The organism is Archangium sp. (assembly GCF_036277355.1).
Classification (GTDB): domain Bacteria; phylum Myxococcota; class Myxococcia; order Myxococcales; family Myxococcaceae; genus Archangium.
Genome location: NZ_DASUNC010000146.1, coordinates 115,344 through 173,014, shown reverse-complemented (window position 1 = coordinate 173,014; position 57,671 = coordinate 115,344). Strand labels below are relative to the sequence as shown.

Below are 57,671 nucleotides of genomic sequence, written 5' to 3'. Positions count from 1 at the left end.
GCTGCGCACCTCCACCTCGTAGCGGATGAAACGGCCCCGCGAGGCCTCCTGGATGGCGCGCCGCAGCCACTCCTCCGCCGCGCCGCTGGAGTCCAGCCACCAGGGGGCCATGTCCAGCGGCTTGCCCACCACCTGCTCGCGCTCCACCCCCGCGAACACCAGGGCTCCCCGGTTGACCTCCACCAGCACCCCCTCGGGGGTGAGCAGCCCGATGAGCTCGAAGGCATGGTCGAAGATGGCTCGCAGCCGCTCCAGTTCCGGCCCTCCCCGAGGGGCCCCGCTCGCGCTCACGATGATGACCTCTCGGCCGGGTAAGTAGGACCCGTTACTCTTTGCGAGAAACATGCCCGATCGCCATTCCCTTGGGGAGACGTGAGGGTCTCGTTACCTGGCTACAGCAGTACCCCGGGTGCACCGCTTGCGCGGGTGGAGCGGCCGGGCACGAGGGGACGCAAAGCCTGCGCGCTCCCCCCCGGAGCGGCCGGCCGGAAGCAGCCGGGCAGGCTTGACGCTCCGTGACCGAAGCGACACAGTCCCCTGCCCCATGCGTCCCGCGGCCTCCACGAATCCCTGGTTCCCAACCCGTCAGCCCAACCCCAACGCGCGTCTGCGGGTGTTCTGCTTCCCCTTCGCCGGAGGCGGCGCCTCCGTCTACAACGGCTGGGGCGCATCACTCCCCGCCGGAGTCGAGCTGGTCGCCGTGCAGCTCCCCGGCCGCGAGCGCCGCATCATGGAAGCGCCCTTCCGGCAGCTCGCCCCGCTCCTGGATGCGCTGGAGCCGGCGCTGGCCCCGCTGCTGGACAAGCCCTTCGTCTTCTTCGGCTACAGCATGGGCACGCGGGTGGCCCTGTCGCTCGCGCAGCGCTGGCAGGCCCGGGGCGCGCCCCTGCCCCTGGGCATGGTGATGGCCGCCGCCGGTGCCCCCCACCGCGAGCGGACGTCCCGCGAAGCGCTGAACGACGCGGCCTTCATCGAGCTGCTGCGCAAGTACGAGGGCACGCCTCCCGAGGTCTTCGCCCACAAGGAGCTGCTGGAGATGGTGCTGCCGATGCTGCGCGCCGACTTCGCCCTCGCCGACGCGGTGCTCCCCGCCCTGCCGGTGCGCTGCCCCATCACCGCCTTCGGCTCCAACGCGGATCCCCACGTCTCCCTGCCGGATCTCGAGCACTGGGGCGAGCTGACCACCGGTGGCTTCCGCTCCCGCCACTTCCCGGGCACGCACTTCTTCCTGCGCACGGCGAGGGATCAGCTGCTGGCGGCCCTGCGCGAGGAGATCGTCCGCTGGTGCCCCGAGGTGGGCCCCTAGCTGGCCGGGACGAACCAGGGCGGCCCATCCCCCGCCAGCGGCACGGTCCGCTGGCAGCGCACCGTCAGCGGCAGTCCCCGCGTCCGGCGCACCGCCACCGCCGCCGGGTGCTCCGGCCCCAGCCGTATCTGCACGAACTGCCACGTCTCCGGATCGTCCACCAGCCGTGGATCGAACGAGATGCGCGGCGGCCGTCCGGCCTCCAGGTGGAAGGCGAACTGATCCAACGGCAGGCTCAGCCCCGCGCCCCGGGCCTTGATGTAGGACTCCTTGAGGGTCCAGTAATCGAAGAAGCGCTCGCGCTGGTGCTCGGCCGGGAGGGCGCGCAGGGCGTGGACCTCGGAGCGGGCGAAGAAGGAGTCGGCCAGCTCCACCGTCTGGCCGGGACGGCCGGAGTACTCCACGTCGGCGCCCACGTCCGTGTCGAGCGCCACCGCGCACACCGCCATGCCGTCCGTGTGCGAGAGGTTGAAGCGCAGGCGGGGCAGCCCGTCGCCGGTGATTTCGGGGCGCCCGTAGCCGTTGACGGCGAAGCGCCAGGCCTGGGGCTGCACGGGCGCGTAGCGCGACAGGGTGACACGCACCAGCGCATGCGACACGAGGAACTGCAGCTTGTGCTTGTCGAAGCGGAAGCGCGAGTGCCGCTCCCGCTCCTCGGCGTTGATCATCGCGAGGTAGGCGGCGAGCAGCCGGGGCTCGGAGACACGCTCCGGCTCCACCACCCACAGGTGGACCTCATCGGGACGAAGGGAGAGGGGCGGCTCGGAGAGGGGGCTCGACATGATGGGCGGTCCAGTCCCCACCCCTATCGCGTCACGGGCGGACGCGCCAGCCCGGCAAGCAGGCGCGCCCGCCCGCCCGCTCACGGTTTCGGGACGACGCCGAGCTGCAGCTCGAGGTCGAACGTCAGGTCCGGCGACGTCCCTCCCGTCTGCTTCACCACCACCGCGAGGGTGTTCTCCCCCTGGACGAAGACGCTCGTGGGGAGGGTGCCGGAGGCGAGCTCGTTCTCCGCGCCACCGCTCGCGTACTTGTCGTGGGCCACGCCCTTGTCCACGTTGCGGCCGAACACCTGCGTCCCGTTGACGAACACCGCGATGCCATCGTCGAAGAGGACACGCAGGTGGGCCTGGGTGACGACGCCGTTCACGGTGATCTTCTTGCGGAAGTAGACGCTGGACTGGGAGGGCGTGGTGCGGTCGAGCACCGTGGCCTCGTCACCATCGCCATAGCCGAGCTGGGCCGCCCCCGAGGGCCAGGCCGAGTCATCGAAGCCCGCCGTGCTCCAGGCCGCGCCGGGGTCCACGCCGGTGTCCTGGTACTTCCACGTGGACCGGAACGGGATGGCCATGACGCTCAACTGTTGGCTGATGGTGAAGGGCGCGTTGCTCACGTCCGACAGGGGCGTGGTGCCGCCCACGCGGGACACGCGCACCAGGGCCTGGCTGGTGCTCACGTCCGGGACCGTCCAGGCGTACAGGCCGGTGTTGGGCACGCCGAAGGCGATGGGCGACCAGCTCGCGGCGCCATCCGTGGACAGCGCGAGGTCCACGCCCGGCACGCTGCCGGTGCTGGTCCAGGTGATGGAGGTGGAGGCGCCCGGCTGGAGCACCTCGCCGCCGTTGGGCGCGGAGAGCACCAGCGTGTCCGGTACCGGGCCGGACAGCTGCGTCACCGCCAGCGAGAGCGCGAACGTCAGGTCATCCGAGTTGGGGGACACCTGCTTCACCATCGCGGTGATCACGTTCTCCCCCACGCGGAACGGGTTGGATGCCAGCGGGATCGAAGCGCGCTCGTACGCATTCGTCGTCGAGCCGGTGGCATAGGCGCCAAAGGCCGTGCCGTTGCCCAGGTTGCGGGAGAAGACCTGCACACCGTTGACCCACACGGCGATGGCATCGTCGTAGAGCACCTCGAGGTTCGCCTCGGTGACGATGTTCTCCAGGTTGATCTTCTTGCGGAAGTACACCGTGGGAGCGCCCGGGGTGAGCACCGTGCCCTCGTCCTCGTCCCCGTAGCCGAGCTGGCCCGGGCCCGACTTCCAGGCCGAGTCATCGAAGTCCCGGGCGAGCCAGGCGGTGCCCAGATCGACGCCGCGATCGTCGTACTTCCACGTGTCGCTGAAGATGATCTTCTTCTGGGCGGCGGGCTCCACGTAGCCCACCTTCACGATGCGCCCCACCGAGGGCACGCCGCGCCCGTCCACGATGAAGAGCATGTAGTAGCCCGGAGGCGCGGCGAGGTTGTTCACCGGCGCGGACACCTGGAGCCCCCCGCTCGCCTGGGTGAAGGGCAGCTGGAGGAAGCGCTGGTGCTGATCGAAGGCGTGCGTCACCGAGCCGAGCGCCAGCAGCGTCACCTTGGCCACCTGGGCCGCGTCCGCCGTCTGGAGGAGGAAGTTCGTCCCCGGGGTGAGGACGGGGGGCGTCTCCTGGATGGAGGGACGCGGGCCGTCCTGCTCGAGGTACGGGGGCGAGAAGATCTCCGTGGTGCGGCGGTCGCGGCCACCACCGGTCAGCACGCGCCCGTCCGGCAGCAGCAGGGCCGTGGAGTGGTAGCCCCGGTAGTCCGCGGCGGGGTTGAGCTTCGTCCACGTGTTGGTGTCGGGATCGTAGAGCTCGGGCACCTTGACGGGCTGGGTCTCGTCATCGAATTCCTCGCCGCTGCTGCCGCCCGTCACCAGCACCTTGCCATCCGGCAGCAGGGTGGCGTTGAGCTGGCGCCGGGGCCAGGCCATGGGGGCGCGCGTCACCCACGTGGGCGAGGGCTGCGAGAGATCGATCTCCTCCACGGTGGCCGTGGCGGGCGAGCCGCCGCCGATGATGAGCACCTTGGAGCCGATCATCACCGCCGCGCCGTAGGCCCGGCCGTTGTACACGCTGAGCGGGCCGTCGAACCAGGTGCCGGTGCCCTCGGGATCCAACCAGCGCGAGCGGCGCCAGGGGCCCGCGAAGAACAGCTTGCCGTTGGGCGCCAGGAACATGCGCGGGTAGTAGGGCAGATCCTGCACGGCGGTGGTGAGATTGCGCCAGGTGCCCGTCTTGGACTCCCACACCTGCGGCAACGGGTTGGACATGCCCGCCGCGTGCGTCTCGCCCGAGAGCACCACCACGTCACCGTTCTGCAGCGTGGTGTTGGTGGGGTACCACCGGTTGTCATTCATGTCCTGCGTGCGGCTCCACGTGAGCGTGAAGGGATCGAAGATGCTCACGTAGGGGTAGCCCACGTGGGACACCTCGTGCCCGCCCGTCAGCAGCAGACGCCCATCCGCCAGGTACGAGTGGCCCGAGCAGAAGATGTTGTAGTCGGGCATGGGGAGATTCGTGAGCGTGCGGGTGGCGGGATCCCACAGCCGCGGCGGCGTCAGCCCCTCATCGAACTCGCCGAAGAACATCACCTTGCCGGTGGGCAGCAGGTGCGCGTGCGTGAGCGAGATGGGAAAGGTCGTCATCGGCGACCACTCCCCCGCCACCTTTGGATCCGCCGCGTCCGCCACCGGCGGCACCACCGCCAGCAACGCCCCCGCCGCCAAGAACAGACCTCTCCCCCAAGCCCCCACGGCTGATCGCCCCATCCCCGTCCCCTTCCTGCACCGCCCCCACAACGTGGCAAGTCAACGTAGGACCCTCGGGGGTGTTGCCAAGGGGTGCCTCGGTCCATACCTCCTGATCAGCGGACGACAGCTCTGGGCGTTCGTGTGTCCCGGCATCCGACATGGGAGGAGAAGGATTCGGGCGTGAAGGACACTCCGACTGCCCCGCGGGGCAGTTGTGAGCGGTCTGGCACGGGCCGAGTTTCAGGCCGCGCCGAAGCACCGTGCCGGAAGGCATGCGCGATCGGAGCACGAGGGGGGGCACAACCGAGCGGGACGAGGCCAGGGCGAGCGTCAGGGGTGTGTGTGTGTTGGGACGCGCCGGGCTCATTCCCGGCGCCGGGTTGGGATATGGAACTGTTCCCCGTTCACCTGTTGGTACTGGTGGTGATGATGAACCGGTACGTGCTCGGTCCGCTGCTGCGGCGGGTGCGGGGCCGGTGGGTGGATGCCACGGACGACGGCTACCAGCCGACCGTCACGGTGGTGATTCCCCTCTTCAACGAGGGCGAGGGCATCTACCACGCCGTGCGCAGCCTGCTGGCGCAGGACTATCCGCACGACAAACTGAGCATCTGCGTGGTGGATGATTGCTCCACCGACGACAGCCATGCCTGGGCATTGAGGGCGGCCGAGGGCCACCCGAACGTGAAGGTGGTGCGCAACCCCTTCAACATGGGCAAGCGCAAGGGCATCGCCCGGGCGGTGCGCGAGGCCACGGCGGAGATCATCGTCTCGGTGGACTCGGACGTGGTGGTGCACCCGAGCGCCGTGCGCGAGCTGGTGCGGCGCTTCGTGAGTCCCCGCATCGCCGCGGTGGGCGGCCGCACCTACGTGGCCAACCGTCATCAGAACTGGATGACGCGGATGATCGAGATCAAGTTCTACTTCGCCCAGGAGTGGCTCAAGGATCTGGAGCGGAGCTTCCGCTCGGTGCTGTGCCTGTCCGGGTGCCTCACCGCGTACCGGCGCCACGTGTTGCTGGAGCTGGATCCGATCCTCGAGGCGCGCAACATCGCCGGTGTCCCCATCAAGTACGGGGAGGACCGCTTCCTCACGCGGCAGATCGTCAAGGTGGGCTACGAGACGGTGTACACCACGGAGGCGTGGTGCCAGACGGCCGCGCCGGCCACGTTGGCGGGGTATTTCTCCCAACAACTGCGGTGGCGGCGCTCCAACCTGGTGGACATGATCTGTGGGCTGAGCCACGCCTGGAGGCTGCACCCGGTGGTGGGTGTCCACTACGTGTCACAGCTGGCGCTGCTGCTCTCCTATCCCGTCATCATCATCCACAACGTCCTCAACGGGCAGTTCTGGGGTGTGCTGCTGCTGCACATGCTCGTCATGGGGGCCATGGGGCTCATCTACCGCATCCACAAGAGAGACCTGCCTCCGGAGATGCGCGTGCCGGCGCTCTCCTTCCTGCCCATGGGGCTGTTGATGCCCGTCACCTACGCGCTCTTCACGCCGCTGGCGCTGTTCACGCTGGACTCGGGCAGCTGGGAGACGCGGGGCAAGCCGAGCGCCGCGCCGGGAGTGCCTCCGGCGAGCGCGCCGCCCGCGGATGGCACGGCCGACACCATTGCTCCCACCCGAGCGGCGGGAGGGGGTTCGACATCATGAATCAGCGCATCGTCAACAAGCTCAACACGGTCGCGGTCAACGCCTACAAGGCCCTGGGCTCGGTGCTGCTGGCGATCATCCTGGGCGGGCTCGTCTCGTACCTGGGGGTGCAGATCTTCTTCTTCGTGAACCACTCGTGGCTGACACCCACGGTGGTGTCTCCGACGGATCCGCAGATCCTCCAGCTCAACGCCCAGCTGGCGCAGCAGGCGGCCTCGCGGGACAAGCTGCTGGCGGATCGCAGGGAGCTGGAAGCCCGGATGGAGCAGGCCCAGCGGCTGGTGGGAGCGGAGAAGGACTTCCAGGAGCGTTTCCGGGTGGCGCTGGGTGGCGAGCGGACGGCGCGGGCGAAGGCGCTGCGCCGGCTGGCCACGCTGCGGCGGGAGTACCAGGAGGCCGCGCGGGAGATCGCCGAGTCCAACCGGGCCTACGCGGGCATGGCGCGCACGCGCACGGAGGCGCTCTACAACGCGCGGATGCTGGAGAAAGAGGAGCGGCTCACGGCCAACCACCAGCTGGCGCAGATGGCGCAGAGCAACCTGTCGCTGGCGGAGGGCTCGGCGGAGCTGCAGACGAAGCTGGAGGCGGTGAAGCGCGAGCTGGACGGCTTCGACGCCTCGCTGGGCGGCAAGAGCACGGGCCTCAACACGGAGGTGCTGCTGCTGGAGCGGGAGTACACGCGCTCGGTGCTGGAGGTGGCGCGGGCGGAGAGCGAGCGCCGGCACCTGACGGAGAGCCTGAAGTCGCTGGACGAGGCGGTGGCGCGCTACGACGCGCTGCTCGCGTCGATCCGGAGCTCGCCGTGGCTGGAGGCCATCGAGCGGGGGCTGACGGTGGGCTTCGTGCCGTACGAGAACCTGGACAACGCGGGAGCGGGGACGCCGCTGTACCGGTGCACGCTGAAGCTGGTGTGGTGCCGGGAGGTGGGGATGGTGGGCCAGGTGCTGCAGGGGGAAGTGACGGTGAAGCACCCGGTGCGCCAGACGATGCTGCGCGGGGTGATGGTGGAGCTGAAGCTGCGGGACGAGCGCTGGGCACGTGACGAGCTGCTGCTGCTGGGGCGGCCGCCGCTGCTGCTGTAGGGCCGGAGCGAGGAAGGAGACGGGCATGCGGTGGGCGGTGGCATGGAGCGTGCTGGCCGGCCTCGGAGCGGGAGTCGCGGGGGCCCAGGAGCCGGAGGGAGCGGCGGGAGATCCGGGCTACTGCGCCTTCGTGCGCGGGGTGGGTGACGCCGAGGCGGCGGTGCTGCTGGCGCCGGACGTATTCGCGAGCGTGGGCGTGGTGAACGCGGGCGAGGCCGGAGGGAGCGGAGGCGTGCCGCTGGGAGGCCCGACGCCGCGGCTCATGGCGGGCGTGGACTATGACTTCGTGGGGCTGTACCGGGGGCTGTCGGCCCGGCGCCGGGCGGAGGCGGAGTGCGAGCGGTACCGGGCGCTCTCGGCCCTGCAGGCGGCGGCGAAGCGGGGCACGGACGTGGGGGCCGAGGCCGCGCTGGCCGCCCGGGCCCAGGTATTGGAGGCGGCCCTGCCCGAGGCGGGACAGCTGCTGGCCTCGCTGCGCGACGAGGTGAAGGAAGGCCGGGCCACGGTCGAGGAGCTCAACGCGTTGCAGCTGCGGCTGGATGGGCTGCGGGCGCTGGCGTACGAGACGGCGAAGGAGCGCGAGCGGCTCGCCGCCCTGCCCCGCCCCGCCGAGCGGCCGCTGTCCACGTGGTTGCAGGACTTCCGCGCGGCGGATGATCGGGTGGAAGTGGAGTCCGCGGGCCTGCGGAGCGCGTCGGCGTGGAAGGTGCGGCTGCGGGGCGGGTACGACGAGTTGATCAACGTGCGGCAGGACGTGCCGCTCTTCGGGATGCTGACCGTCTCGTACAACCTGGGGAGCCTGTGGCTGCCGTCGGCGAACGCACGGGCGAGGGAGGGCCGCCGGCGCCTGCTCGAGGAGGACGTGGAGGGCGTGAGCCAGGACGTGGCCCGGCTGGTGCGCGAGCTGCGTGCGGGGCACTCGGCGGAGGAGGCGCGCCTGCGCGAGGTGTCGGTGCTGGTGACGGACCTGGAGGGACAGCTGCGGGAGCTCCAGGCGATGGAGACGGCGAAGGTGCGCCGCTATCGGGACTACCTGGTGCTGGAGCTGGCGCGGCTGAGGGCGGAGCAGGCCTGGCTGAAGACGCACGTGGCGGAGCTGGGCCGTTTCCTGGGAGAGGAGCGGCCATGATGGGCCGGCCGATCCTGCTGGCCTCGCTGTTGGGGCTGCTCGCACCCCCGGCGGCGCCAGGAGGGCCCATGAAGAAGACGGAGGAGGACGGCCCGCTCACCGCGAAGCGGATGAAGGCGACACAGGGGAAGCTGGAGCCTGTCGGGGGGGGCCGCCTGCGCATCGAGGACCCGAAGGTGCGGGCGGTGGTGTCCACGGGCGAGGGCCCGAAGGCACGGGCGCTGAAGGCCAGGGACGGAGAGGAAGCCCGGGTGGCGGAGCTGCGCTTCACCTATCTGGGGGCCACGCGCGAGCAGAAACCGCTGCAATCGGGGGAGCTGCGCCGGCAGGTGGGGCTGAAGCTGCGGGCGAAGGACGGCTGCAACGTGGTCTACGTGATGTGGCGCCTGGAGCCGAAAGCGGGCCTGGTGGTGTCGATGAAGTACAACCCGGGGATGTCGCGCTCGGACGACTGCGGCAACGGGGGCTACCGGACGGTGAAACCGCGGAGCAAGGCAGCGGTGCCCGGGCTCGAACCGGGAAGCAGCCACACCCTGAGAGCGGAGCTCCAGGGGACGGAGCTGAAGGTGCGGGTGGACGGGAGCACGGTCTGGGAGGGAGAGCTGCCAGCGGAAGCCCTCACCTTCGATGGGCCGGTGGGCCTGCGCACGGACAACGGCCGGTTCGACGTGGAACTGCTCTCGACGCCGTGACACTCCTCCCTCTCCCAAAGGGAGAGGGGATTCACACGGACTCACATCCCGGGCCTGTGCTCCACCGGGGCCTCGCGCTTCTCCTCGTCCTTCCCGAGGCACTCGGCCTTGATGGAGCACCCGTTGGTGCCGCAGCTGCCCCCATCCTGGAGATCGAAGCGCCAGCGGTGGCGGGGGCACACGAGGTAGCGCCCCTCCTCCACCCACCCCTCGCGCAGATCCGCGCCCTGGTGCGGGCAATACCGGTTGACGGCGTAGCGCATCCCGCCGGCCGTCACCACGGTGCGCTCCTTGCGCGACTCGGTAGCGAGTGTGTTGTCGCACATGACGCGCAGGTCCTCGATCTCGGCGGCGAGGAAGTTGTGCAGGCTGGCGTCATACACATCGGGCGAGCGAGAGACCCGGAAGCGGAACGACAGCAGGAAGTCCTCCCAGTTCAGCTTGCGATCCAACACGCGCACGATGTCCGCCGCGCTCGAGATGAACGTGTAGCGGCTCAAGTCGCGCACCTCGCTGACGACCTCCACCCGGCGCGAGCGGAAGTCCACGCGGATGAGCTGCCCGGGCAGCTCGATGAGGCCCATGTACAGGGGCGTCATCACCCGGTCCGCCAGCGAGAAGGCGTCCAGCTTCTGCTGCATCTCCTCGCGCAGCCGCTGGTGGATGCGGTCCACCTCCTCGAGCATCAGATTGCGCCGCCGCTCGCGGAAGACCCGCGTCTGGAGCGCGGCGTAGGAGCGCAGGTACTGCGAGACGTTCTCCTCGGTGACGCGCTCGGGGGCGAGCGACACCCTCTCCCCGAGGCCCGCGTCGAGCACGTCCCCGGGCATGGGCTCGAGCAGGCGCGGCGTCTTCCCGGCCAGCCGGTGCTGGAGGAACGTGAAGAGCTCCGAGGCCCGGGGGAAGATGTTCACCGGCTCGAGGTTGATGTGGAAGAGCGACGGATCCAGGAAGCAGGCCGGGCCGGCCGAGGCCATGTACACCCGGGGCTGGACCGTCTCCATGGCGCGAGCCACCGCCTCGAACTTGCTGGCCCGCTTCTGCCGCGAGTGCTCGGCGTACTCCTCGCGCGAGTAGTCGTAGCAGGTGGGGTGCCAGATGGCGCCCGAGAACTGGGCCGTGAAGACATCGATGGGCCCCTCCTCCGCGACGACGGCCGGCAGCCGATCGTGGATCTTGCAGTCGTTGAGGTTGAGGAAGCACTGCCCATCGGCCTGCACCAGCAGCGCCGAGTCCCGGTTGGTGCCCGAGTCCGTCAGGTAGAGCTTCAGGTAGCCGCCCTTGAAGGGCACCTCCTGCGAGTCCTCGCAGGTGATGATGCGCCTGGCGCCATAGGCCACGAAGTCGTCGCGGAGCGCCGTGCGGCGGAAGCGGCCGATGACGGCGGTGAAGTCCCGCTTCGTCAGGGTGCGCAGGAAGTCGGGATCGTAGTGATCCTTGTGCTCGTGGCTGATGTAGAGGAAGCGCTCCTTGGGCGAGTGCTCGAGCTTCTCGCGCACCAGGGGAGCGAGGTCATGGTTGCGCGGAAATTGCATCCATGCCGAGTCGAAGGCCCCCTGAGGGGACAACCATGGGTCTGCGACCACCAGGGCGTGTTGGGTTTCAATCAGGAAGCCAGCATGCCCGAGGAACGTGATCTGCATGGACGGATCCCCCCGCGAGGTCCGGTGCCCACGGACGGAGCGCCGGTGGAGCCGGAAGGCTGGTATGGGGGACCCACTCCGGCCACTGCCCCCGAGTGCGAGCTCCCGGTTCAACAGCGGGCAGAAGTCTCGCACCGTGCATGAAAAAGGCGCGGTGACGACGGAAATCCCCGCGCCAGACCCCTCATGCGAGGTGGGCTCCCTCCACCCGACCTATTCGGTGATTTCGCGCACGCTCAGCCACTTGAAGTCCACGTCCGTGGCGCTGTCCCAGCGGAACGTGGCCAGCGGACCGCCCCAGGTGATGGGCATGGCATCCACGGAGCCGCCGCAATTCGTGGCATCGCCGCCGATCTGGCCGGAGTCGGTGACGTCGTAGACCTTCTTCCACGTCACCTTGTCGGCATTGTCGTTGAGCCACAGCTCCAGCTTCACCGCGGGCTTCCCGTTGGAGGTGACGTTCTTCATGATGGACTTGAAGCCCACCCAGCGGCCCTTGAGCGAGCTGGTGCCCGTCTTGTAGGGCACGCTGTCGTAGCTGACGTGCCAGGACTCCTTCTCCCAGCGGACGCGGCCGTCGTAGTGCAGGCCGCCCTTGTAGGAGGAGCCCTCGCAGGCCAGCGAGTCGGTGTGGCGGCCGCCGCGCGCGTACCAGGCGAAGTTGTCGCTCCAATTGCTGGCGGCGTTCACCTTGACGAAGCCCGTCATCTCCACGTTCTTCCAGTCGTTGGCGGCCTGCATGTAACCGCGGCCCGCCAGCACGTCCCGGTCATACGTGGGGATCTTCTTCGAGTCGTAGCCCGTGGAGGTGCGCGCGTGCATGCGCACCTGGGTGCTCTTCATCTTCCAGGAGCCATCCGCGTTGCGGGTGATGGGATCCTGCGGGTCGAAGCGCGAGTCCTTCAGCGCGTCGTCCTTGAGGAACCACGTCTCGCCGCCCGCCTTCGTCGGGTAGATCATCTTCACGCCGAAGACATCCGTGTCCGCTGCGGGAGCCGGAGTGGGCGCGGGAGCAGGCGATGGCGCGGGAGCAGGTGCTGGACCCGGCGTGGGAGCGGGCTCGGGCGTGGGAGCCGGAGCGGGCGTGGGAGCGCTGGGGCCCGGAGTGGGAGCAGGCGACGCGGTCCCCGGGTCGTTCGTCAGGTCTCCACCCATGCCATCCCCATTCAAGCCGGGGGGCGTCCGCGAGTCCGGTACCTGCTCCGCCGGCTCACAGCCGACGGCCGAAGCCAGGAAGAAGGAGGCGCAGAGAGCGGAAAGAAGTCGGTAGCGAATCAACGAGATTCTCCATGCGAGGGGGCCGTGAGGCGGGGAGCCGCCGGCGGAGGCGCCAGGGCCACTCCGTCGAGCGCTCCCGATCGCGGAGACAGGACGGCGCGGATGGCTCCACGCCCGCTCACCGCTCCCGGGACCGGCCAGGTGCTCACGAGCCCGGTGGACATTCGGATCCAGCCGGTTTCGGGCCCCTGAACACAAGCCGACACTCCATCATCCCGCCCCCAGGTCCGGGCCCCAGGCTCGCCTGTCTGTCCTGGAGACGAGGTGAAGAGTGGCCGCTCTCCCTCGGTTTTCCCGAAGGATTGCGCCCCTATTACCTATTTGCCGAATTGTCGAGGAGCCTTTAATTCAGAAAGCATGAAGAATCAGATCAAGACGCTGCTGCTGCTCGGCGTGTTGTCGGTGGTGCTCATCGGCATCGGCGCGGCCTTGGGAAAGGGCTTCCTCCTCGGCGCGCTGGTGCTGTCGCTGGCGATGAACCTGGGAGCGTATTTCTACTCGGACAAGCTGGTGCTGAGCATGCACGGGGCGCAGGAGGTGAGCCCCCGGGAAGCGCCGGGCCTGCACCGGATGGTGGAGGAGCTGTCGGCGCGTGCGGGCATTCCCAAGCCGCGCGTCTTCCTGATGAACGAGGCGCAGCCGAACGCCTTCGCGACGGGCCGGAACCCGGAGCACGGCGTGGTGGCGGTGACGGCGGGCATCCTGGAGGTGCTCGACGAGCGGGAGCTGCGCGGCGTGCTGGCGCACGAGCTGGCGCACATCAAGAACCGGGACATCCTGGTGTCCACCATCGCGGCGGCGGTGGCGTCGGCGGTGACGTACATGGCGCACGCGGTGGGCATGTTCGGCTCGATGTTCCTGGGCCGGGACGAGGACGGAGAGGAGGGCCTCTCTCCGCTGCAGACGCTGGCGCTGGCGCTGGTGGCGCCCCTGGCGGCCACGGTCATCCAGATGGGCATCTCGCGCTCGCGCGAGTACCTGGCGGACCAGACGGGCGGGGAGATCTCCGGAGATCCGGAGGCGCTGGCGAGCGCGCTGCGCAAGCTCGAGGCGGGGGCGATGGCGCTGCCGGTGGAGGGGCGTCCGGCGACGGCGAGCCTGTTCATCGTGAGCCCCTTCGCGGGGATGCAGAGCATCCTGTCGCTCTTCTCGACGCACCCGCGGACGGAGGAGCGCGTGCGGCGGCTGCGTGAGCAGGCCCTGCGGATGTCCACGCCCCGGGGCTGGAGCGGGAGCGCCCTCCCCTTCGCCCGCTGACGGCTTCCCCTCCCCTTCACAAAGAAAGACATCCCTTCATGGACATGCAGAGTGTAGGCAGCCCCGCCCTCTGGGCGGGGTTCATCATATTCGTGCTGTTGATGCTGGCGCTGGACCTGGGCGTCTTCCACCGGAAGACGCACGAGGTGAAGTTCAAGGAAGCGCTGACGTGGAGCGGGGTGTGGATCTCGCTGGCGCTGGTGTTCAACCTGGGCATCTGGTGGAAGTTCGGGCCCACGCCGGGGATGCAGTTCCTCACGGGCTATCTGATCGAGAAGTCGCTGTCGATCGACAACATCTTCGTCTTCGTCGTCATCTTCTCGGCGCTGAAGATTCCGGCGGTGTACCAGCACCGGGTGTTGTTCTGGGGCATCCTGAGCGCGCTGGTGCTGCGCGCGGCGATGATCTTCGCGGGCGTGGCGATGCTGCAGCGCTTCCACTGGCTGATCTACGTCTTCGGGGCGTTCCTCATCCTCACGGGGGTGAAGCTCTTCCTGCAGCGCAACAAGGAGGAGCACCCGGAGGACGGCGCGGTCATGAAGCTGGCGAGGCGGGTCATCCCGTCCACGCCGCGCTTCGACAAGGATCACTTCTTCACGGTGGAGAATGGCAAGAAGCTGGCCACGCCGCTGTTCATGGCGCTGGTGCTGGTGGAGCTGACGGACGTGCTGTTCGCGCTGGACTCCATCCCGGCCATCTTCGCGGTGACGACGGATCCGTTCCTGGTGTTCACGTCGAACATCTTCGCCATCCTGGGCCTGCGCTCGCTGTTCTTCGTGCTGGCGGGGGCGGTGGAGAAGTTCTCCTACCTGAAGGTGGGCCTGTCGGCGGTGCTGGTGTTCGTGGGCACGAAGATGGCGCTGGTGGACGTGGTGAAGGTGCCGCCCGCGGTCTCGCTGGGAGTCATCGCGCTGCTGCTGGGCGGCTCCATCGTGGCCTCGCTGCTGAAGGCGCGGGCGCTGGAGCGGGCCGGGGCGGACAAGGCCCTGGCCTCGCGGGGGCAGCCGGCGCCCGCGGCGGAGTGAGCTCCGGGGCAGGCCCGGAAAACACAGAGGCCGTGAGCCCCTGGGGACTCACGGCCTCTGTGTTTGTGGGCGCACCAGGATTCGAACCTGGGACCCCTGCCGTGTGAAGGCAGTGCTCTACCGCTGAGCTATGCGCCCGATTGCGGTGATCGGGACCCGTCGGAGTGGGCGCACCAGGATTCGAACCTGGGACCCCTGCCGTGTGAAGGCAGTGCTCTACCGCTGAGCTATGCGCCCCCGACGAAGCGACGGGTGGGTAGATGCCACCCGCCGTGTTCCCTGTCAACGGCTATTCTCGCGCGATTTCTTCCAGCCGCTCGTCCAGCTCGCGCAGCCGGCGCTTGAGGCCGGAGAGCTTCTTGCCCACGGCCTTGAAGTCGCTCCGGGTCGCGAAGCTCAGCGCCCTCATCAGCTCCTCCTGGCCCCGGTCCAGCGCCTGCTTGCCCCGCTGCACGGAGCCGAGCGCCTGGGCGACCGCCATGGCCCGCTTCTCGTCGGCCAGCAGCTTCTCCATGGCCTTCTGCGACACGCCCAGGGCCTGCTTCTTCAGGTTGCGGCGAATGCTCATGACTGCCCCCCGCGGGCCGTCATGGCCCGTCCACGTACTCCGTCTTGAGCGCCCCGAAGACGCGATCCGCGATGCCCTTGAACCGCAGGCGCTCGATGAGCTGCTGCAGGTCTCCCTTCACCGCGATGCGCCGCCGCAGCACCGCCTCCACGGGATCCAGGCTCCCCTGCAGCAACTGCTTCCACACCGTGTAGGGCGCCCGCGCCAGGTAGGCGGGATCCAGCTCGTCCAGATCGTCCGGCTCATCCAGCACGCGCAGCTTCTCGATGCGGCCGCCGCGCGGCACCAGGTGCGCCACGAAGGCCCGAGCCAGCTTGCCCGGCTCCGCGTCGACGATGACCCCGATCTCTCCCTGCCACCCCTGGGCGGCGAGCGAGCTCTCCGGATCCGAGTTCACCAGCCGAACCGCCTCCTCACACCACTCCTTGGACGGGAACGTGGCCATGCCGCCGCCTACCCCCTACGGAAGATGCTCTTGACCTTGGAGAACAGCCCGCTGCTCTCCTGGTGGGACGACGGCGTGGACGCCGCCTGCTCGGCCTTCTGGGCCCGCTCCTCGGCCACCCGCGCCAGCTCCTTCTTGAGCAGCTCGGGCGTGTCCCGCGTGGCCAGCTCGATCCGCCGGGGGCCGCCCGGCTCCTCGACCATGACCTGCAGCAGGCACTCCTCGTTGAGCCGGAAGTCGATCTTCCGCCCCGCCGCCTCGGCCGGTACCCGGAGCGTGCCCAGGTACTCGTTGTCCACCATCAGGTCGCTGTCGCCCTGGAAGATGTCCATCTCGATGAAGGGCGCGCCCGGATCCTTCGGAGGAGGCAGCCGGAAGCTCTTCACCAGCGGGATGATGGAGTTCTTCTCGATGACCCGGCGCACGCGCCCGTTGGGCAGCGCGTAGCCGATGGGCATGGACACCGCGTCCAGCAGCGTCACCGAGTCGATGGTGCCCAGCGAGTCCGCCAGCAGCGCGGCGCCCAGGGCCACGCACTCGTCCGGGTGCACGCCCTTGCGCGGCGGCTTGCCGAAGTGCTCCTGAATCCGCTGCTGCACCAGCGGCATGCGGCTCTGCCCGCCCACCAGGATGATCTCGTCGATCTCCGAGCGGTGGATGCCCTTCTCCGCCAGCACGCGGTCGCAGATCTCGAACGTGCGGTCCACCAGATCCATGGTGAGCGCGTTGAGGTTCTCGCGCGTCAGGGGAATCCGCAGGTCCAACGGCTTGCCCTTGCGCTCCTCGATGTAGGGCAGGTCGATGACCACGTTGGGGATGAGCGTGAGATCGATCTTCGCCGCCTCGGCCGCGTTCTTGATGCGCTGCATGGCGATGGGGCTCTGCGAGAGGTCGACCTTGGTCTCCTCCCAGAACTTCTCGAGCACGTAGTCCATCACCCGGTTGTCGAAGTCGACGCCGCCCAGGAAGGTGTCGCCCCCGGTGGCCAGCACCTCGAAGACGTTGCCCGTCAGGTGCAGCACCGAGACGTCGAAGGTGCCACCGCCCAGGTCGTACACGAGGATCTTCTGATCCAACCCGCGGTTGAAGCCGTAGGCGAGCGCCGCCGCGGTGGGCTCGTTGACGATGCGCTTGACGTTGAAGCCGGCGAGCTTGCCGGCCTCCTTCACCGCCTGGCGCTGGCTGTCCGTGTAGTACGCCGGCACGGAGATGACGGCCTCGTCGATGGGGCCGCCCAGGAACTGCTCGGCGATCGTCTTGAGCTGCTTGAGGATGAAGCTGGAGACCTCGGGCAGCGTGTACATGCGCCCGCCCAGCGTCACCGCCGCCTCCCCGTCCGGGGCCTCGACGATGTCGTACTTGAAGTAGCCCTTCAGGTCGTCGACGACCCGGGACTGGTACTTGCGGCCGATGAGGCGCTTGGTCCCGTAGAGCGTGTTCTTCGGGTTGGTGACCATCTGATCCTTGGCCACGCCCCCCACCAGCAGCTCGCCCTTGCCGGAGAGCGCCACCACCGAGGGCAGGATCAGATTGCCGCGATCCGTGGGGACGATCTTCGGGATGCGGTTCTTCACGGACGCGACCAGTGTGTTGGTCGTTCCCAGATCAATCCCGATGATGCGAGGTCTGTCCGCCATGGTGGAGTACTTCTCTGTATCACGTCAGGAGCCGGGTTGCGCAGTTCTCGTCTCCACGATCAGCCGGTCGTAGGGCGCCTCCTCGCCTGGCGGCAGCTCCTCGACGAAGCGGGAAAGCCGGAGGACCGCCCGCTCGCCTCCTCGCAGGACGGCGGAGATCGGGTAGCACAACGCCAGCTCGTCCTTGGCCCGGGTGGCCGCCACGTAGAAGAGCCGGCGCTCCTCCTCCACCTCGTCCGGCGTCTGGGCGGCTCCCGGCAGCGGGAAACGGCCCTCGGCCAGCGAGATGACGAAAACCGCCTGCCATTCCAGCCCCTTGGATTGGTGCACGGTGGACAGCGTGAGGCTCTCCGCCGGAGGCTCTCCCGTCGCCTCGCGGGCCGAGAATTCGGCCACCAGCGCGATCTCCGACAGGAAGCGCGGCAGCGCCTCGAAGCGCCCGGCGAACTCCGCCAGCTGCCGGATGTCGTCCTCGCGCCGCTCCTCTTCCGGGAACTCCGTCCGCAGGTACTCGCCGTAGCCTCCCGCCAGCACCTCCTGGATCATCTGTCCTGGTGTCAAATTCGACCCGGGGGCCCCCAAGCGCTCGAGGAGTTGGATCAGCCGGGCGAAGCCGGCGGCGGCCTTCCGGGGGAGCTCGGCCTGGACCTCGGGACGGGCCATGCCCTCCACGAGCGACAGCTCCGGCGGCAGGGCGAGCAGCGCCTCCCAGAGGGTCTCGGCGGTGGCGGGACCGATGCCGGGCACCAGCTTCACCACGCGCTTGAGGGCCAGCTCGTCCCGCGGGTTGCCCGCCAACCGCAGGTGGGCGAGCACGTCCTTCACGTGGATCTGCTCGAAGAAGCGCACGCCCGAGCGCACCCGGAAGGGGATGCCCCGGCGGACCAGCTCCAGCTGCAGCTCGATGGAGTGGCTGTGGGCGCGGTAGAGCACCGCCATCTGCTCCAGGGGCATGCCCCCGTCGCGCAGCTCGAGCACCCGCTGGGCCACGAAGGCGGCCTGCTGATCCAGATCCAGGGTGCACGCGAGCACGGGCACCGGCCCCGGGGGCCGCGAGGAGATGAGCTGCTTGGAGAACTGGCGCTGGTTGAGCGAGATGGAGGCGTTGGCCAGCCGGAGGATCTCCGGCGTCGAGCGGTAGTTGCGGGTGAGCGGGTAGATGCCGCAGCCCGGGTAGCGCTTGGGGAAGTCGATGATGTTGGTGAAGTCCGCGCCCCGGAAGCTGTAGATGGACTGGCAGTCGTCGCCCACCGCGGTGAGGTTGCGGCGCTCGCCGGCGAGCAGATCCACGAGCTCGCCCTGCAGCCGGTTGGTGTCCTGGTACTCGTCCACCAGCACGCAGTGGAACCGGTCCACGAGCTGCTCGCGGATGATGGGGTTGTCCACGAGCAGCCGCTTGAGCATCACCAGCAGATCATCGAAGTCCATCAGGTGCATGCGGCCCTTGCGCTCGGCGAAGCGGCGGGCCACCGCGAGCACGTCCTCGGCCACGGGGAGGAACTGCGGGCGGCGCTCCACCAGCACCTCGGCCACGGAGAGCTGCAGGTTGGCGGCCATGGAGACCAGGTCCAACACCACCTCGGCCTTGGGGAAGCGCCGCTCGCGGGGCAGCTTGCGCTCGGCGATGCACGAGGACATCAGGTCGCGCGCGTCCTCGCGATCCAGCACCGTGAAGTCGCGCGAGAAGCCGATGGCCCCCGCGTGCTGGCGCAGCAGCACGTGCGCCGCGTGGTGGAAGGTGCCGCTCAGCAGCTGGCGCACGTCCGCGAAGGCCCCGGCCAGCTCCTCCACCCGCCGCGTCATCTCCCGCGCGGCCCGGTTGGTGAAGGTGAGCAGCAGCACGCCCTCGGGAGGGATGCCCCGCTCCAGCAGCCGCGCCACCCGGAACGTCAGCGTGCGCGTCTTGCCCGAGCCCGCCCCGGCGATGACCAGCACCGGCCCCTCCCCCGCCTCCACCGCCAGCAGCTGCTCCTCGTTGAGCAGCCGCGCATAGTCGATCCGCGGCGCGGGAGTCGCCGTCGCGGCCTTCAGCGTGTACGTGCGGGTGGCCATGGATGGCTCACTCTACTGGTCGGTCTGACCTGCCGGATCGGGTGGGTCTCCCCCGGAGGAGAATACCTGTTCAGTGGGTCTGGAGCGCCGTGAGGCGGGCGGCGGCCTCGGCGCGGATCTCCGGGGAGGGATCCCGCTCCCGGGCCACCTCGAGCAGCAGCGGCGCCAGCTTCGGCAGCTTCGCGCCCACCGCGCGCAGGGCCTCGCGGCGCTCGGACACGGCGCTCTCCAGGCGCTCACGCACCGCGTCGTCCCCGCATGTGCGCGCCCCGGGAGTGCGCTCGCGCAGCAGCAGCTCCGCGTCCGCCAGCCGCGCCTCCGACAGCTTCAGCGCCTCCGAGGCCGTCAGCGCGAAGCCGTCCAGGTCCTCGGGGAACTCGGTGTTCGTCTTCCGGGCCCGGGCGATCGCCTCGGACGCGATGCGCGCGTTGTCCACCGCCGCGCACAGCTGCCGCGCCGCCGCCAGGGGCACGTTGCCCTCGGGCGAGATGGACTCCTCGCGCGCCACCCGCAGCGCCCACAGCGCCAGCTGCCGCGCCGCCACCGCCGCCGAGAACGACTGGCGCCGCTCCTCGCGCAGCCGCACCCAGCGCCGCAGCACCACCGGATCCGGATCCTCCGGCACGAAGGCCCGCTGGTACTCGGTGGCCGCCTCGCCCAGCCGGCCGGACAGGTCCAACAGCGCCGCCATGGACAGGTACAGCTCCGGGCTGCCCGCCTTCTCGCGCAGCGACTCCAGCCGCACCGCCACCTCGTAGTCCGCCACCGGCTTCGGCAGCGCGCTCAGCACCGTCCGCAGGCCGTCCAGCGCCCGCTGCCGCACGAGCGGATTGCGCCCCGCGCGGAAGGTCTCCAGCAAGGGGTCCACCGCCTTCACCGACACGTGCTGGCCCAGCTCCTCCGCCGCCTGCCACCGGTCCATCGGGTCCGGCGACACCAGCGCGGCCCGCAGATCCTCGAGGCTCCGCAGGTAGTGCTCCACCTGCGCGGACCGGGCCAGGGGCTCGGTGCTGCGCAGCGCCACGCGCTCGGCACGGGCCCGGGCCAGGCGCGCCGGGAAGTCCTTCAGCTTCGTCCCCAGCGGGTGCCCCGCCACGCGCGCCTCGGCCTCCTCCAGCAGCCCCGAGACGAGCAGCCCCTCCACCTCCAGCGCCAGCAGCTTCACCTTCGCCTGCTCGCGGTAGCGCCCCGCCGGGAAGTCCCGCAGGTACACGAAGAGCTGCCCCGCCCCCGCCGTCTCCGCCCGCGCGAAGCTCTCGTCGTCCAGCCGCGACTCCACCTGCAGGCGGCGCGGATCATCCGGCGACTCGCGCAGGTACTCGCGCAGTTGCCGCGGGTCCTTCGTCGTGGACAGCTCCTTCAGCTCCGCCTCCCTCAGGAGCCGCTGCGCCTCCTCGCGCTGGGCCCCCTCGGGATGGTCTCGCAGGAACTGCCGCAGCGCCGCCGCCGTGCCCGCCTCCTTCGCCGCGTTGAAGCGCAGTCCCTCCAGCAGCGCCCGGGCCGCCCGCGCCTGCGGCGCATCCGGGTTCGCATCCAGGAAACGCTTGTAGGCCAGCACCGTGTGCAGCTTCGAGGCCTCCTCGAACTCCAGCTCGGTGACGCGCACCTCGGCGGCCTCGGCGTCGTCTCCCACCGGGTACTCGCGCAGGAAGGCGCGATAGGCCTCGAGCGTGTCGGCGTCCCGCGCCCGCTGGTACGCCCGGGGCGCGCCACAGCCGGTCAGCAACAACAGCAGGGAGAGGGCTCGGAGCTTGCGCATCACCCCAGGATTACCACCACGTCTCCGGGTGAAAAAACCGGGCTTTCTCGCTCGCCTGGCTGGGTAGGTTTTTTGACGACACACCCGGTCCGCCCGACCATCGGGGCGTGGACTCGCTACAGGGAGGTCGCGACATGAGGCTCTGCGTGCTGCTCGCCGGACTGCTGGTGATGACCGGATGTGCCGCCACCGGCAGGCCCATGGGCGGAAGCGTGCTCGCCTCGAGCTACCGCTACAGCCCCCTGACGCCCGCCGCCGCGCCCAAGGCGCCGTTGAGCGAGGTCGCCGCCAGGCCCGCCGCCGCGCCTGCTTCCTCGCCTGCCCCGCGCAGGCAGGTGCGCCCTCCCCCGCCCGCCGCGAGCCGCGAGAACGTGCTCGCCACCGCGAGGGATCTCGTGGGCAGCCGCAAGGTGAAGGTCGCCGGGCGCACGTGGCCGGATGACTGCACCGGCTTCGTCGAGGGCGTGTATGCGCGGGCCGGGGTCTCCTTCCGCGGCTCCGGGGTGGCCGGGGACAACGGCGTCACGGCGATCTACCGCTACGCCCGGGACCATGGCCGCGTGTTCACCCGGGGCAAGCCGAAGCCGGGAGACCTGGTGTTCTTCCGGGAGACGTATGACCAGAACCGCGATGGGCGCCGCAACGACGGGCTGACCCACGTGGGGCTGGTGGACGAGGTGGAGAGCGATGGCACCGTCGTCGTCATCCACCGGGTGAAGCGGGGCGTGGTGCGCTACCGGATGAACCTCGCGAAGCCGGGCCTGCGGAGGGATCCGCGCACGGGCGAGGTGCTCAACGACATGCTGCGCGTGCCCGGGCCGGGGAAGATGCCCGTGCTCACCGGGCAGCTCTTCGCCTCCTACGGCTCCGTGCTGCCCGAGTCCAAGCCCGCGAAGTCCACGGCGGCCGTGGCCCGTCGGTAGGAGACAAGGCCATGACATCGGAAAACCGGAAGAGCACTGGCGACACTGCGGGGTGGTGCGACGGGATACTGCCCTACGCGCCGCTCTCGACACTCAAGCCGCTCTCCGATGGGCTCTGGTGGGTAGATGGGCCCGTCATCAAGATGAGCTATGGCCTGGTCTCCCTGCCGTTTCCCACGCGCATGGCGATCATCCGTCTGCGCTCGGGCGGCTTGTGGATGTGGTCTCCAACGGCTCCAACGCCAGAACTGTTCGCGCAGCTCGATGCGCTCGGGCCCGTCGAGCATCTCGTCTCGCCGAACAGGTTCCATTACGCGGCCATCCCGGCCTGGAAGAAGCGCTATCCGCGTGCGACGGCCTGGGCCTCCCCGGGAGTCCGTGAGCGTGCACGCTCCCAGAAGCTCGATGTCCCCTTCGATGCCGATCTCGGCGACGACGCGCCCTCGTCATGGGCGCAAGACATCGGACAGCTCATCTTCCGAGGCAGCCGCTTCATGGAAGAGGTCGTGTTCTTCCACAAGGCGTCCTCGACCTTGATCCTGGCGGATCTGGTGATGGCACTCGAACGAGAGCGTGTCCGGCCACGACTGCGATGGCTGCTCGAGCTCGGCGGCACGATGTGGCCGGGGCAAACGCCGCGCGAGGTGCAGGCGACGACTTGGGGCCGCAAACCCCAGGCGCGCGCCTGCTACCGGCGAATCCTGGACTGGAAGCCTCGCCGGGTGCTCCTCGCGCACGGCCGCTTCGACCTCGAGGATGCGACAGCCCAGCTCGAGCGCGCGTTCGCCTGGCTGCGTTGACGCGCTCCGAGCCGGGCTCCTGCCCTCACCCGTCACGCCAGCTTCGCGAGCGCTTCCTTGTGGAAGTCCTGCAGCTCGTCCTGGCGGCCCTCGTGCACCTTGCGGGCCCACTGCGCATCCGCCAGGAGCGCGCGGCCCACCGCCACGAGATCGAACTCCTCCCGCTCCAGACGGCGCAGCAGGTTGTCGAGCGACGCGGGCTTGGAGCTCTCGCCCCGGAAGGCCGCCGTGAACTCACCGCTCAGCCCCACCGAGCCCACCGTGATCGTCGGCTTGCCCGTGAGCTTCTTGGCCCAGCCCGCGAAGTTGAGCTCCGAGCCCTCGAACTCCGGCTCCCAGAACCGCCGCTGCGAGCAGTGCAGGATGTCCGTGCCCGCCTCCACGAGCGGCGTGAGCCAGGACTCCATCTCCTTGGGCGTCTGGGCGAGCTTGACGGTGAAGTCCTGCTGCTTCCACTGCGACAGGCGCAGGATGATGACCATGTCCTTGCCCACCGCCGCGCGGATGGACTTCACCACCTCGGCGCCAAAACGGGCGCGCTCGGCGATGGTGGCACCCCCGTAGGCATCGGTCCGCACGTTCGTGCCGGCCCAGAAGAACTGGTCGATCAGGTAGCCGTGCGCGCCGTGGATCTCGACCACGTCGAAGCCCAGCCGCTTCGCGTCCGCCGCCGCCTGGCCGAAGGCCGCGATGGTGTCGGCGATGGCCTCGTCCGTCATCGGCTCGGTGAACTTCTTGCCCGGAGAGGACAGGCCGGAGGGCGTATCCACCGGAGGCGGCGCGACCCAGGTGGTCATGGGGTTGCGCGCCGAGCCCACGTGCCAGAGCTGGGGGCCCATCTTCCCGCCCCCGGCATGCACCTCGTCGATGACGCGCTTCCAGCCCGCCAGCGCCTGCTCGCCATGGAAGTCGGGCACGTTGGGATCGTTCTTGGCCGAGGGCCGCTTCACCACCGTCCCCTCCGAGAGGATGAGGCCCACCTCGTTCTCGGCCCGGCGGCGGTAGTACGCGGCGACCTCGGGCGTGGGGACACCTGCCGGAGAGAACGAGCGCGTCATGGGGGCCATGACGATGCGGTTCTTCAGCGTCAGCGACTTATGGGTGAAGGGGCGGAACAGGGCGTCTGCGGCCATCGGGGGGGGCACTCCGGGGGTGAAGCGTTCAGAAGCGGCTGATTAACCCTTCCACTCCCCGTGGGCATTTAGAAGTGATGATGCCGGCAATCAGCGGAGGTGGACTCCCAGAGGGGGGCGCCACAACTCGCGGTGCAGGACAGTCGCCCGGAGGGCTCGTTGTTCCCCGTGGACGGCTGGGGGATCCTTCCGGAGCGCCGTTCCCCCCCTCCCACGGGCCCCCCCCAAAGGAGCCGCCACCGATGTCGCTGAGTACTTTCGCCAAGAAGGCCCTGCCCTGGCTCGCGTTCGCCCTGGCGATCGCCGCCCTCGGCTCCACGTGGAACTGGGCCCTCGCGAAGGCGACCGAGCGGCATCGCATCCACCACGCCTTCACCACCGGCACCACCAAGTACATCCTCGGCCTGTGCCCGAGCACCCCGCTCGTGAACGACATGCCCTCCTGGGCGAGCGACATGCGCACGCGCTGCCAGGTGAAACAGCCCTCCTGGGGCGTCGGGGACAACGGCACCGCCCGCCCCGAGCTCGACCTCGAGAACAGCTCCACGTGGCAATCCATCCAGCTCCTCTCCAGGCTCGTGCTGGAGATCTCCCCGGGCAAGCTGCTGTCCCTCCTGTCACTGGTGGTCATCTCGCTGGCCGGAGTCCTCGGCCTGCAGCGGCGGGGTTGGCTCGGCCGCCAGGGCCTCACCCTGCGCGTCGCACGGGGCGCCGCGCTGTCCATGCTCGCCATCGTCATGTTCGCCCTGAGCATCTCGCTCATGCTGCTCGACGAGCAGGAGACGCTGACGATGTGCCAGATCACCGGCAGCACCTACGCCAACCTGCTCTCCATCGACACGCGCTGCTCCCAGCAGACCCTGCTGTTGCGCGACACCCAGGCGATGCTCGCGCAGAAGAAGGACGAGCTGGATGCCCGCTCCCAGGAGCTGGAGGACCTCAAGCAGGAGATCGCCTCGCTGGGCGCGATGCGGGACGCGCTGGGCTCGTTCAAGACGGAGCTGAAGAGCCAGAGCGAGAGCACCCAGCAGCTCATCATGGCCGTCACCGGCGCCACGCTCGAGGGCATCAGCAAGGCGGTGGATCCGCTCCAGAAGGACGTGAAGGGGCTGGATGCGGCGCTCAAGACGGACCTGACGGACTTCAAGGCCGGTCTGCGCGGCGAGCTGCAGGGGGACCTGAAGGACCTGGTGCGGAGCGAGCTGAAGGCGGCCCTGCGGGAGGAGGCGCTCGAGGATCTCATCCGGCGGGAGGTGCGGGCGGCGGTACGGGAGGACGTCCGCGCGGTGGTGCGCGGAGAGCTTCAGGAGTCGCTGAAGCCGGTCCTGGCGGTGGGCCACGTGTCCGCGCCAGCGCCCAGGCCCGCGGAGCCCGCGCCCAAGGCCACGAAGACGGCGAGCAACAGCGTCTCCGCCAAACCCGCCGCGCCCGAGACCAAGAAGCCCTCCGCGCCAGCCCCTGGCAAGCGCTGAAGCGGCCTCATGGGTGCCCTCTCCCAGAGGGAGAGAGTGCATGCGCAACTCACTTCCCGGACTGGAGCTCGGAGAGCATCTCCCTCGCCTGACTGAAGTCCGCGTCCAGCGCCAGCACCCGCTCGAAGCACTCCCGCGCCTGGGCATCCTGTTCCAGGCGCACGTGGCACATGCCCTGGTTGTAGTACGTGCCGGGCGCCTCGCCGTACTCCCGCAGTGAGTGCTCGAAGAACGTCAGGGCCTCCGCCGGACGCTCCATCGCGTACAGCAGCATCCCCAGGTGGTAGGCGAGATCGTCCTGCTCTCCTCCGATCGGATAGTCCGCCTCCCACACCTGCTGGATCGCCCAGCACACCTCCTGCCGCAGCGGCTCGCTCGCGGCCTCGGCCTGGGCCAGCAACGAGGGGAAGACCGCCATCAGCAACCCGGAGTCCCAGCCACTCCAGCGCAGGAGCGCCAGGAGTTCCTCCAGCGTCATCTCCTCGTGGTGCTGCTCTATCCGCCCGAGCAGCGTGGCGTAGTCGTCCGGCCCCGAGCGCTCGATGGCCTCCTCGTACGCCAGCTCCGTCTCGCCATATCCGTCCGGCGGCTGGCCCAGCAGGAAGGCCCCCACGTGCAGGCTCACGTGACGATGGATGGGCCGCAGCACGTGTCCCTCCCGGAGGCGGAAGTACCGGCCGATGGCGTCGTAGTTCACCATCAACGAGAACGCCCCCGCGTGCCGCACCAGGCTCACCCCGGACGAGCGATCGCTCAGCTCGTCCTGGCTGGCGTGCCCCTTGTCTCCCGAGAGCAGCAGCAGGCGGTCTCCCGACAGCCGTTGCAGCCTTCGCAGGCACCGCAGCGCGGTGGAGGGAAACAGGAACGTCGCGTCGTCCAGCCGCTCCCGGTAGTCCTCCAGGATGCCATCCAGCTCCGCGTCTCCGTAGCAAGCGCCCCGCACCTCGTGGTCCTCGAAGGACACCATCGCCTGCTCCAGGAAGTCCTCCGCCTCCACCTCGCGCTCGGGCCGCGGCGAGGAGACCGAGACGAGGCACTCGTGGAGCACGCCGTCACGCACGGAGAAGGCGTCCTGCGGAATGCTGTCGAAGAAGTAGTTGGCCACCACCGCCAGCGGGTTCGCCACCGTGCCCGGCGCCAGCACGGTGCCACTGCGGCGGAGCACCAGCTGCGCATCGTGCTCGGCGTCGAAGCGGGCCACGTCCAACAGGCCCTCGTCGAGGAAGGGCTGGAGCCGGGGATGGGACAGCCAGAACTCGAGGTTGCGCTCGGGCAGGTCCGTCATCACGTACCGGAAGCCCACGTCCCTCAGCCGCGAGCGCGCGTGCAGCCGGCGGAAGGCCTCCAGGAAGTGGAAGGCGAAGCGCCCCGACCCGGCCCCGAGCTCGATGAGATGGAAGGGCTGGCCCGAGTCCCACTCGGAGGCCGCGCACCAGTCCCGCATCCACCCGAGCACCACCTGCGCATAGGCCTGGCCAGCGACGGGGTTGCTGGTGATGAAGCTCGGCAGGAGTCCCCGGCGCCAGGCCTCGATGCCCTGCCGCTCGTAGAAGGCCCGCTGGCGGCTCCACAGCAGGGAGCGCGACAGGCGTTGGTTGTGCTCGAGGACGACACCGGTCGGCTCCACCCCAGGCACCGTCCCACCTGGGGGGGAGAGCGTCAAGCCACTACGTCGACGAGGACACCCGCGCCGTGCGATCCCACGCCGCCCGCTGTGTGTTCCTCAGGAACCGCCAGAACCCCACGACGATCGCCAGGTTCATGGTCACGAAGTAGTAGGCCACCGACGCCACCCGGCGCGCCGAGCCCTTCAGCAACCCCTTCTTCCCCAGGTACGCCAGCGCGTAGAACAGCGTCTGCCCCACCAGCGTCAGCTTGTAGAGCGGGCTGCTCAGCAGGAAGAGGTTGGCCACCAGCGCCAGCACCATCAGCGCCGGGGCGCACCAGCGCAGCAGCTTGTGCGACCAGAACGCGAACGCCGGGAAGCCCGACAGCGGCGAGAGCAGCCCCGGCACCATCCTCAGGCTCTGGAAGTTGCCCGCCGCGATGCGCGCCCTCCGCCCGAACTCCTTGCCGTAATCCTCCGTCGTCTCCTCGTGCGCCACCGCCTCGGGCTCGTAGACCACCTTGTAGCCCTTCTCGAGAATGCGCAGCGGAATCACGAAGTCGTCCACGATCGTCGCCGGCGGCAGGGCGCTGAACAGCGAGCGCCGGATGGCGTACAGGCCTCCGTTCGCCCCCACCACCGCGCCCCGCTTGCCCTCGTAGAGCTTGATGAGCGATTCGTACGTCCAGTACGTGCTCTCCTCGTACTCGGCCTTCGTCGGGTTGTAGAGCCGCAGCTGCCCGCACACCGCCCCCACCTCGGGGTCCTCGAAGTGCCGCACCAGCCGCTTCACCGCCTCCGGCTCGATCATCGTGTTCGCGTCCGAGAGCAGCACGATGTCGCCCTTGGCCATGGGGATGCACCGGTTGAGCACCGACGTCTTGCCCCCGCGCGGCGCCGCCGACAGCCGCACCCGCTCGTCCGTGCACCGCAGCACCCGCTCATCCGTCCCGTCCATCGAGCCGTCCGAGCCGATCAGCATCTCGAAGCGCGCCGCCGGATAGTCCAACGCCAGACTGTTGCGCAGCTTCTCGTCGATGCAGCTCGCCTCGTTGTAGGCCGCCACCACCAGGCTCACCCGGGGCAGCCCGCTCGCCTGCTGCTCCTCGCGGCGCCGGTTCGCCCCCGAGCGCATGGAGCGCACGTTGTGCAGCACCTGCGCCACCCCATCCAGGGCGAACAGCACCAAAGGGTAGAGAAAGTACGTGTGCACCAACAACACCGCGGCACACCAGAACACCAGCTCCGCCATCACCCTGCCTCCCCGGCCGTCTCACACGTTGACCCGGAACAGGCCGGAGCAAGGCTCGTACCGCCGCCCGGAGCGGACCCTGTCCTCCAGGGCGAGATCGCAAGCACCCGGCTCGCCCCCAAGGGATGGGAACTTGTTTTCCCTCCCTGGGAACCGGGCCGCCCACCGGGGTCAGGGCACGGGACTTGCCTCGGGTGCGGGGCTGGCCTCGGGCGCGGAGCCTCCCCCGGTGGTGGGCGCCGGAGGGGCGTCCTCCTCGGGGGCCGGGACGAACTCGGGCGTGTCCTGGGGCTCGGGGGCCGGCGTCGTCGCGGGCTCGGCCGCCCGCTTCTCCAGCTCCTCGGCGTACGCATGGAGTTGCTGGGCCAGCTCGTGCTTGGGGTTGAGGGTGATGACGGTGTCCAACGCCGTCTTCGCCAGGGCCGGATCCTTGCGCAGCAGGGCGATGCGCGCTTCCAGCATGGAGGCCCGCAGGTTGCTGTTGTCCGCCTCGCGCATGGCCACCACCGCCTTGAAGGACTGCTCGACATTGCCCCCCACGGGGTTGGCGGAGTTGAGCACGTACTCGGCCAGCGTCAGCGAGCTCCAGTCCCGCTGCCCGGCCTGGGCCAGCTTCACGGCCATGCCGGGCGCATCGCCCCCACCCATGACACCCGTCATGAAGGCCTGGGCCTTGAGCCGCGCCAGGGCGGGCTCCGGCTCCTCCTTCTCGGGAGCCGCCGCCAGCTGCTTCAACACCTGCACCGCCTCCCTCGAGAGCACCGCGGCACGCTCCTCGAGCGGCGTGAGGGCCTGCTCCAGCTTGGACAGCTCCTCCCCCATCGTGTTGACGAGGCTCTGCCAGTTGGCGGGCGTCTGATTCAAACGGAGGCGGGCGAGCTCGGTCTTCAGCCCCTCCCCCTTCTGCCGGAGCGTGGCCACCCGCACCTGGGTGTCGTCCAGGTGCGTGGCGAGCGCGATGCCCACCTCCGCCAGCAGCTCGACGCTCTGGGGATTCGCCGCCGACAGGGCCTTCAACCGGGAGAGGGCCTCCTCCTTCGACGCCGCGTCGTCCCGCCGCAACAACACCAGCGCCTCGTCCCGGGCCCCCCGCGCCTCGGGCGGAATGGCGTGGGCCTTCGAGCGCCAGGCCGGCGAGGTCAGGAACGCCGTCAGCAGGAGCACGAGCACGCCCCCCGCGATGAGCAGTCCCCTGCCCTTACGGCCCGGCTGGGGCGGCTTCTTGCGGCCCCCGGGGTTGTTGACGCTCTCGACCGCGTGCTCGAGCGCCTCCAGCGGCAGCTCCAGCGGCTTGGACGGCCCCGGCGGGGCTCCCGCCACGGAGGCCTTGTTCTCGGAAGACGCCTCCGCCCTCAGCTCATCGATCGGGCGGTTCAACTGCTCGAGGATCTCCTCGGGAAGCTCGATGGGCGTGTGCGCGGCGACCGCCACCGCGGGCTCGGCCGCGGGCGCGCGGGGCGCCGGGACCGCGGGCGTCTCCCGCGACGGAGCCCGGGGCTGCAGACCCGGAGGATGCGCGGCCACGGGCGGCGGCTCCGTCACCGCGCCGAACACCTGCGTCGTCCCGGTAGCAGCCGGGCCCGCCGCGGGCTTCGCCACGGGAGCCATCTGCGGATGGGAGCCGAAGGGCGGCGTCGTCGACGCGGAGGGAGGCCGGGCCGGATGGGGACGCGGGGCGGCCTGGGGCTCGGGCAGCTCGGTGCCGAGCACCAGGAACTGCGCCGTGGAGGGAGTCGGCTGCTGCGGCGGGGGCTGCGGCACCGCGCCGAACACCTGGGTCCCCGTGGCGAGGGGAGGCGCCGAACCCGCCGGAGTCTTCGCGGCGGGCGCGGGCTTCGCTGAGGCGGGCGGCTTCGCGGCCGGAGCGGGCTTCGCGGCGGCGGGCGCGGGCTTCGCCGCGGCGGGCGGCTTCGCGGCCGGCGCGGGCTTCGCCACGGGCGCCATGGGAGGCACCTGGGGCACCGCGCCGAACACCTGCGTCGTCATGGCGGACGGCGCCGTTCCCGCCGCGGGCTTCGCCACCGGCGCCATGGGAGGCACCTGGGGCACCGCGCCGAACACCTGCGTCGTCGAGGCGGACGGCGGCGTGCCGCTCTTGCCATCACCGTAGACCAGCGTGGCGTTCAGGTTCGGCTGGGCCGCCGGGCGCGGCGGCTGCACCGCGCCGAATGCCTGGGTGGTGTGGGGAGCCGGGGCGGCGGCCTGGGCCGGCGGAGTGGCGATGAAGACGTGGCTGCAACGGGTGCACTGCACCGGTACACCCCCGGGCGGAAGCAACCGGGGGTCGAGCGCGTACTGCATCGAGCACTGGGGGCAGGCGATCTCCACACACGGTATCTACCACACGCCCTGGGGCGCTGGCGCCTACCGTAGCTCCGTTGTCGCCTGGAGGGCCTCCAACCGGGCTGCGCCCACGCCCGGCACCTCCGCCACCTGCTCCCACGAGACGAAGCGGCCTCCGGCCTCCCGCGCCTGGACGAGGCGCCGGGCGAGCGAGGCCCCCACTCCGGGCACCTTCGCGAGCTCGGCCTCGGAGACCGCGTTCAAATCCAACCGCTGTCCCAGCAGCAGGCGCTGCGGGGCGGAGGGCACGGCGCCCTCTCCGCACACCGCGACACCCCGCACCACACGCACCGCGCCGGGCTCACAGTCCAGCGCGGGCGTGGAGTCCGGCCAGCGGCCGCGCGCCAGCACGCCCAGGCCCAACAGCCCGAGCGCGGCCACCGCGAGTGCCCCTGTCCGGTTCACCGCTCAGCTCGCCGCGGGAGCCTTGTCCAGCCCGAACGCCGTGTGCAGCGCCCGGACGGCCAGCTCCGTGTACTTCGACTGGATGAGGCAGGAGACCTTGATCTCCGAGGTGGAGATGAGCTGGATGTTGATGCCCTCGGCGGCGAGGATCTGGAACATCCTGGCCGCCACGCCCGAGTGGTTGCGCATGCCCACGCCCACGATGGAGACCTTGGCCACGTCGCCGTCCGTCTCCACGCTGCCGGCGTTGACCTCGCGGGCCACCCGCTCGACGACCTCCTTGGCCTTGACCAGGTCCGTCTTGCCCACCGTGAAGGACAGGTCCGTCCTGCCCTCCTTGGAGGCCGTCTGGACGATCAGGTCCACCACGATGTTCTGCGCGTCGAGCGCCCCGAAGATCCGCGCGGCCACGCCCGGCACGTCCGGCACGCCGCTGATGGCGAGCTTCGCCTCGTTCTTGTCGTAGGCGATGCCGCTGACAACCACGTTCTCCATCGACTTGTCCTCCTCACACACCAGGGTCCCCGGGTCGTCCGTGAAGGAGGACTTCACCCAGAGCGGCACCTTGTACTTCATCGCGAACTCGACCGAGCGGATCTGCAGCACCTTGGCGCCCACGCTCGCCAGGTCGAGCATCTCCTCGTAGGAGATGCGATCCAGCTTGCGTGCCGCGGGGCACACGTTGGGGTCGGTCGTGTAGACGCCGTCCACGTCCGTGTAGATCTCACAGGCGTCGGCCTTGAGCGCCGCGGCGAGCGCCACCGCCGTGGTGTCCGAGCCACCGCGTCCCAGGGTGGTGACGTTGCCCTGCTCGTCCTGGCCCTGGAAGCCGGCCACCACCACGATGTGCTTCTGTTTGAGCGCCTCGACGATCTTGTCGGCGTCGATGCGTTTGATGCGCGCCTTGGAGAAGGTGCTGTCGGTGACGATCTGCACCTGGTGGCCGAGGAAGCTGGTGGCCAGGCCTCCCTGCGCCTGGATGGCCAGGGCCACCAGGCCGATGGACACCTGCTCGCCGGTGGCCACCACCACGTCCTGCTCGCGCTCGCTCGGCCGGTCGGTGATCTGCGAGACGAGTTTCAACAGACGGTTGGTCTCTCCGGACATCGCGGAGACGACGACGACCACGTCGTTGCCCGCTTTCTGGGCCGCGATGCAGCGGCGCGCCACGTTCTTCATCCGATCGGTATCGCCGACCGAGGTTCCGCCGTACTTCTGGACGATCAAGGCCACGTTGGCTGGTTCCTCCTGGAACGGCGCGTCAAGCTAGTGAGGTGGCCCCCCGGCTGTCAAAAGCTCCCTGAGCGGACGGGCTGCACGCCGCCACCTGTTGGGATATAGGGCCCCGTATCGCCGCCCCCGTAGCCTGGAGCCCCCGACATGTACCGCCCCCGCCTTCTCATCGATGGTGACACCCTCCGGCTGGAGGAGATCCTGCTGGTTGCCCGCAACGAGGCGATCGTCCAGCTCACGCCCGAGTCCGAGGCCTGCGTCAAGGCCTCGCGAGACCTGGTGGACCGGGTGGCCGCCGGGGACACGCCCGCCTACGGCATCAACACCGGCTTCGGCACCCTGGCCGAGGTGCGCATCGACAAGAAGGATCTGCGCGAGCTGCAGCGCAACCTGATCCTCTCGCACGCCGCGGGCGTGGGCACCCCCATGCCCCTGCCCGAGGCGCGCGCCCTGCTGCTGCTGCGGTGCAACGTGCTGGCCAAGGGCTTCTCGGGCATCCGCCTGGAGACGCTGCAGCTGGCGCTGGACATGCTGAACAAGGACGTGGTGCCGGTGGTGCCCGAGCGCGGCAGCGTGGGTGCCTCGGGAGACCTGGCGCCGCTGGCGCACCTGGCGCTGGTGTTCATCGGCGAGGGCGAGGCCTTCTACCAGGGCCAGCGGATGCCGGCCCGCCAGGCGCTGGAGCGCGCCGGGCTGAAGCCGGTGGTGCTGGAGGCCAAGGAGGGCCTGGCGCTCGTGAATGGCACGCAGGCCATGTGCGCCGTGGGCACCCTGCTCCAGCTGCGCGCCGAGTCGCTCGCCACGGTGGCGGACATCGCCGGCTCCATGACGCTCGAGGGCCTGCTGGGCAGCCACAAGCCCTTCATCCCGGAGATCCAGGAGGTGCGTCCGCACGAGGGCCAGAAGGCCTGCGCGGCCCACCTGCTGACGCTGCTGGCGGGAAGCGATCTGGTGGAGACGCACGTCCACTGCAGCAAGGTGCAGGACCCGTACTCGCTGCGCTGCATGCCGCAGGTGCACGGCGCGGCCCGCGAGGGGCTCGCCTTCGCGCGGCGGATTCTCGAGGTCGAGGTGAACAGCGCCACGGACAACCCGCTGGTCTTCGTGGAGGGCAACCGAATCGTGTCGGGCGGCAACTTCCACGGGCAGCCCATCTCGCTGGCCATGGACGTGGCGGCGATGGCGCTGACGCAGCTGTCCTCGATCAGCGAGCGGCGCGTGGAGCAGCTGGTGAACCCGGCGCTGTCCAACCTGCCGCCGTTCCTGGCGAAGAACTCGGGGCTGAACTCGGGCTTCATGATCGCCCAGGTGACGAGCGCGGCGCTGGTGGCCGAGTCGCGCGTGCTGTGCCACCCGGCCTCGGTGGACTCGATTCCGTCCTCGGCGGGCCGGGAGGATCACGTGTCCATGGGCATGACGGCGGCGCTGAAGGGCCGGCAGGTGGCGGACTTCACGCGCACGTGCCTGGCGATTGAGATCCTGGTGGCGAGCCAGGCGCTGGACTTCCGGCTGCCGGTGAAGGCGGGCCGGGGCCCCCGCGCCGCGCACGAGCTGGTGCGCAGCCGCGTGCCCACCATGGAGAAGGACCGGGAGCTCCACCGCGACATCGAGGCCGTCTGCGAGCTCATCGACTCGGGCGAGCTGCTCCGGGTCGTGCGCGCCGCCACGGCGTAGGCACGGTCAGAAGGCATGGGGGCGGCGGCACTGAAATCCGCCGCCCCAGGCTTCCGGGCGAGAGCGCTCCGCGCGCTCAGATGCTGTTTCCGCCACGACATGGCCGCGGGCTCACCCTTATGCGGCTCGTGACCTTCAGACGTCAGCGTCCTTGACCTGCCTGGATGTGTGTGTTCCGGTCCTGAAGCCGCGCCGTTCCTCGTGGCGCTCTGGTGCAGGACTGGACGATGAACAAGCTGACGAAGCTCTCGATCAAGAAGTTTCGGAACGTTGCTCCGACCACACTCGAGTTCCGTCCTGGTCTCAACGTGCTACTCGGCAAGAACGCGGCCGGGAAGACGACGCTGCTTCGTTTGTTGTCAACGGCAGTCGGCGCCCCAGAAGAAGCGCTCAGGGATGACGTACTGGATTTGAGCTACCGCGTCTCTAGCGCAGCGCTCGAATTTGAGCACACGCTTGTGAGGACACGAATCGATGAGCCGACCCTTGGCCTTGAGCCGGGTCGTCCGGAGAGAGAAGAACTCTCCAGCATCCAACAAACCAACTCAATCGTCATTGAAAAGGACGGTGCGGTCGTCGCGAAAGCCCAAGTACTCGCAAATGAAGTTGTGCTCGAATTCGCCGGCAAACAGAGCCGAATACAGCAGCGTAATTTTGTATCACCTATTTCAGCGTTATCTCTGGCATTGAGCAGAGACAGAAACGACCCTGCATCAAAAGATTTGGCGGGAAAGCTCCTGTCGGCGCGAATTCAAAGCGCGGGCCGCATGGACGAAAGCCTTGATCGATTCAACAGGCTACTCAAATTCGAACTAAGGAAGGAGCGGCTTAAAGACAGCTCAAGAGTCATCTTCAACACCGGGGACGCTCCCCGATCCATGTATGCGATAGACCCAAATCTCATACCAGAAGACATGTCAGCAACGTTCTCGCTTGAGTTTCTTGAGCGTGCTGCGCATGTGCTTGGTTATGAATCCGCGAGCGCGCGATTCGATGTCGAACGCCTTAGCCCAGATCCAGGCCGGCAAATTGCACGCCTGAGCAATCTCCGGTTCTTCTTCAGACGGCCTGGCGAGGAGGTCTCCCACGATCTGCTCAGTTACGGTCAAAAGCGCTTGCTCACCTTCTTCGCACACGCAGACGCCTCACGAGACATCATCATCGCAGACGAACTCGTGAACGGCCTTCATCACGAGTGGATTTCGGCATGTCTGACCGAAATTGGTGACCGGCAGGCCTTCCTGACGAGCCAGAACCCACTGTTGCTCGACTTCTTGCGATTCGACAGCGCCGACGAAGTTCGTCGAACCTTCATCCTCTGCGAGCGAGCCACCGGTGAATCCGGTCCACAACTCATCTGGCGCAATCCCACCGAGGAGGAAGCCGAATCGTTCTTCTCGGCGTACCAGACAGGGATCCAGCGCGTCTCGGACATCTTGCTCACCAAGGGCCTCTGGTGACACGTCATGGAAGTCCGTGCCCGTATCCTCGTGCTGACCGAGGACTCTGGTGAGCAGGCCCAGCCAACCCTCCAGAAGCTCTTGAAGGAGGCGCTCAAGCTCGTCGATCCGAGCGTCGACCTGAATCCGAATCGTATCCGGCTCGAACCACTCCCCGAGAACGAACGCGCGCTCCTCGCTGTCCGTGCCAATCAATGGAAGGAGCAGCCGCCGACCATCGAGGCGATTCGTCTTCTCGAATTGATCGCGACCCGGCTGGTGGAACCGGCGGGATTCGTTGTCTTCCACTTCGATACCGACCGTGTGTGGGCCGAGCGCCACAACAGCGAGAACCGCCAGAAGTTCGAGACGATCATCCGAGAGCGCGTGCGTCGCATCCTGCGCGGTGACGTTCCGGCTCCACGGTTCGGCCCTCAGCGCCCGCGACCCACGCTGACGGCCGAGCAGATCGAGATGGCGCTGGGGCGTCTTCTCGTTCTGTCCCCCTGCTACAGCATCGAGTCCTGGCTCTACCAGGCAACGAAGGAAGTTCTCGCGTACTGCCAGGAACGCCACGATTCCGAAGCACATGTGCTGCGCATTCAGTCATGGTCCGCGGACCGGAAGCTCCTCGACGAGATTTCGCGACCCAAGCATGAGGCCCTGACTTGCGTGGGTGATCTCCACAACGAAGCCCTCGCCAAGGCATTCCCGGCAGAAGAGGTGTGGCTTGCCGAGCGGTCATTCTTCGAGTCCGTCGAGCGACTTCGAGCCTGCTCCGCACTGGTCGAAGCGCTCGGGTATGGAGTCCGCTCGGCCGCTGCCCGGGCGGAGGGCCACGGGCCGCACGAGCCTTGATGGCGCGTGAACCGGCATGGGAAAAGGCGAGGATGGCCTCCTCGCCTTCCTCCGGTCACGTCATCCCCACGGAGATGAACGTGAGCACCGCTCAGGAGCCGCGTCCGTCGACCGGGCCCCGGAGGCGCCCCTACTACCCCGAGCTCGACGGGCTTCGAGGGATGTCCGTGATGCTGGTCGTCATCGGACACCTGGCCCAGTTCGTCCTGCGAAGTGGCGCCTGGGGCGGGAGCCTGGCCGCGATGGGGGTCATGATCTTCTTCATCCTCAGCGGCTTCCTCATCACGGACCTGCTGTGCCACGAGCACGCGGAGACGGGGACGGTGCGGCTCGGCGCCTTCTACGTCCGCCGGATCCGCCGGCTCATGCCCGCCTTCCTGGTGTTCGTGCTGGTCCTCGCCATCCTCATCCAGCTGGGCTGGGTCACGGACGTTCCCTGGTCGAGCATGGCGGCGTCGTTGGTCCACCTGCGCAACGTGTTCGGCCGGGGAGACACCAACGCCCACCTGTGGTCGTTGTCCATGGAGGAGCAGTTCTACGCCGTGTGGCCCCTGCTCTTCCTGCTCGCCGGGCCGAGGAAGGCGCTATGGGTCAGCCTCGTGGGCGTACTCGGGGTGAGCCTCGTGCGGGGCGGGATGATCGCCCTGAACGTGCTCGACTACAACCGGGGCATCTACTACCTCCGCCCCTGGTTCCGCTTCGATTCGCTCCTCCTGGGCTGCCTGCTCGCGCTGGCGTGGAATGGAGGGGAGCGGAGCAGGAGGCTCGTCCAGAAGCTGGTGGCCTGGTGCTCGCCGGTGGTGTGTCTGGTGGCGCTGACGCTGTGGTCGCTCCACGCGGAGATGACCGCGATGAAGCCCGTGTTCCTGCTGGTGCAGGGGCTCCTGGCCGCCGCGCTGGTCGCGGGATGCGCGCTGGGTGGGACGCACGCGTGGTTGCGGCCGCGCTCCCTCCGCTTCCTGGGACGCATCTCCTACTCCCTCTATCTCTGGCAGCAGCCCTTCCTCACCACCCGCACGCTGGACTGGGGCCCCCTGAGGGAGGCACCGCTGTGCGTCATGATGGCCTTCGCCGCGGCGCTCGCCTCGTATTACTGGGTGGAGAAGCCCTTCCGGGTGGCCCCTCCGGAGAAGTCCATCGACGAGCGGGCGCTCGCTCCGAATGGCGACGTTCGAGTAGGGTATGGGAAGCTGTGACGCCCCACTTGAACACCTCCGCGTTCCCCCCCATCAGCTTGGACGACTCCTTCTGGCCCCTGCTCATCGTCCAGATACGAGGCCCCGTCCCGTTCGCGCACTTCGAGGAATACCTCGCGCAGCGGCTCACCTACCTGCAGCGCCCCGAGAAGCACGTCACCCTCTTCGACATGCGGAACGCGCCCATGCTCTCCTCCGACGTCCGCCACCGTCAGGCGGAGTGGCTCAAGCAGCACGGATCCCTGCTCGATGCCCAGATGCTTGGTCACGCCCTGGTCATCACCTCACCGTTCCTGCGCGTGATGATGTCCACCTTCCTCAAGGTGCGGCCGCGCAATGCCCCCTACTTCATCACGCCCAACGTGGGTGACGCGGCGCGTTGGTGCCTCAAGGTGCTCGAGGAGGCCGGCAGCAACCCTCCCGCCGAGCGCATCAAGACCCACTTCGGGCTGAATCCCCACTGAGGTGGCGCTGGACACGCGGAAGTCGATGCGCGCGTAGTCGCGCAGCTTGAGCGCCCGGAAGGCCGTCACCGCCGCCCACTCGATGCGGCCCCGCAGATATTGCTCGCGGATCATCCGCACGCGGCGCGCCAGTCCCTCCATGTCCTTCTCCACGCTCCGCCAGATGCAGCGGAGGTTGCGCCCCGCGCGGTGGGGCGCATGAAGCAGGGAATCTGGGCCGCCACGCTCCCTCCCGGGGGCCCACTGGCCGCTGCCCCTGCAACCGCAAACCCATTCCCTGGTAGATACAGGCACACCACGTTGGTGCACGCACGCAGTCCCGGGGGGACATTCCATGAGCCATGACGGATCCGCTGTCTTGAAGCAGCCCACCCTTCCCCTTCCACCGAGGGTGTCAGGCATTCCACTCCTGGGCGCACTGCCCGCGCTGCTGAAGGATCGGCTCGACTTCCTGGAGGCGGCCCGCCAGCGCCATGGTGACATCTACACCCTGGAGCTCGGCTTCGCCGACGCCATCATCCTGGGCCACCCGCGGCATGCGCAGCACGTGCTGGTGGACCACGCGCGCAAGTACTTCAAGGGCGGCGCCATCTGGGAGTCGATGCGCACCTTCCTGGGCAACGGGCTGCCGGTGAGCGAGGGGGACTTCTGGAAGCGGCAGCGGCGGATGATCCAACCCGCGTTCCACCAGCAGCGGCTGATCTCCCTGACGGAGAAGATGGTGGCGGCCATCGACGAGAGCCTCGCGGGCTGGGAGCGGGCGGCCCGGACGGGCGAGCCCTTCGACATCGCCGAGGCCTTCTCCCAGATGACCATGAACGTGATGGTCCGGGCGATGTTCGGCAGCGGGTTGGAGACGGACGAGGCGCAGCGGGTGGGCCAGGCGCTGGCCTACATCATCGACTACATGATGCAGGGGATGGTGACGAACTCCCTGCCCGAGTGGCTGCCGGTCCCGGGCCGCGCCCGCTACCGGGAGGCGATCCGGTACATCGACGAGGTCGTCCTCCGGGTCATCGAGCGGGGCCGGCGGAGCGCCGAGGAGGACAACCTGCTCTCCCTGCTGCTGCACGCGGTGGATGGCGAATCGGGCGAGCGGATGACCAACGCGCAGCTGCGCGACGAGGCGGTGTCGCTCTTCGTCGCCGGGTACGAGACCACCGCCGTGGGCCTGGCGTGGGCCTTCCATCTCATGGCCCGCCACCCGGAGTCCTTCCAGCGGTTGCGCACGGAGGTGCGGGAGGTGCTGGGCCAGCGGGTGCCCGGCTTCGCGGCTCTGCGCCAGCTCGGCTACGCGCGCAACGTGTTGCAGGAGGCGCTGCGGCTGTACTCGCCCTCGTATTGGATTCCCCGCACGTCGTCGGAGGCGGACGAGATCGACGGCTTGCAGATTCCGGCGGGGAAGATGGTGGTCGTCTTCACGCACCTCATCCACCGCCACCCGGGCGTCTGGGAGGAGCCGCGGCGCTTCGATCCGGATCGCTTCACGCCGGAGCGCTCCGAGGGGCGGCACAAGCAGGCGTGGCTGCCCTTCGGCACCGGCCAGCGGATGTGCATCGGCAGGGAGTTCTCGTTGATGGAGGGGCAGTACATCCTCGCCCGCATCGCCCAGCGCTACGACGTGTCCGCCGTCCCGGGGCGGGAAGCGCAGGTGCACATCGGCACCAGCATCCGCGCGAAGAACGGAGTGTGGGTGCACGTGAAGCCGCACGCGCTCCAAGCTGGGAGAACCATGCTCACCGGTGCCTCGACGCTGCCCACCCTGGAGACGCCCCGCCTGCGCCTGCGCTGGATGACGGAGGCGGACATCCCCGCGCTCTTCGAGCTCTTCTCCCATCCCGAGGTGACCCGTTACTGGAGCTGGTCCGCGTACACCGAGCGGGCGCAGGCGGAGAAGCTGTTGGGCAACATCCACACGTTCTTCGCCGAGCGCTCGCTCTTCAATTGGGGCTTCGCCCGGCGCGAGGACGACCGGATCATCGGCACCTGCACCCTGTCGGACCTGAGCGAGCAGCACCGGCGCGCGAATCTCGGCTACGCGCTGAACCACGCGCACTGGGGCCACGGCTACGGGCGCGAGGCGGTGGCCCGGTTGGTGGAGTTCGGCTTCACCTCGCTCGAGCTGCACCGGCTGGAGGCGGACGTGGATCCGCGCAACACGAGCTCCATGAAGGTGCTCGAGGGCCTGGGCTTCCAGCGCGAGGGCTACCAGCGGCAGCGCTACTTCCTCAACGGAGAGCGCCAGGACGCGGTGCTGTACGGGCTGCTGCGGCCGGAATGGCGGCCGGGCTCCGCCGCCTCGTGATCAAGGCGTGGGCGCGGGCACCACCAGAGCGGCGTCGGCCCGCACCGGAGGAACGTCCCGCCCCTCGCCGAAGCCCAGCACCCACCACTCGGGGGCCTGCCCTCCCCGCTCCACCAGCGCTCGCTTCAGCTCCTCCACCGGCTCGTCCTCGCCGTCGTCCGCGAGCCGGAAGGCGCCGACGACAAGTAGGACAGACCGGGGAGGTAAGACGTTCCGCATAGCGCGAACCAACCTACCAGAAAGGGTGCCAACAAGAACGGATGCCTGGCGGCCAGCCCGTCACGCCCTGTCCCTGGCTGGCGGTCCCTGGTTGACTGGCCTAGCCTTGGAGGCATGAAAAACCTGAATTGCACCCCACGCCTCTGGGTAGCCGTGCTGGTGGGTGGGCTCGTTTCGGGCTGTGCAGCGGCCATCGCGTGCCGACCGGGAGAGTCCACGGTTGACTGCTGCATCAAGAAGTACCCGTTGACCGCGATGGAGAGTTGCACCGCCAGCCGCTCGGACGTGCTCCGGGTCCTACGGGACATTTCTCTGAGAATCGACGATGAGGAGTTCGAGAACAACGAGGACCTTCCAGATTGGAAGCAGACCTGCATAAAGAACTTCGTCCTTTGCCAAGACGAAGGCTGGGGAGGGCCCTGTTACGACTGCATGCGCTATTGCGAGGGCCAGCACAAATGGCCAGAAGCGATGTGCCCTGAGCCTCGTAAGAGCCCTGAGCCTCGTAAGAGCAAGAGGTAGGAGCGGAGATGTCCGACTGGCAGATGGATTGGGACCCCATTTGGGCGCTGGCAAGACGGGTCTTGGAGCAAGGCAAGCCCCTGGAACTCACCGATGAAACGCGCGCCCTTTTGCTGCGAAGCACCCGCGAGGTGGCCATTAGCGATGAGGATGCAGAGAGCGCTCTCCGCAGCCAGTCCACCGCTATGACGCTGCTACAGGAGGTCCGGCGGCGTATCCATGACGGGTCATCGCGGCTGAATCGTGCTCGAATCCGGGCCTACGAACTACGGGACGCGGGGGATCTCAATGGGGCACAGCAACTCATGCGCGACGTGCTGGCCGTAGAGGTCGTGCCCTTCTACCGGGAGCAGGCCGAAATTGCCCTGGAGAAGCTGACCGGGGTGGCGGAGGTACGCGCAACCGGGCAAATCAATCCGGACCTGAACGACCGGCCGCAACTCACCGCCCTCTACCAGCGCGTTCAGCAGGGACACGCCCTGGAACTCACCGACGACGTGCGCGCCCTTCTGCGCCGGATGGCCCCCACGGCAGCCGTCAGCGAGGCCGAGACGGAAGAATCCCTCAAGAGTCCGGATGGTGCCGAAGCCCTCATGGGGATGATCCTTTCTCGCTTGCGTGACGGCCAGAAGCGGCTCACACGTGCCCTGTTCCGGATGACGAGCCTCCGGGACTCGGGCGACCTTGAAGGTGCGCGCCAGCAGATGCGCGACGTGCTAGCCGTGGAGATCGTGCCGCAATACCGGCGGATGGCCGAGGAAGTGCTCAGGGGCTTCGACAGTCCGCCCCCGCAGTCGTAACACCCAGGGATTCTTCTGAGATCACCCCTCATGCACGTTGCTCCAGGCGCGGAATGTCCCGGGGCCCCAGCGCCACGAGCACGTCCAGGCCCCAGTTCGCCACCAGCAGGCCCGCGGCCCCGCCGAGCAGCGCCAGCACCGAGAAAGTCCGCCCGGGTGGGGACCCCTCCCGCCGCGCGCGCTTGCCAGAAGTGGGACACGTCATCCCATTTCCGGTGGGCCCTCGACGGGTGAACAGAACGGCGCCGCCGCGTTTGCTGAACTGAACGTTCCCGAGCCTGCCCGCTTGGCGCTCCCCGGCAGCGGCACCAGATTTCTCTTCCACGACAGGAGAACCCCCATGAAGCCGCTCGCCACGAACCGTCTGGTCCTCTCCAGGAAGCAGCACCGGGCCTGCACCCTGAGCATCTCGAGGGCAGAGCTCGAGCAGCGCCTGGGGCCTCCGCTCGCCATCGACGACGAGGGGGATGGCCTGGGCCCCCGCTACCGGTGGGAGTTCCAGGGCGAGTGTGGTCTCGAGGTGCTCATCGACATCCCCCGCGAGGCCTCCCACGGCGCGCGGGAGGCGGTGCTGTGGATGAAGCACCTGGAGGTCGAGCACGCGCTGGAGCACCTCGGCCTGTCCACCGAGTACGTGCTGTGGCGGGCGGACATGCTGGAGCCGCTGCCGCTGGAGGGCTGGGCCGTCGTGCGGCGGGACGGCGCCGGCAGCCGGTCCGACATCTGCGTGCTGTCCGTGCCGGACCACGCGGAGTGCCTGGCCCTGCTGCTGGAGGCGCGCTCCCCCGAGCAGTCCTACGCCATGGAGCTCCGGGGACTGAAGCCGGCGCCCCGGCGGACGCCCTCGCACCGCTGGGCCCCGTCGAGCCACGACGAGCACACCGCCGCCCTGTAGCGGGTGCGGCTCGCACGCATGCCTGATACACCGCTCCCCCGCGACCCCGAGAGCGGATATGCCCAAGCGCGCCTCCTCCAGCCGGAACAACCCCACCAAGCCCGTCGAGCGGGACATCATCCCGCCCGGAACGGACGTGCCCGACAGCGGCCTCTTCTTCAACCGGGAGCTGTCCTGGCTCGCCTTCAACAACCGGGTGCTCCAGCTGGCCGAGGACGCCTCGGTGCCGCTGATGGAGCGCGTGAAGTTCTGCGCCATCTACGCGCGCAACCTGGATGAGTTCTTCATGATTCGCGTGGCGCGCCTGCACGAGCAGGTGCGCAACCGCGTGGCCCGGCTGGTGCCCGATGGGGCCACCCCGGGCGACACGCTCGACAAGCTGCACGATCGCATCCTCGATCAGGGCCGGCGCCACAGCGACTGCTTCGAGCGCCAGCTGCGCCCCGCGCTCGCCGAGAAGGGCCTGCGCATCCTCTCCATGAAGGAGCTGGACGCCGAGGCGCGCACCCTGCTGGAGCAGCGCTTCCGCGAGCAGATCTTCCCCGTGCTCACCCCGCTGGCCATCGGCCTGGGCCGGCACTTCCCCTACATCTCCAACCTCTCCCTGAGCCTCGCGGTGCTGCTGAGGGATCCGGTGACGGAGACGGAGAACGTGGCGCGGGTGAAGGTGCCCAAGGAGCTGCTGCCGCGCTTCGTCCCGCTCAAGGGGGGCACCACCTTCGTGCCGCTCGAGGAGATCATCGCCCACCACCTGGACGCGCTCTTCCCCGGCATGGAGGTGTTGGACCGGGGACTGTTCCGCGTCACCCGGGACGCGGACTTCACCGTGTCCGAGGACGCGGAGGATCTGCTGGTGGCCGTGCAGACGGAGCTGCGCCAGCGCCGCTTCGGCGACGTCATCCGCCTGGAGGTGCAGGCGGGGATGAGCCCCAAGATGCTCGAGCCGCTCAGGGAGGCGCTCGCGCTGGAGCCCCGCCAGGTGTACGAGGAGCAGGGGCTGCTGGACTACACGGACCTGATGTCGGTGGTGTCCACGCCGGGCTTCGCCGAGCTGAGGGATCCGCCCTGGACGCCCGTCACCCAGCCGCGCCTGAGGGCCGAGAGCGACAGCGGCGAGGTGAGCACGGTGCTGTCGGCCATGCGGCGGGGGGATCTGCTCGTCCACCACCCGTACGAGTCCTTCGCCACCTCGGTGGAGCGCTTCGTCACGGAGGCGGTGGAGGATCCGGACGTGCTGGCCATCAAGCAGACGGTGTACCGCACCTCGGACAAGTCGCCGCTGGTGCCCGCGCTCATCCGCGCCACCGAGCGGGGCAAGCAGGCGGTGTGCATGGTGGAGCTCAAGGCGCGCTTCGACGAGCGCACCAACATCCAGTGGGCGCTGGCGTTGGAGGAGGCGGGGGTGCACGTCGTCTACGGCATCCCCGGCCTCAAGACGCACGCCAAGGCCATCCTCATCGTCCGCCGCGAGGGCGAGCGCGTGCGCCACTACGTCCACGTGGGCACCGGCAACTACAACTCCAAGACGGCCCGCCTCTACACGGACCTGGGGCTCTTCACCACGGATCCGGAGATCGGCGCGGACGTGGCGGACCTCTTCAACTTCCTCACCGGCTTCGCCCGCCCCAAGTCCTTCCGCAAGCTGCTGGTGGCCCCCATCAACATGCGCGAGGGCCTGCTGGAGCACATCCGCCGCACCATCTCCGAGCACTCCGCCGAGCGCCCCGCCCGCATCCAGATGAAGATGAACGCGCTGGTGGACCCGGCGATGATCCGCGCCCTCTATGACGCCTCGCGCGCCGGCGTGAAGGTGGACCTCAACGTGCGCGGCATCTGCTGCCTGCGCCCCAACGTCCCCGGCGTCTCGGACAACATCCGCGTCGTCTCCACGCTCGGCCGCTTCCTCGAGCACTCCCGCATCTACCTCTTCGAGCGCGGGAGTGGGATTCGCTGCTACATCGGCTCGGCGGACCTGATGCCCCGCAACCTGGACCACCGGGTGGAGGCGCTCACCCCGGTGGAGGAGCCGCAGCTGCTCGCCCAGGTGAGGGACTTGCTGGACCGGAGCCTCGCGGACAACACGCACGCCTGGGTGCTCGACGCGGACGGGACGTGGAAACGCCGCGCACTGGAGGGCGAGAAGCGCTGGTCCCAGGGCGAGCTGATGGAGCGCGCGGTGCGCATGGCGCAGGCCTCCACCGGACGGCCCCTGGCCTGACCTTCCGTTGCAACTGCAAGCATCCAGCGGGGTGAATCCCGGGGAAGAGCACGGGCGTGGGACGAGGGGCAGGTGGCGGGCGGACGATTGTGTTGGTGCCCCCGGAGATCGGATGATGGAGGCCCCGTCTTCCCGCGTGGGCCCATGTCAAACGATCCGCAGACCCCCGTCACCCCGACTACCCACCCGACCACGGACGAGAGCCTGGCCGAAGCGGTGGCGCATGCTCACAAGAAGCTGGAGCAACCGGCGATCTGGCCCGGCAACGTGCCCACCCAGGCCCAGGCGTTGGAGGTGCTGTGCGGCAAGCGCATGCTGGCGATCTCCCTGCCCAACGCCCGCAGGCTGCAGGAGAAGCTGACCCTGCCCGAGCGCGAGGCGCTCATGGACGAGGGCCTGGCCGATTCCCTGCGGGAGGCCGTCGCGGTGCGCTGGCGCCTGGCGGCGGCGCAGGATCTGCTGCTGACGGCCGGAGGCCGGGTGGATCAAACGGCGCTCGAGGCGCTGCTCGCCGAGGTGGACCGGGCCCTGGAAGCGCTGCGCGCCGCGACGCCCGCCTCTCCGGACATGGGGCTCGCCATTGATCGCACCTGGGAGACGCTGACCCAGGAGGCGGTGGACTTCTCCACCAACGTGAAGGCGGCCTCGGCCCAGCCGGCCACGCCCGCCCACCCGCATGCGGCGCCGAAGAAGCCCGCGGCCACCGGCAAGGTGACGTTCCAGGCGCAGGAGCCGGAAGCGCAGAACGGCCCCAAGAAGACGAACAAGATCCTGTTCGTGGGGCTGGGCCTGGCGGTGGCCATGGTGGCCGCCTACCACGGCACCCGGATGAACCAGGACACCGTGGCGCCGCCGGCCGCCTACAGCCACCCGGGCGCGCCGCCGGACACCGTGGTCATCCCCAACACGTCCAACGGCTCGCTGCTGGTGCGCTCGCTGCGCACGGGGCCCACCACGCCGCAGCAGGAGGCGTGGCTCAAGCAGCAGGAGGCCAGCGGCATGCAGCTCAAGCCCCAGGGCCAGGGCACCTGGCTCCTCGTTCCCGCCGCGAAGGCTCCGGCCACCGCGGGCAACACCACTCCGTGAATCCCACGGTCCTCTCTTTCCCGTCGCCTCGAAGGAGGCCTGTCATGGCGAACCGCAAGCTTCACCCCGTCCGCACCCGGCGGGGCTTCACCCTGATCGAGCTGATGATCGTCGTCTGCATCGTCGGCCTGCTGTCCACCGTGGCGCTGCCGGAGTTCCAGAACATCATGCTGCGCTCGAAGCAGGCCGAGCGGGAGCTGATGATGAACTCCATCATGCGCGTGCTCAACGAGTACACCTCCTCGCACGGTGGCAAGTTCCCGGGAGGGGATGAGCCGGACATGCCGTTCAATCCGGTGGAGGAGCCCAACGGCAAGAAGCAGCGCTTCAACATGGACCTGGGCCACTGGAAGGACCTGGGCTGGGCGCCCGACGGCCACCTCTATTACCGCTATGAGGTCGTGCTCAATGGCGACGGGGACCTGGTCATCACCGCCAAGGGGGACCTGAACAACAACGGGCTGGTCAGCTACAAGGAGATCAAGTTCCGGCTCCAGGGCGGCATGTGGCAGCGGATGTCCGAGACCGAGTACGGCGACCACTTCTGAGCGTCCCCCGGCACTCCGGGCCGCGGAGATGATGAACGCGGCCCCGGAATGAGGTAGGAGCGCAGTCCATGGGCGCTCAATGGAAGCACAAGGGCCGCACGGAGCACGCGGCCGCGAAGGGCAGGCTCTTCACCAAGCTGGTCAAGGAACTCATCGTCTCCGCCAAGGCCGGGGGGGCCGATCCCAACAGCAACCCCCGCCTGCGCATGGCGATGGACGCGGCGAAGAAGGCCTCGATGCCGCGCGACACGCTGGAGCGCGCCATCAAGAAGGGCGCGGGCCTGCTGGACGAGCCGGTGAACTACGAGGTGGTGACGTACGAGGGCTTCGCCCCGCACCAGGTGCCGGTGATCGTCGAGTGCCTCACCGACAACAAGACGCGCACCGCCGCCAACATCCGGTTGCTGTTCCGCAAGGGGCAGATCGCCACCAGCGGCGCGGTGTCCTGGGACTTCAACCGCCTGGGGGTCATCGAGGCCACGCCGCCCGAAGCGGGCGCGGATGCCGAGACGGCCGCCATCGAGGCGGGCGCGCAGGAACTGGAGCCCGGCGAGGAGGGCGGCACGCGCTTCCTCACCGCGCCCACGGACCTGGACACCGTGAGCCGCGCCCTGACGGGCATGGGCTGGACGGTGAGCGCGCAGAACCTGGCGTGGGTGGCCAAGAATCCGGTGTCGCTCGAGGGCGAGGCGCGCACCGAGGTCGAGTCCTTCCTGGAGGCCATGGACGAGGACGACGACGTCCAGAACATCTACGTCGGCCTCAAGTGAGCCCCGCGCCGCTGGAGCCACAGGAGCGGGTCCGGGCGCTGCTGAGCCGGGAGTCCTCCCCCACCCCGCTGCCGATGACGGCCCGGCGGGAGCCCTCGCTGTTCGGGCCTCCCTCGCTCCAGCAGCGGTTCCTCCCCTTCCTGCCGTCCCACCTCCAGCTCGCGCTGTCCCTGGCGGCCCGCTTCATGGCGCTGGCCAACGCGCGGCCGGGGGAGGAAGGACTGGCGGCGGTGCTGGACGAGGCCGAGCGGCAGGCCGCGGCCGGAGACCCCGAGTGGGCGAAGTACGCGCTGCGCGTCTTCATCGCCCACCACCCCGAGGGCCGTCGGCTGTCCGTGCCCCCGCTGCGGGAGCGGGCCCCCCACCAGGTGCTGCCCTCGGGGCGCCCCGAGGTTCCCCGGAAGGGCAACCCCGGCACGCCCGGCGCGGAGGTCTGGCTGGACTCCTTCCGCGAGGACAGCGGCCTCAACGAGCACGTGGACGCGTGGCCGGTACTGTACCCGGCGGAGGGCCACCCGGACCCCGCGAGCCCCGAGCGCCGCCTGCGCCCGGAGGGACGGGCGGAGCTGTTGGCGTCCCTGCGCCAACAGCTGCTGGCCCGCTACGACACGGAGCGGCTGGGGTTCGGCATGCCGCGCACCGTGCCCCTGCAGGACTACGCCTCCCCCATCAACGAGGCCTATGACGCGGGGCTGCCCGGCTTCGCGCCCCGGCCGCCCGGACTGAGCCCGAGGGACCTGCCCGGCTACGGCGTCACCGACCACGCCATGCGCCGCGACCGCCTCTTCACCGCGGCCTCCTCGGGACTGCTGTGGCGGGGGGAGACGCCCACCGTCATCGAACACCTGGCGCAGCTCGCCGACACGGCCGAGTCCAACCCGGGCTCGGTGGATGGCGAGGCCTGGGCGGATCCGCTCGGCCCCCATGGCGCGCACCAACAGATGGGGCACGTGCTGCTCGGCTGCCTGACGGCGCCCCAGGACAAGACGGGCCTGCCCGGGGTGCTCACCTCCCCGGCCACCGCGGCGAGGGATCCGCTCTTCTACCGCTGGCACCGCCACGTGGACGACATCCTCGACGCCTGGCAGAGCACGCACCTGCCGCCGTACGACGTGTCCGGCGGTCCCCAGGTGCTGGTGCGCAAGTGGCTCGGCGAGGGCATCTACCCGGCCCACCAGAGCCCGGACATCCTCCTGTGCTTCATCAAGGACATCCCCGGCGGGACGTCCCCGGACTTCGACGGGCAGCGGTGGGGCGAGGCCACCTTCGGGGGAGACTACTGGACCAGCCCTCCCCCCTCCTTCCGAGCGAGCACGCACGCGCTGAACACCTTCATGGCGCAGCAGGGGGGGCACCTGTCCTACGAGCCCTTCCACTACTTCTTCCGGGTGGAGAACCTGCTGCCGCACGAGCAGAAGGTGACGGTGCGCGTCTACCTGGCGGCGGATGCGTTCGCCGAGGATCGCCGCATGTGGATGGAGATGGACCGGTTCCACCACACGCTGCGGCCCTCGGAGCAGGCGGTCATCTTCCGGCCGGCGAGCCTCGCCTCGGTGGTGCACGAGCGCGGCTGGCCCGCGAACCTGCTGCTGCCGCGCGGCCGGCGGGAGGGCATGCTCTTCCGCTTCATGGTGATGATCACCCCGTGGGAAGAGCGGGAGCAGGAGCCGGGCTACCCCTTCAACCGGCCCGTGCCTCCGGGGCAGCGCATCGCGGACATGCTCACGCAGCCCCACCTGGCGACGCGGAACATCTGGATCCACCACGTCACGCCCTGAGCGCGGGCGGCGGCGTCAGTAGTCGCCCTTGCGCAACCGGTAGTGGAGCGCCTCGAGCTGCTTGAGCAGCTTGCCGCGCTCCTGGGAGAAGAGCTCGCGCGCGCGGGGCTTCTGCGCGTCGCTCAGCACCTTCTCCGCCTCCATGTAGGACAGCGTGTCGTTGTCCTGCATCTGGCGCAGCGTGGAGTCGATGCGCTCCAGCCGCTCGCGCCGCACGGCCCGCGCCTGCTCCGCATCCGGAGGCCCCATGCTGCCGCCCTTTCCCCCATGGGCGTCATGCGTCCCGCCCCCCATGTAGCCCCCGTGCCAGGGCCGGTTGTCCTTCTTGCTCTGGGTCCGCAGGACGTCCAGCTGCTGCTGGAGTCCGATGTTCTTCTCGTGGAGGCCGAACTCCAGCTGCTCGAAGCGCTCCACCTGCTCGGGGGTGAGGGCCAGCTCGGCGCGGTGCTCGAGCAGCACCGCCAGTGAGGACTTGAAGGCCATGGCCGGGGCCTCGCCCTCGCGCTGGGACGCGGTGGAGCGGGCGCAGGCGGCGAGCGCGAGGGACACCCACAGCAACAACATCGTGCGAGTCATGCCGCCGATGGTGCCATGAAACGGTGCCATGAAATGGTGCCATGAACTCCCCACTGGGGAAGGACGTCCGGGCCCCCTAGAGTGCGGGCATGGCTCCAGCCCCATGGCCGCTCCGCCGGATCGAGGCGCTCGTCTTCGTGACGGTGTTCCTCGACCTGGTGGGCTTCGGCATCGTCATCCCGCTCCTGCCCTTCTACGTCCAGTCGATGGGCGGCTCGGAGCTCACCGTCGGTGTGCTGCTCGGCAGCTTCTCCTTCACGCAGCTGCTCGCCACCCCGATCCTCGGGCGCTTCTCGGACCGGTACGGCCGCCGGCCCATCATCCTGATGAGCCTCGCGGCCAACGCCGTCGCCATGGGCCTCTTCTCCCTGGCCAGCTACCACCACCTGCTGCCGCTCCTCTTCGTCTCGCGCATCCTGGCGGGCGCCACCTCGGGCAACATCTCGGCGTGTCAGGCCGTGCTCGCGGACGTCACCCCGTCCGAGCACCGCGCGCGGGCCATGGGCCGGCTCGGGGCGGGCATCGGCCTGGGACTCGTCCTGGGCCCCATGATCGGCGGACAGCTCTCCCAGTGGGGCGCGTGGTTTCCCCCGCTGGCGGCGGCGGCGCTCGCCCTGCTCGGCGCGCTCGGCGTGCTCGTGGCCATGCCCGAGACCCATCCCACCCGCTCCACTCCGGCGAAGCCCCCCTCGCGGCTGAGCGTCTTCCACCGCTCGCCCCGGCAGCGCGCGCTGAGGCTCATGCTGCTGCTCTACTTCTTCGTCTTCCTCTCCATGACGACGCTCCAGGTGGCCTTCGCGCTGCTCGCCCAGGAGCGGCTCGGCTGGGGCGCGAAGCAGGTGGGCTACATCTTCGCGCTGGTCGGTGGGCTGGGGCTCGTCATCCAGGGAGGCCTCATCGGCCCGCTGTCCAAGCTCGTGGGCGAGGTGCGCCTGCTCATCCTCGGCACCCTGCTGCTGTGCGCCGGGATGCTGGGCGTGAGTGTGGCGGCTCAACCCCTCCCCCTGGTCGCCTCCGTCTTCCTGCTCGGCACGGGGCTCGGCCTCATCCAGCCCCTCCTGGGGAGCCTGGCCTCCCAGGCCGCCGATCCCTCGCTGCTCGGCCTGACCCTCGGGCTGGCGCAGTCCTCGGGAGGTCTCGCCCGCACCGTGGGCCCGGTGGCCAGCGGCGCGCTCTACAAGACCCTGGGCGCCAGCGCGCCCTTCACCGCGGGAGCACTCATCGCGCTCGGAGCCACGGTGCTCGGAGCGCTGCTGAAGCGGGAGGGACTGGGAAGACAGCGCGGCGCCGGAGCCGCGGCCCGGGATGTCCGCTGAGTCAGCCATGGGGGGGAGGAGTGCGGGACGAACGTGCCGCACTCCTCACGGGTGGAGAATCAGCGCTTCGCTCGGATGACGCGGAGAGTCGAGAGCGTGCCGGAATCGGACAGTGGACGGCACCTCGGGACGAATGGTGGCGAGCAAGGCAGAGGCCAGCTTTCCGAGCCCCCTGCGAAGGAGCTGACATGGCAAGACCTTGTTCATCACGCGGGTTCATCCCGTGCGCGGCGTTCCTCGTGCCGTGGTTGGGATGGATTCTGCTGGTGTCGACACCTGCACGCGGCGCGAGCCCGGTCCTGCCGGGTGGATTCTCCGACGAGGTCTTCATCTCGGGGCTGGAGGTGCCCACGGCCTTCGTGCCCCTGCCCGATGGCCGGTTCCTCATCACGGAGAAGGAGGGAGTGGTACGGATTCATGAGAATGGCGTGCTCCTGCCCACGCCCCTGCTCGACATCCGGGAGCGGGTGAATTCCACCCATGATCGTGGGCTGATGAGCCTGGCGGTGGACCCGGAGTTCGCGGCGAACGGGTTCATCTATCTCCTCTACACCTACGATGACGACGCCTGGGACGACTTCGAGCCCAAGGTGGGACGGCTGGCGCGGTACACGGTGGTGGGCAACACCGCCTCGCCCACCAGCGAGGTCATCCTGTTGGGCACCCAGGTGGCCGCCTCCTGCAATGACCTCCCCGCGGGGTCGGACTGCATTCCCTCCGACAGCCCCTCGCACAGCATCGGCCACCTCGAGTTCGCCCCGGACGGCACGCTCTTCGTCACCCTGGGGGATGGGGCCGAATTCTCATTCGTCGACGACAACGCCCTGCGAGCGCAGGACCTCGATTCGCTCGCGGGCAAGCTCCTGCACATCACCCGCTTCGGAGAGGGATTGCCCACCAATCCGTTCTGGACGGGAGAAGCCCGGGCCAATCGCTCGAAGGTCTTCAGCTACGGGCTGCGCAATGCCTACCGCTTCCACCTGCGTCCGGACACGGGCCGGCCCTACCTGGGAGACGTGGGCTGGGGCCAGTACGAGGAGCTCAACGTCGCCACGCCAGGGGCCAACTTCGGCTGGCCGTGTTACGAGGGCCCCGAGCCCCAGGGAGGCTACGCGCCCAAACCGGCCTGCCAGGCGCTCTACGCCCGGGGCGCCTCCGCGGTGAAGCCACCGCTGTACTTCTGGAGCCACAACGGTGGAAGCGCGTGTGCCACCGCCGGGTTCTTCTATACGGGCACGGACTACCCCTCCGCCTACTGGGGCGCCTTCTTCTTCGGAGACTACGTCCAGAGCTGGTTGCGCACCCTGCGCGTGGACGAGAACGACGACCTGGTTCCTGGCAGCGTGACCTTCTTCGCCGATGCCCACACTCCGGCCGCCATCAGCCCGGGACCGGGCGGAGACGTCTACTACGTGGCCATCGCCGAGGGGCAGGTGCGCCGCATCCGCTACACGGCGGGGAACACGCCTCCCACGGTGGTGGCCTCGGCGGCTCCGAGCAACGGGTATGCGCCGCTGCTCGTGCGGTTCTCGAGCGAGGGGACCGGAGACCCGGATGGAGATCTGCTCGAGTACAGCTGGGACTTCGGGGATGGCACGGGCTCGAACCTGGCCCATCCGGAACACACGTACACCGCCAACGGGGACTACACCGCCCGGCTGACCGTGAGCGACAGACGCGGCGGCACCCGCTCGGCGAGCGTGGCCATCGTCGTGGGCAACCTGGCGCCTGTCGTGACCATCACCTCGCCCGCGCACGGCTCCTCGTTCAAGGTGGGGGACGTCATCACCTGGTCGGGCGAGGCGAGCGATGCCGAGGATGGAAGGCTTCCCGCGGACAGGCTCTCGTGGATCGTCACGTTGCACCACTGCATCCAGGGGACGTGCCATGCCCACCCGTACAGCGCCTCCACGGGCGCCAGTGGGAGCCTCCTCATTCCGGACCACGGAGACGAGTTCTACTTCGATCTCACGCTGTCGGCCTCCGACTCGGGGGGCCTGACGGCCAGGCACACGGTGAGCATCTACCCCCGGACGGTGCAGCTGACACTGGAGACGGTCCCCTCCGGCCTGAGGGTGCTCCTCAACGGGCAGAGCGGAACGGCCCCGCTGACACGCACGGCCGTCGCCGGCTCGCGCAATACCGTGAGCGCGCCCTCGCCACAGGAGCCCTATGAGTTTCAGGGCTGGTCGGACGGAGGGGCGCTGGAGCATCAGGTCGAGGCGGGTGAGACGAGCGCCACGTACACGGCCACGTTCGCCCGGCCCGTGCCGGCCGAGTGTCCGGAGGGACAATTCCGGGCGGAGTACTTCAACAACCCCTGGCTCGGCGGCGAGCCCGTGATGGTGCGCTGCGAGCCGGCTCCCCTCTCCTACGACTGGGGCCTGGACAGCCCCGCGCCAGAGGTCGCGGCGGATCACTTCTCGGTGCGTTGGACGGGCTGGTTCTCGCTCAACTATGGAACGTACCGCTTCACCGCGCGGGCGGATGATGGGGTCCGCGTGGATGTGGACGGCTCCCGCGTCATCGATGCCTGGCGGGATCAGGGTCCCACGACGTACAGCGGGCTCATCTTCCTGTGGAAGGGCCGCCACCGGGTGATCATGGAGTACTACGAGAACGGTGGCGGCGCGGTGTCCCAGCTCGGCTGGCGCCGGCTGTGAGGGGAAGGCGGAGGAGGGCTCGCGCCGGGCCCTCCCCCGCCCCGGCCTTCCACGTCAGTGCGTCACTCGCACCTGCTCACCATCATCTCGCCGCCGTTGAGGGTGGCGTTGATGCGGAAGCTGAACACGTAGTCACCGGCTTCCGGAATGGCGATGGAGGACTCGGTGCCATTGCCCGCGGCGACCGCCAGGGTCTGCTCCGTGGCGATCACCACCGCGGCGGAACTCTTCACCGCGAACTCCTTCGACCAATCCGCGCTGGCGAACTTGAAGGTGTAGGCGGTGGGCACCGGCTCACGGACCACCACCTGGTAGAGATTGTTTCCCTTGTAGACGAAACGGCGGCTGGCCGGCGTCGCGCCGAAGTTCTCTCCACCGGCATAGCTGCCACGGATGAACATCTCCTTGTTGAGGGGCCCCAGGCCCTCGACGGCCGGAGTGTTGCAGCCGGCCAGCGGTCCCTCGCCCGAGAGATCACTGCCCTCGCCCACCTGCGGGCCCTCGGCCGTCGGCGAGACGATCTCGAAGAACCTGGCTTCGAACGGCTTCAGCCGGAGCTCGTAGTTGCCACCGGAGCCCACCACCTCGGCCCCATCCAGCAACCCGGCGAGCGCCCCGGCACTGCCAATGGCCGCTCCCGCCACGGTGATCACCGCCGGGTCCGCCTTCGTGTTCAACACATACAGGATGTGGTCGGTGCCCTTGTCCTTGCGATCGATGTAGACGTTCGTGTCCGAGAAGATGTGCGTGCGGCTGCCATTGGCCAACGCCGGGTGGGCATCGCGCAAGGCCATCAGCGCGGCCACGTGGCTCTTCAGGCTGGCCTGCTCGGCCGAGAGCACCGCGGGCGCGCCGCCGACGGTGGACGGAACACCTTCCACGATGGCGGCGGTGCGGGAGACATGGTCATCGCAGCGCCCGTTGACGGCACACGTCGCGTTGCTTTCACGGGCCGAGAACCCCGGCAGCTCCTGGCCGATCTCATCGCCGTAGTAGAGGGTGATGGGACCGCTGTACGAGGCCATGAAGCTGAAGGCGGCCTTGTGGCGCGCCCAGTACGCCTCGCTCGTGGGGTCCGCCAGGGTTCCGCGCTGGAGCAGATCGCCGAAGCGGACCACGTCATGGTTGGTCAGCATCAGGTTCGGCATGGCATGCGCGGGGTAGGCCAGCTGGCTCAGGTAACCCGTATGGAGATTGCTCGCCGCGCGGTTGCCCGTGCCACTCTCCTCGACGGCGAGCGTCTGCACCAGGCTGTAGCGCACGGGGAAATCGAACACGGACAGCAGTCCGGGGCTCGCGGTGGTGCCATAACCCTGGCTGGAGATCTCCCCCGCGCTCCGCCAGATCTCCCCCACCATGTAGCCGAGCGGATGGACCGTCTGGCCGGCCTGGTTGGTGTAGCTCGTGCTGGCCGCGGCGTCGGCGACGGCGGCGCGAAGGTCATCCCAATACTGCACCGGGACCTGATAGGCCTGATCCAGACGCCAGCCGTCGATCTGGTACTCGGTCACCCAGTGCGCGGCGACCTCCTTGAAGAACTCGAGGTCGTCCGGATAGACGGCGGACCGCCCGGTGTCTCCCTGGGAGCCACCGGTGGTGGAGACCTTGCGGCCCATGGGCGAGGCGTAGTCCTGGGCGTTGATCTTGTAATGGCCGAACACGCCATCGAGAAACACATACATCCCCCGGGCATGGGCGGCGGCCACCAGCTCCTTCAGCTTGTCATGGGTGCCGAAGTGGGGGTCGACGTTGAAGTAGTCCGAGGCGAAGTAGCCGGTGGCATCGAGACGATCGGCCCAGTCGTTCTGGCCGGCCACGCGTACGCTCTTGAAGATCGGGGTGAGCCAGACGGCGTTCACGCCGGTCGATTGGATGTAATCGAGGCTGTTGATGATTCCCTGCAGGTCTCCCTTGTGGGGGCTGGTGCCATAGCCGGTGTTGTAATTCGCGGTGCTGTCGCCATCGACGAAGGCCTCGACCATGATCTGATACAGGCGCAGGCCACACTCGGCCTCGCCGTTGCCCTTGAAGCAGGCCAGACGGCTGTCGGCCCGGGCCGCCGCGGTATTGACCGTCACCCTGTAGGCCGCGGGCTCGGGGGCGGGCGGTTGGGGCTCGGGCTCCCCTCCTCCGCCATTGCCGCCACGGCAGGAGGAGAGGACACCGGCCATCGCCAGTGCGAGAAGAGAGGGACGCCACTGCATGAGGGAAGCTCCTGGGGTTGTGGTCCTTGGGTCGTTGGATGCGCTCATGGCGCGCGACCGTAGGCCACAGTCGTTGGGGGAGCAAACATCCCTGGGCACCCCCACCTCCCCTGGGACCCCAGCTCCTTGGCCTGGCAATCAATGGCCTGGCAATCAATGGACTCCCAATCAATCACTGGCATCCATGGATGCTGATTTCCGCGAGAAGCCGCGGTGCGCGGAATCCATTTTTGTGCTAGAGAAAACGATTGACCGGGTTGGCAAGGGTACCGCGGCCCCCACATCAAGCGCATGGCGCCGCGCGCGGAGGACTTCATCGTCCTGCAGCCGGGCGAGAGCGTGTCCGGCACCGCCGCCCTCTCCGGTCTGTATGATCTGCGCGAGACCGGCAACTACACCATCCGCTTCGCCGCGCAGTCGCTCAGCCACCACAACGTGGTGCTCACCCGCGCCGCCCAGCTCGACTCCAACGCCGTGAGCCTGTTCATCGAGGGCCGCCCCAACGCCGAGCCCGGGCTCCAGGCGCTCGGCACCGTGTCCGCCCTGGGCGTGACGGCGGCGAGCAACTGCTCGAGCACCCGCGCCTCGGCCATCTCCACCGCGTTCAGCTCCGCCACCACCTACGCGAACAACACCTCGAGCTACCTCAACAGCATCTCCTCGGGGACCTCGCGCTACACCACCTGGTTCGGTGCCTACTCCAGCACCAACCTGTCCACGGCGCGCAGCCACTTCACCAACATCAAGAACGCGTTCGCCTCCGCGGCCGTCGTGGTGGACTGCAGCTGCACGGACACGGGCACCTACGCGTACGTGTACCCGGCCTCTCCGTACAAGATCTACGTGTGCGGCGCCTTCTGGAACGCCCCCAACACGGGCACGGACTCCAAGGCGGGCACCCTGGTGCACGAGATGAGCCACTTCAACGTGGTGGCCGCCACGGATGACTGGGCCTACGGCCAGAGCGCCGCCAAGAGCCTGGCCTCCTCCAGCCCCACCAAGGCCTTGGACAACGCGGACAACCACGAGTACATCGCGGAGAACAACCCCGCCCTGCCGTAGCCCGCCAGGCGGCGCGCGTCATCACGAAGGTCGGCGAGTCAACCCCACGGTCTGCCGTGGGGGTGATGGATGCCCGCCCCCGAATGGCGCTACTGAGGCTCTTCCTCCATCCACCTCTCCGGGGGGGAAGAGCCCATGCACGTCTCCCATCAGGCCGTCCGGACCGTCGCCTCCAGGAGCCTGGCGCTGCTCACCTGTCTGGTGGGAGGCATGGCCCTGGCCCAGGGGACGTCGGTGCTGTTCGGCACCATCCTCGACGCCTCGACGCGGCAGCCCGTCCCGGACGTGGTGGTGACGGCCCGCTCTCCCAGTCTCCAGGGGGAGCAGGTGGCCGTCACCGATGCCTCCGGCCAGTACCGCCTCCCGCAGCTGCCCTCCGGCCGGTACACGCTGAGCTTCGACAAGGACACGTACCGGCCCTTCTCGCGCGGCGATGTCACCCTCCGGCTGGGCTACTCGGTGCGCGTGAACGTGGAGCTGCTCCCCGACTCGGCCTTGAGCGAGGAGATCCTCGTGGTGGGGCGCGCGCCCACCATCGACGTGGGCTCCACCTCCACCGGGCTGAACGTCAACACGGAGCTGCTGCGCAACATCGTCGTCGTGGCGCCAGGCGGAAAGAACGCGGCGGCGCGCTCCTTCGAGTCCGTGGCGGAGCTGGCGCCCGGTGCGAACGCGGACCCCTACGGGACCTCCCTCAGTGGCGCCACCTCCCCGGAGAACCAGTACCTCATCGATGGCATCTCGGTGAACGATCCCAGCACCGGCGTCAACGGCACACCGCTGAGCATCGAGTTCGTCCAGGAGGTGAACGTCCTCTCCGGTG

General features: G+C 69.1%; 47 protein-coding genes and 2 tRNA genes (2 of these 49 cut by a window edge). 27 read left to right on the top strand and 22 right to left on the bottom strand.

From position 1 onward, the window contains the following. Positions 1-291, bottom strand: partial view of a PAS domain S-box protein gene (locus tag VFZ09_RS36075; RefSeq protein WP_329732300.1) — the 5' portion only. The gene continues 1,734 nt to the left of window position 1, outside the view; only the first 291 of its 2,025 coding nucleotides appear in the window; its start codon is at positions 289-291; the stop codon falls past the left edge of the window. 253 nt (positions 292-544) lie between these two features. Here VFZ09_RS36075 and VFZ09_RS36070 point away from each other — a divergent pair, with 253 nt between their 5' ends. Continuing rightward, positions 545-1,306, top strand: a complete 762-nt coding sequence (locus VFZ09_RS36070; protein ID WP_329732299.1) for a thioesterase II family protein — start codon at positions 545-547, stop codon at positions 1,304-1,306. Here VFZ09_RS36070 and VFZ09_RS36065 read toward each other — a convergent pair. Continuing rightward, the gene (locus VFZ09_RS36065) at positions 1,303-2,088 is read right to left on the bottom strand and encodes a 4'-phosphopantetheinyl transferase family protein (RefSeq protein WP_329732298.1); all 786 of its coding nucleotides are present in this window, start codon (positions 2,086-2,088) and stop codon (positions 1,303-1,305) included. The two genes, VFZ09_RS36070 and VFZ09_RS36065, sit on opposite strands and share 4 nt — an antisense overlap. Before the next feature lie 80 nt (positions 2,089-2,168). Next, positions 2,169-4,838 (bottom strand): galactose oxidase-like domain-containing protein, encoded by a 2,670-nt coding sequence (locus tag VFZ09_RS36060; RefSeq protein ID WP_329732297.1) that lies wholly within the window; start codon positions 4,836-4,838, stop codon positions 2,169-2,171. 411 nt (positions 4,839-5,249) lie between these two features. Here VFZ09_RS36060 and VFZ09_RS36055 point away from each other — a divergent pair, with 411 nt between their 5' ends. From VFZ09_RS36055 to VFZ09_RS36040, 4 genes are read left to right on the top strand one after another with little or no spacing between them, the layout of a single operon-like run. Continuing rightward, positions 5,250-6,521 (top strand): glycosyltransferase, encoded by a 1,272-nt coding sequence (locus VFZ09_RS36055; RefSeq protein ID WP_329732296.1) that lies wholly within the window; start codon positions 5,250-5,252, stop codon positions 6,519-6,521. Beyond that, complete coding sequence (locus VFZ09_RS36050) at positions 6,518-7,603, top strand: hypothetical protein (RefSeq protein ID WP_329732295.1); 1,086 nt, start codon at positions 6,518-6,520, stop codon at positions 7,601-7,603. Before VFZ09_RS36055 ends, VFZ09_RS36050 begins: the two co-directional genes overlap by 4 nt. Positions 7,604-7,628: 25 nt before the next feature. Then, a complete protein-coding gene (locus tag VFZ09_RS36045) occupies positions 7,629-8,732 on the top strand; it encodes a hypothetical protein (RefSeq protein ID WP_329732294.1) in 1,104 nt (367 codons plus the stop codon). Further along, positions 8,729-9,424 (top strand): hypothetical protein, encoded by a 696-nt coding sequence (locus VFZ09_RS36040; RefSeq protein ID WP_329732293.1) that lies wholly within the window; start codon positions 8,729-8,731, stop codon positions 9,422-9,424. Before VFZ09_RS36045 ends, VFZ09_RS36040 begins: the two co-directional genes overlap by 4 nt. A gap of 41 nt (positions 9,425-9,465) precedes the next feature. Here the strand turns inward: VFZ09_RS36040 and VFZ09_RS36035 are convergent, their stop codons facing one another. After that, positions 9,466-11,067: a Rieske 2Fe-2S domain-containing protein gene (locus VFZ09_RS36035; protein ID WP_329732292.1), complete on the bottom strand. Its 1,602-nt coding sequence runs from the start codon at positions 11,065-11,067 to the stop codon at positions 9,466-9,468. Positions 11,068-11,280: 213 nt separating this feature from the next. Continuing rightward, a complete protein-coding gene (locus VFZ09_RS36030; protein WP_329732291.1) occupies positions 11,281-12,345 on the bottom strand; it encodes a carbohydrate-binding protein in 1,065 nt (354 codons plus the stop codon). A 357-nt stretch (positions 12,346-12,702) separates the two neighbouring features. On the opposite strand from VFZ09_RS36030, the gene VFZ09_RS36025 reads away from it, so the two are divergent. Both VFZ09_RS36025 and VFZ09_RS36020 read left to right on the top strand, forming a co-directional pair. Then, complete coding sequence (locus VFZ09_RS36025) at positions 12,703-13,602, top strand: zinc metalloprotease HtpX (protein WP_329732290.1); 900 nt, start codon at positions 12,703-12,705, stop codon at positions 13,600-13,602. Between the two features lie 38 nt (positions 13,603-13,640). Beyond that, positions 13,641-14,627: a TerC family protein gene (locus VFZ09_RS36020; RefSeq protein ID WP_329732289.1), complete on the top strand. Its 987-nt coding sequence runs from the start codon at positions 13,641-13,643 to the stop codon at positions 14,625-14,627. A 66-nt stretch (positions 14,628-14,693) separates the two neighbouring features. Here the strand turns inward: VFZ09_RS36020 and VFZ09_RS36015 are convergent. From VFZ09_RS36015 to VFZ09_RS35985, 7 genes are all read right to left on the bottom strand, one after another. Continuing rightward, positions 14,694-14,765: transfer RNA gene (locus VFZ09_RS36015), tRNA-Val, on the bottom strand. A gap of 27 nt (positions 14,766-14,792) precedes the next feature. Further along, positions 14,793-14,864, bottom strand: a tRNA-Val gene (locus VFZ09_RS36010). A gap of 52 nt (positions 14,865-14,916) precedes the next feature. Continuing rightward, positions 14,917-15,195 (bottom strand): hypothetical protein, encoded by a 279-nt coding sequence (locus VFZ09_RS36005; protein ID WP_073567106.1) that lies wholly within the window; start codon positions 15,193-15,195, stop codon positions 14,917-14,919. A gap of 19 nt (positions 15,196-15,214) precedes the next feature. Next, a complete protein-coding gene (locus tag VFZ09_RS36000; protein WP_329732288.1) occupies positions 15,215-15,640 on the bottom strand; it encodes a hypothetical protein in 426 nt (141 codons plus the stop codon). Between the two features lie 8 nt (positions 15,641-15,648). Further along, positions 15,649-17,277, bottom strand: a complete 1,629-nt coding sequence (locus VFZ09_RS35995; protein ID WP_329732287.1) for an Hsp70 family protein — start codon at positions 17,275-17,277, stop codon at positions 15,649-15,651. Positions 17,278-17,301: 24 nt separating this feature from the next. After that, positions 17,302-19,329 (bottom strand): ATP-dependent helicase, encoded by a 2,028-nt coding sequence (locus tag VFZ09_RS35990; protein WP_329732286.1) that lies wholly within the window; start codon positions 19,327-19,329, stop codon positions 17,302-17,304. A gap of 70 nt (positions 19,330-19,399) precedes the next feature. Further along, positions 19,400-21,088 (bottom strand): HEAT repeat domain-containing protein, encoded by a 1,689-nt coding sequence (locus VFZ09_RS35985; protein ID WP_329732285.1) that lies wholly within the window; start codon positions 21,086-21,088, stop codon positions 19,400-19,402. Between the two features lie 134 nt (positions 21,089-21,222). Here VFZ09_RS35985 and VFZ09_RS35980 point away from each other — a divergent pair, with 134 nt between their 5' ends. Both VFZ09_RS35980 and VFZ09_RS35975 read left to right on the top strand, forming a co-directional pair. Next, positions 21,223-22,011 (top strand): CHAP domain-containing protein, encoded by a 789-nt coding sequence (locus tag VFZ09_RS35980; protein WP_329732284.1) that lies wholly within the window; start codon positions 21,223-21,225, stop codon positions 22,009-22,011. Positions 22,012-22,022: 11 nt separating this feature from the next. Next, a complete protein-coding gene (locus tag VFZ09_RS35975) occupies positions 22,023-22,811 on the top strand; it encodes a DUF4336 domain-containing protein (protein WP_329732283.1) in 789 nt (262 codons plus the stop codon). Between the two features lie 32 nt (positions 22,812-22,843). Here VFZ09_RS35975 and VFZ09_RS35970 read toward each other — a convergent pair whose 3' ends face one another. Then, positions 22,844-23,944, bottom strand: coding sequence for an NADH:flavin oxidoreductase (locus tag VFZ09_RS35970; protein ID WP_329732282.1), 1,101 nt, complete (start codon positions 23,942-23,944; stop codon positions 22,844-22,846). Between the two features lie 242 nt (positions 23,945-24,186). On the opposite strand from VFZ09_RS35970, the gene VFZ09_RS35965 reads away from it, so the two are divergent. Next, positions 24,187-25,416 carry a hypothetical protein gene (locus tag VFZ09_RS35965; RefSeq protein ID WP_329732281.1) on the top strand — a complete coding sequence of 410 codons (1,230 nt, stop codon included), beginning with the start codon at positions 24,187-24,189 and terminating at the stop codon, positions 25,414-25,416. Positions 25,417-25,465: 49 nt separating this feature from the next. Here VFZ09_RS35965 and VFZ09_RS35960 read toward each other — a convergent pair whose 3' ends face one another. The 5 genes from VFZ09_RS35960 to VFZ09_RS35940 form a co-directional block, all read right to left on the bottom strand. Then, positions 25,466-27,043, bottom strand: coding sequence for a tetratricopeptide repeat protein (locus VFZ09_RS35960; RefSeq protein WP_329732280.1), 1,578 nt, complete (start codon positions 27,041-27,043; stop codon positions 25,466-25,468). A gap of 40 nt (positions 27,044-27,083) precedes the next feature. Beyond that, entirely contained in the window at positions 27,084-28,274 is a 1,191-nt protein-coding gene (locus tag VFZ09_RS35955; protein WP_329732279.1) for a glycosyltransferase family 2 protein, read from the bottom strand. 171 nt (positions 28,275-28,445) lie between these two features. Beyond that, complete coding sequence (locus tag VFZ09_RS35950) at positions 28,446-30,602, bottom strand: zinc-ribbon domain-containing protein (RefSeq protein WP_329732278.1); 2,157 nt, start codon at positions 30,600-30,602, stop codon at positions 28,446-28,448. A 36-nt stretch (positions 30,603-30,638) separates the two neighbouring features. Continuing rightward, a complete protein-coding gene (locus VFZ09_RS35945; RefSeq protein ID WP_329732277.1) occupies positions 30,639-31,022 on the bottom strand; it encodes a helix-hairpin-helix domain-containing protein in 384 nt (127 codons plus the stop codon). A gap of 3 nt (positions 31,023-31,025) precedes the next feature. Beyond that, positions 31,026-32,255 (bottom strand): aspartate kinase, encoded by a 1,230-nt coding sequence (locus VFZ09_RS35940; RefSeq protein WP_329732276.1) that lies wholly within the window; start codon positions 32,253-32,255, stop codon positions 31,026-31,028. A gap of 147 nt (positions 32,256-32,402) precedes the next feature. Between VFZ09_RS35940 and hutH the strand changes: the two genes are divergently transcribed. From hutH to VFZ09_RS35910, 6 genes are all read left to right on the top strand, one after another. After that, positions 32,403-33,929 carry a histidine ammonia-lyase gene (gene hutH / locus VFZ09_RS35935; RefSeq protein WP_329732275.1) on the top strand — a complete coding sequence of 509 codons (1,527 nt, stop codon included), beginning with the start codon at positions 32,403-32,405 and terminating at the stop codon, positions 33,927-33,929. A gap of 227 nt (positions 33,930-34,156) precedes the next feature. Continuing rightward, positions 34,157-35,389, top strand: coding sequence for an AAA family ATPase (locus VFZ09_RS35930; RefSeq protein WP_329732274.1), 1,233 nt, complete (start codon positions 34,157-34,159; stop codon positions 35,387-35,389). Between the two features lie 6 nt (positions 35,390-35,395). Next, positions 35,396-36,226: a hypothetical protein gene (locus VFZ09_RS35925; RefSeq protein ID WP_329732273.1), complete on the top strand. Its 831-nt coding sequence runs from the start codon at positions 35,396-35,398 to the stop codon at positions 36,224-36,226. A gap of 32 nt (positions 36,227-36,258) precedes the next feature. Next, positions 36,259-37,422 carry an acyltransferase gene (locus VFZ09_RS35920; RefSeq protein ID WP_329732272.1) on the top strand — a complete coding sequence of 388 codons (1,164 nt, stop codon included), beginning with the start codon at positions 36,259-36,261 and terminating at the stop codon, positions 37,420-37,422. Between the two features lie 8 nt (positions 37,423-37,430). Further along, positions 37,431-37,886 carry a hypothetical protein gene (locus tag VFZ09_RS35915; RefSeq protein WP_329732271.1) on the top strand — a complete coding sequence of 152 codons (456 nt, stop codon included), beginning with the start codon at positions 37,431-37,433 and terminating at the stop codon, positions 37,884-37,886. Between the two features lie 334 nt (positions 37,887-38,220). Continuing rightward, positions 38,221-40,191 (top strand): cytochrome P450, encoded by a 1,971-nt coding sequence (locus tag VFZ09_RS35910; protein WP_329732270.1) that lies wholly within the window; start codon positions 38,221-38,223, stop codon positions 40,189-40,191. Here the strand turns inward: VFZ09_RS35910 and VFZ09_RS35905 are convergent, their stop codons facing one another. Then, on the bottom strand, positions 40,192-40,410 hold the full coding sequence (locus VFZ09_RS35905; RefSeq protein ID WP_329732269.1) for a hypothetical protein: 219 nt from the start codon (positions 40,408-40,410) through the stop codon (positions 40,192-40,194). It abuts the gene before it with no gap. A 530-nt stretch (positions 40,411-40,940) separates the two neighbouring features. Between VFZ09_RS35905 and VFZ09_RS35900 the strand changes: the two genes are divergently transcribed. Further along, positions 40,941-41,732 (top strand): DUSAM domain-containing protein, encoded by a 792-nt coding sequence (locus tag VFZ09_RS35900; protein WP_329732268.1) that lies wholly within the window; start codon positions 40,941-40,943, stop codon positions 41,730-41,732. Positions 41,733-41,760: 28 nt separating this feature from the next. On the opposite strand, the gene VFZ09_RS35895 is transcribed toward VFZ09_RS35900, so the two are convergent. Beyond that, positions 41,761-41,937: a hypothetical protein gene (locus VFZ09_RS35895; protein WP_329732267.1), complete on the bottom strand. Its 177-nt coding sequence runs from the start codon at positions 41,935-41,937 to the stop codon at positions 41,761-41,763. Between the two features lie 135 nt (positions 41,938-42,072). Here VFZ09_RS35895 and VFZ09_RS35890 point away from each other — a divergent pair, with 135 nt between their 5' ends. The 6 genes from VFZ09_RS35890 (at position 42,073) to VFZ09_RS35865 (ending at position 49,027) form a co-directional block, all read left to right on the top strand. Further along, positions 42,073-42,627: a hypothetical protein gene (locus VFZ09_RS35890; RefSeq protein ID WP_329732266.1), complete on the top strand. Its 555-nt coding sequence runs from the start codon at positions 42,073-42,075 to the stop codon at positions 42,625-42,627. A gap of 58 nt (positions 42,628-42,685) precedes the next feature. After that, positions 42,686-44,845 (top strand): polyphosphate kinase 1, encoded by a 2,160-nt coding sequence (ppk1, locus tag VFZ09_RS35885; RefSeq protein ID WP_329732265.1) that lies wholly within the window; start codon positions 42,686-42,688, stop codon positions 44,843-44,845. 144 nt (positions 44,846-44,989) lie between these two features. Then, entirely contained in the window at positions 44,990-45,931 is a 942-nt protein-coding gene (locus VFZ09_RS35880; RefSeq protein WP_329732264.1) for a hypothetical protein, read from the top strand. Between the two features lie 44 nt (positions 45,932-45,975). Then, a complete protein-coding gene (locus VFZ09_RS35875) occupies positions 45,976-46,479 on the top strand; it encodes a prepilin-type N-terminal cleavage/methylation domain-containing protein (protein ID WP_329732263.1) in 504 nt (167 codons plus the stop codon). 68 nt (positions 46,480-46,547) lie between these two features. Then, positions 46,548-47,249 (top strand): YebC/PmpR family DNA-binding transcriptional regulator, encoded by a 702-nt coding sequence (locus VFZ09_RS35870; RefSeq protein ID WP_329732262.1) that lies wholly within the window; start codon positions 46,548-46,550, stop codon positions 47,247-47,249. Then, a complete protein-coding gene (locus tag VFZ09_RS35865; protein WP_329732261.1) occupies positions 47,246-49,027 on the top strand; it encodes a tyrosinase family protein in 1,782 nt (593 codons plus the stop codon). The genes VFZ09_RS35870 and VFZ09_RS35865 overlap by 4 nt, the downstream gene beginning before the upstream one ends. 15 nt (positions 49,028-49,042) lie before the next feature. On the opposite strand, the gene VFZ09_RS35860 is transcribed toward VFZ09_RS35865, so the two are convergent. Further along, entirely contained in the window at positions 49,043-49,633 is a 591-nt protein-coding gene (locus VFZ09_RS35860; protein WP_329732260.1) for a hypothetical protein, read from the bottom strand. Positions 49,634-49,692: 59 nt separating this feature from the next. Between VFZ09_RS35860 and VFZ09_RS35855 the strand changes: the two genes are divergently transcribed. After that, complete coding sequence (locus tag VFZ09_RS35855) at positions 49,693-50,919, top strand: MFS transporter (RefSeq protein WP_329732259.1); 1,227 nt, start codon at positions 49,693-49,695, stop codon at positions 50,917-50,919. A gap of 266 nt (positions 50,920-51,185) precedes the next feature. Further along, positions 51,186-53,582, top strand: coding sequence for a PQQ-dependent sugar dehydrogenase (locus VFZ09_RS35850; protein ID WP_329732258.1), 2,397 nt, complete (start codon positions 51,186-51,188; stop codon positions 53,580-53,582). Between the two features lie 62 nt (positions 53,583-53,644). Here VFZ09_RS35850 and VFZ09_RS35845 read toward each other — a convergent pair whose 3' ends face one another. After that, positions 53,645-55,786 carry an alpha-amylase family glycosyl hydrolase gene (locus VFZ09_RS35845; protein WP_329732257.1) on the bottom strand — a complete coding sequence of 714 codons (2,142 nt, stop codon included), beginning with the start codon at positions 55,784-55,786 and terminating at the stop codon, positions 53,645-53,647. A gap of 291 nt (positions 55,787-56,077) precedes the next feature. Here VFZ09_RS35845 and VFZ09_RS35840 point away from each other — a divergent pair, with 291 nt between their 5' ends. Together VFZ09_RS35840 and VFZ09_RS35835 are read left to right on the top strand one after the other, a co-directional pair. After that, a complete protein-coding gene (locus VFZ09_RS35840) occupies positions 56,078-56,848 on the top strand; it encodes a M35 family metallo-endopeptidase (RefSeq protein WP_329732256.1) in 771 nt (256 codons plus the stop codon). 135 nt (positions 56,849-56,983) lie between these two features. Next, positions 56,984-57,671: the start of a TonB-dependent receptor gene (locus VFZ09_RS35835; protein ID WP_329732255.1), read on the top strand. 2,447 nt of this gene lie beyond the right edge of the window; 688 of the gene's 3,135 nt are visible here — the first part of the coding sequence; the start codon lies at positions 56,984-56,986; the stop codon falls past the right edge of the window.

Coding starts and splice junctions, on each gene's coding strand:
- hutH (WP_329732275.1), top strand. CDS start 32,403: ATGTACCGCCCCCGCCTTCTCATCGATGGTGACACCCTCCGGCTGGAG.
- VFZ09_RS35910 (WP_329732270.1), top strand. CDS start 38,221: ATGAGCCATGACGGATCCGCTGTCTTGAAGCAGCCCACCCTTCCCCTT.
- VFZ09_RS35990 (WP_329732286.1), bottom strand. CDS start 19,329: ATGGCCACCCGCACGTACACGCTGAAGGCCGCGACGGCGACTCCCGCG.
- VFZ09_RS35840 (WP_329732256.1), top strand. CDS start 56,078: ATGGCGCCGCGCGCGGAGGACTTCATCGTCCTGCAGCCGGGCGAGAGC.
- VFZ09_RS36035 (WP_329732292.1), bottom strand. CDS start 11,067: ATGCAGATCACGTTCCTCGGGCATGCTGGCTTCCTGATTGAAACCCAA.
- VFZ09_RS36005 (WP_073567106.1), bottom strand. CDS start 15,195: ATGAGCATTCGCCGCAACCTGAAGAAGCAGGCCCTGGGCGTGTCGCAG.
- VFZ09_RS35995 (WP_329732287.1), bottom strand. CDS start 17,277: ATGGCGGACAGACCTCGCATCATCGGGATTGATCTGGGAACGACCAAC.
- VFZ09_RS36025 (WP_329732290.1), top strand. CDS start 12,703: ATGAAGAATCAGATCAAGACGCTGCTGCTGCTCGGCGTGTTGTCGGTG.
- VFZ09_RS35845 (WP_329732257.1), bottom strand. CDS start 55,786: ATGCAGTGGCGTCCCTCTCTTCTCGCACTGGCGATGGCCGGTGTCCTC.
- VFZ09_RS36040 (WP_329732293.1), top strand. CDS start 8,729: ATGATGGGCCGGCCGATCCTGCTGGCCTCGCTGTTGGGGCTGCTCGCA.
- VFZ09_RS36045 (WP_329732294.1), top strand. CDS start 7,629: ATGCGGTGGGCGGTGGCATGGAGCGTGCTGGCCGGCCTCGGAGCGGGA.
- VFZ09_RS35970 (WP_329732282.1), bottom strand. CDS start 23,944: ATGGCCGCAGACGCCCTGTTCCGCCCCTTCACCCATAAGTCGCTGACG.
- VFZ09_RS36020 (WP_329732289.1), top strand. CDS start 13,641: ATGGACATGCAGAGTGTAGGCAGCCCCGCCCTCTGGGCGGGGTTCATC.
- VFZ09_RS35975 (WP_329732283.1), top strand. CDS start 22,023: ATGACATCGGAAAACCGGAAGAGCACTGGCGACACTGCGGGGTGGTGC.
- VFZ09_RS36000 (WP_329732288.1), bottom strand. CDS start 15,640: ATGGCCACGTTCCCGTCCAAGGAGTGGTGTGAGGAGGCGGTTCGGCTG.
- VFZ09_RS35955 (WP_329732279.1), bottom strand. CDS start 28,274: ATGGCGGAGCTGGTGTTCTGGTGTGCCGCGGTGTTGTTGGTGCACACG.
- VFZ09_RS35860 (WP_329732260.1), bottom strand. CDS start 49,633: ATGGCACCGTTTCATGGCACCATCGGCGGCATGACTCGCACGATGTTG.
- VFZ09_RS36050 (WP_329732295.1), top strand. CDS start 6,518: ATGAATCAGCGCATCGTCAACAAGCTCAACACGGTCGCGGTCAACGCC.
- VFZ09_RS35905 (WP_329732269.1), bottom strand. CDS start 40,410: ATGCGGAACGTCTTACCTCCCCGGTCTGTCCTACTTGTCGTCGGCGCC.
- VFZ09_RS35895 (WP_329732267.1), bottom strand. CDS start 41,937: ATGACGTGTCCCACTTCTGGCAAGCGCGCGCGGCGGGAGGGGTCCCCA.
- VFZ09_RS35980 (WP_329732284.1), top strand. CDS start 21,223: ATGAGGCTCTGCGTGCTGCTCGCCGGACTGCTGGTGATGACCGGATGT.
- ppk1 (WP_329732265.1), top strand. CDS start 42,686: ATGCCCAAGCGCGCCTCCTCCAGCCGGAACAACCCCACCAAGCCCGTC.
- VFZ09_RS35965 (WP_329732281.1), top strand. CDS start 24,187: ATGTCGCTGAGTACTTTCGCCAAGAAGGCCCTGCCCTGGCTCGCGTTC.
- VFZ09_RS35855 (WP_329732259.1), top strand. CDS start 49,693: ATGGCTCCAGCCCCATGGCCGCTCCGCCGGATCGAGGCGCTCGTCTTC.
- VFZ09_RS36065 (WP_329732298.1), bottom strand. CDS start 2,088: ATGTCGAGCCCCCTCTCCGAGCCGCCCCTCTCCCTTCGTCCCGATGAG.
- VFZ09_RS36070 (WP_329732299.1), top strand. CDS start 545: ATGCGTCCCGCGGCCTCCACGAATCCCTGGTTCCCAACCCGTCAGCCC.
- VFZ09_RS35930 (WP_329732274.1), top strand. CDS start 34,157: ATGAACAAGCTGACGAAGCTCTCGATCAAGAAGTTTCGGAACGTTGCT.
- VFZ09_RS35920 (WP_329732272.1), top strand. CDS start 36,259: ATGGCCTCCTCGCCTTCCTCCGGTCACGTCATCCCCACGGAGATGAAC.
- VFZ09_RS35900 (WP_329732268.1), top strand. CDS start 40,941: ATGTCCGACTGGCAGATGGATTGGGACCCCATTTGGGCGCTGGCAAGA.
- VFZ09_RS35925 (WP_329732273.1), top strand. CDS start 35,396: ATGGAAGTCCGTGCCCGTATCCTCGTGCTGACCGAGGACTCTGGTGAG.
- VFZ09_RS35875 (WP_329732263.1), top strand. CDS start 45,976: ATGGCGAACCGCAAGCTTCACCCCGTCCGCACCCGGCGGGGCTTCACC.
- VFZ09_RS35985 (WP_329732285.1), bottom strand. CDS start 21,088: ATGCGCAAGCTCCGAGCCCTCTCCCTGCTGTTGTTGCTGACCGGCTGT.
- VFZ09_RS35880 (WP_329732264.1), top strand. CDS start 44,990: ATGTCAAACGATCCGCAGACCCCCGTCACCCCGACTACCCACCCGACC.
- VFZ09_RS35890 (WP_329732266.1), top strand. CDS start 42,073: ATGAAGCCGCTCGCCACGAACCGTCTGGTCCTCTCCAGGAAGCAGCAC.
- VFZ09_RS36055 (WP_329732296.1), top strand. CDS start 5,250: ATGGAACTGTTCCCCGTTCACCTGTTGGTACTGGTGGTGATGATGAAC.
- VFZ09_RS35870 (WP_329732262.1), top strand. CDS start 46,548: ATGGGCGCTCAATGGAAGCACAAGGGCCGCACGGAGCACGCGGCCGCG.